Here is a 57,671-nt window from a genome sequence, read left to right as displayed (position 1 = left end):
AGCAGGTCGGCAAGGACGGCCGGGTCGCCGTCACCGTCTTCGTGAACCCGCTCCAGTTCGGCGTCGGCGAGGACCTGGACCGCTACCCGCGCACGCTGGCCGCCGACGTCCGGCTCGCCGAGGAGAACGGCGCGGACGTGGTGTTCGCCCCGCTGCTCGAGGAGGTCTACCCGAACGGGACCCCGCAGGTGCGGATCACCGCGGGACCGATGGGCGAGCGGTTCGAGGGCGCCTCCCGTCCCGGCCACTTCGACGGTGTGCTGACCGTGGTGGCCAAGCTGCTGCACATCACCGACCCGGACTTCGCGTTCTTCGGCGAGAAGGACGCCCAACAGCTCGCGGTGATCCAGCGGATGGTCGCCGACCTGGACTTCGACGTCGAGGTGATCGGCGTCCCGACCATCCGCGAGGCCGACGGCCTGGCGCTCTCCTCCCGCAACCGCTTCCTCTCGGAGACCGAGCGGGAGCAGGCCCTCGCCCTCTCCAGGGCCCTGTTCGCCGGCCGCGACGTGGCCGCCCAGGGCCCGAAGGCCGTCCGTACCGCCGCCTCGGCCTCCCTGGACGGCGCCGAAGGTGTCACCCTTGACTACCTCGCCCTGATCGACCCGGAGGACTTCACCGAAGCCGCCGACGACTTCCAGGGCGAGGCGGTGCTGGCCGTCGCCGCGAAGGTGGGCTCGACCCGCCTGATCGACAACGTCCGCATCCTCGTCCGGTAAGAAGCAGAACAAACTCCAGGCATGCACTCACAGGAGGCGTGACCCAATGCTCCGCACCATGCTCAAGTCCAAGATCCACCGGGCCACCGTGACCCAGGCCGACCTGCACTACGTCGGCTCGGTCACGGTGGACGAGGACCTGCTCGACGCCGCCGACCTGCTGCCCGGCGAGCTGGTCCACATCGTCGACATCAACAACGGCGCCCGGCTGGAGACGTACACGATCGCCGGCCCGCGCGGCTCCGGAGTGATCGGCATCAACGGCGCCGCCGCCCGCCTGGTCCACCCCGGCGACCTGGTCATCCTGATCGCCTACGGGCAGATGGAGACCGCCGAGGCCAAGGGCTACGTGCCCCGGGTGGTCTTCGTGGACGGCGAGAACCGGATCACCGGTTACGGCACCGACGCCGCCGAGGCGCCGGAGGGCAGCGGACTGCTGCGCGGTGACCAGGCGTACGGTGACGGGCACAACGCGGCGCCCTCGGCCGCGCGCTAAGGAGCAACAGGACATGACCGTCTCGCACCGCCTCACCGCCCCGGCCCCCGGCTGGACCAGCACCACGGACGTGGTCGTGGTCGGCTCCGGCGTGGCCGGGCTCACCGTCGCCCTCAACGTCCGCAAGGCCGGCCTGCGGGCCATGGTGGTCACCAAGGCGATGCTCGACGACGGTTCGACCCGCTGGGCCCAGGGCGGCATCGCCGCCGCCCTGGGCGAGGGCGACACCCCTGAACAGCACCTGACCGACACCCTGGTGGCCGGCGCCGGACTCTGCGACGAGCGGGCCGTCCGGGTCCTGGTCACCGAAGGCCCGGACGCCGTACGGCACTTGATCGCCACCGGCGCCGCCTTCGACCTGGACCCCGAGGGCGAGATCCTGCTCACCCGGGAGGGCGGCCACCACCGCCGCCGGATCGCGCACGCCGGCGGCGACGCCACCGGGGCGGAGATATCGCGAGCCCTGGTCTCGGCGGTCCGCAGCGACCCCGGGCTCGAACTCATCGAGCACGCCCTGGTGCTGGACCTGCTCACGGACGCCGACGGCCACGCCGCCGGGCTCACCCTGCACGTGATGGGCGAGGGCCAGCGGGACGGCGTCGGCGCGATCCGGGCCCGCGCCGTGGTGCTGGCCACCGGCGGGATGGGCCAGGTCTTCTCGGCCACCACCAACCCGGCGGTCTCCACCGGCGACGGCGTCGCGCTCGCACTGCGGGCCGGGGCCGAGGTGACCGACCTGGAGTTCGTCCAGTTCCACCCGACCGTGCTCTGGCTCGGCGCCGAGGCCGAGGGCCAGCAGCCGCTGGTCTCCGAGGCCGTCCGCGGCGAGGGCGCCCACCTGGTGGACGCCGACGGGGTGCGTTTCATGGTCGGACAGCACGAGCTGGCCGAGCTGGCCCCCCGCGACATCGTCGCCAAGGCGATCACCCGGCGGATGCAGGAGCAGGGCGCCCAGCACATGTACCTGGACGGGCGGCACTTCGGCGCCGAGATGTGGGCCGAGCGCTTCCCGACCATCCTGGCCTCCTGCCGCTCGCACGGCATCGACCCGGTCACCGAGCTGATCCCGGTCGCCCCCGCCGCGCACTACGCCTCCGGCGGCGTCCGCACCGACCTCTCCGGCCACACCACCGTGCCCGGGCTGTACGCCTGCGGCGAGGTGGCCTGCACCGGCGTGCACGGCGCCAACCGGCTGGCGTCCAACTCCCTGCTGGAGGGTCTGGTCTTCGCCGAGCGGATCGCCGCCGACCTGACCGCCCGGCACGCCGCCGGTGAGCTCCCCGAACGCTCGGTGGACGTGGCCGGCGCCCGGGCCGCCCGGTCCGTACCGCTGCTCGCCCCCGAGGCCCGCGCGGACATCCAGCGCCTGATGTCCACCGGGGCGGGCGTGATCCGCTCGGCCGCCTCGATGGCCGCCACCGCCACCGGCCTGGCCCGGCTCACCGCCGACGAGAAGTCCGCCGACCCGGCCGTCGAGAGCTGGGAGGCCACCAACCTCCACCTGGTCGCCTCCGCCCTGGTGGCCGCCGCCGCCCGACGCGAGGAGACCCGCGGCTGCCACTGGCGCGAGGACTTCCCCGACCGCGACGACATCCACTGGCAGCGCCACATCGTCAGCTCCCGGCAGCCGGGAACGGACGACGGCGGGCCGGGGAACGGCGACCTCCGCCTCGGGAGCGTCCAACCTTCGTAGCCGGCCGGGCGCTCGCGCACCGACCGCACGCCAGACCTCTTCGCAGCGCCCCGAGCCCCCGGGTCCTGCACCCCACTCTCAGCTAGGAGCCACCCGATGTCCCACACCCACGAGGAACTCCCGCTCGCCGACCAGGTCGCCGGCTGCGGCGACGGCTGCGGCTGCGGTGACGGCGAGGCGTACGAGACCGGCCTCGACCCGGTGCTCGCGGAGCTGCTGGAGGCGGCCGGCCTCGACCCGGTCGAGGTCGAGGACATCGCGACCCTCGCGCTGGCGGAGGACCTGGCCGGCGGCGAGGACGTCACCTCGGTCGCCACCGTGCCCGCCGACGCGGTGGCGACGGCGGACTTCACGGCCCGTCAGCCCGGCGTGGTGGCCGGTCTGCGGATCGCCGAGGCCGTGGTCTCGCTGGTGTGCGAGGAGGAGTTCGAGGTCGAGCGGCACGTCGAGGACGGTGATCGGGTGGAGGCCGGCCAGGTGCTGCTCTCGGTCCGCAGCCGGACCCGCGACCTGCTCACCGCCGAGCGCAGCGCGCTGAACCTGCTCTGCCACCTCTCGGGCATCGCCACCGCCACCCGTGCCTGGGCGGACGCCCTGGAGGGCACCAAGGCCGTGGTCCGGGACACCCGCAAGACCACCCCGGGCCTGCGTTCGCTGGAGAAGTTCGCGGTCCGCGCGGGCGGCGGCGCCAACCACCGGATGTCGCTCTCGGACGCCGCGCTGGTGAAGGACAACCACGTGGTCGCGGCGGGCGGCGTCGCCGAGGCGTTCCGGGCTGTCCGGGCCGCGTACCCGGAGCTCCCGGTCGAGATCGAGGTGGACCGGCTCGACCAGATCGCCCCCGTCCTGGAGGCGGGCGCCGACCTGATCCTGCTGGACAACTTCACCGTCGAGGAGCTGAAGCAGGCCGTCGAACTGGTCAACGGCCGGGCCCGGCTGGAAGCTTCGGGCGGTCTGACCCTGGCCACCGCGCACCAGGTCGCCCAGACTGGGGTGGACTACCTGGCCGTCGGCGCCCTGACCCACTCCTCGCCGGTGCTGGACATCGGCCTGGACCTCCGCTCCGCCTGATCTCCTCCTAGCAGAAGGCCCTCCCGTGCTCCTCACCATCGACGTCGGCAACACCCAGACCACGCTCGGCCTGTTCGACGGCGAGGAGATCGTGGAGCACTGGCGGATCTCCACCGACCCGCGCCGCACCGCCGACGAACTGGCGGTGCTGATGCAGGGCCTGATGGGCTCTCACCCGATCGTCTCGGCCGAGGACCGGATCGAGGGCCTGGCCATCTGCTCCTCGGTACCCGCCGTGCTCCACGAGCTCCGCGAGGTGACCCGTCGGTACTACGGCGACGTCCCCGCGGTGATCGTGGAGCCGGGGGTGAAGACCGGGGTGCACGTCCTGATGGACAACCCGAAGGAGGTCGGCGCCGACCGGATCGTCAACGCGCTGGCCGCCAACCACCTCTACGGCGGCCCGTGCATCGTGGTCGACTTCGGCACCGCCACCACCTTCGACGCGATCAACGAGCGCGGCGACTACGTCGGCGGCGCGATCGCCCCCGGCATCGAGATCTCGGTCGACGCGCTCGGCGTCCGGGGCGCCCAGCTCCGCAAGATCGAGCTGGCCAGGCCCAGGAACGTGATCGGCAAGAACACCGTCGAGGGCATGCAGTCCGGCATCCTGTACGGCTTCGCCGGACAGGTGGACGGGCTGGTCGAGCGGATGGCCAAGGAGCTCGCCAAGGACCCGGACGACGTCCAGGTGATCGCTACCGGCGGGCTGGCCCCGCTGGTCCTCGGCGAGGCCGGCACCATCGACGTGCACGAGCCCTGGCTCACCCTGATCGGCCTCCGGCTGGTCTACGAGCGCAACAAGCCGGCCACCGCCTGACCGGCCCGGCCGGTCACTCGTCCGATCAACGGCAGATAGGCCAATCGGGACAGGCGCGCTGATCAATCGTCATAAATCGGACGTACGCCACGTACTGTCGTGTCATGCCGACGCCACACGGATCGCGCGGCGGCATGGCCTTCAGCGCCGACGAAGTCCGCGTGCTGCGCCGTGCCCTCGCCCAAGCGCTGTACCCCGTCCACCTGCCCTACCCGACCCCTTCGGGTCAGCTCTGGGCCGAGGACGTCCAGGAGGCCCTGCGCCTCGCCGAGGCCGTGGACGAGGCCGTGCAGGAGGGCGGGCGGCTGCGCTCGTTCCTGCTCGCCGACCTCTCCCGCTACCGCGCCGCCCTGCCCGGCAGCGTCTCCGGCTACCTGGAACGCCTGGAGGAGGCCATCACCGACGGCTATCTCCCGAACGCCGAGGACCTGACCGCCCTCCGCGCCCTCACCCGGCTGCCCTGCGGCAGCGGTGAACGTTCCCGCCGGTCCCGGCTCGCGGGCCGCTGCCACGCCATCGCCGAGGCCGACGTCCGCGAACGCCTCGCCCTCAGCACCGGCCAACGGCACCTGTCGGCCGTACCAAGCCCCGCCGCACCCCCCAGCGGCGGCCCTCTCGACCCAGCCGGAGGACGGTTCCCGATGACAGACCCCGCCGCAGCCCCGAAGCCCACCACCGCCGCCCGCCCCCAGCCCCGCCGGATGCCCACCCCCGCGGAACTCTTCGGCCGCCGCACCCAGTCGGATTCCCCGACCCCCACCCAGGACGACCTGGAACTCGCCACCGGCTGACCCCAAGCGTCAGGGGCGGCCCACCGGACCTCCCCTGACGCCCGGCCGTCGACTGCCCCTAGAGTGCACCGGACGCTCCGTACGCACCCCTGGGACGGCGATGACCCCGATACGCCTGGCACTCCGGTTCGCGACAGCCGTCGCCGTCACTCTCGGGCTGACCTGCGCGGCCGTTCCCGCAGTGGCCGACGAGCAGGAGCTGGCGTTCGAAGGCTCGCCGAGCGCGTCGGTCCACCCGTGGGACCCGCTGCCGAACGACTACAGCAATCTGGACCTCACCGTCACCGGGCGGTACGACTGGCGGTACGACGTCCAGGTCAGCTTCGACACCCGTGACCTGACCGGCATCGCCGAGCTGACCACGGATTCCAACTGCTCCCACGACAGCACGGTGCACGTCTGCCTCCGGACGACCGGGCTCGAGGGCCAGGGCTGGTGGATCGGGCACCCGATGCTGGCGGTGGCGAGCGGTGCCCGGCCCGGCGACAGCGGTGTCCTGCACGTCACGGCGACCGGCCCGACGGGCCGGCGGATCAGCAAGGACGTCACCGTGTTCATCGGCGGGACGTCGCTGCGGATCAAGCCGATCCCACCGCAGCCGAACGTGCTGCCGAGCGCCGCGACCAACCCACTGATCGAGATCGTCAACGAGGGCACCCTCCCCGCCAACCGGGTGCTGCTCGTGGTGTCCGGCCAGGACGGGCTGGAGTTCCAGGAACACTTCGCCAACTGCCAGTACGGCGACGGGTTCAACCGGACCGCGGCGGTCTGCACCATCGAGAGCCAGATCGCACCGGGCGAGACGGTCACCCTGGACGCCCTCCGACTCGGCTTCACCGGCGACGAGCGTGCGACGGGTGCCAGGTTCCACCTCGCCGCCAACGTGGAGGACAGGACCATCTCGGCCCTGCGGACGGAATTCGAGTTCGAGCCCGGTTCCGGCCCCCGCCTGACCTTCGGCAAGCCCGAGACCCCGGTCACCGCCGTGGGCGGTCCGAACATCACCCGGCTGGCCGCCCCGGACACCGATGCCGGTTTCGCGGTCGGCATCCGCCGGGACATCGAGGCCGTCGGCCGATGGGCACCGGACGACGACGGCCGGACCGGCACCCTGACGGTCGGTGCACAGAACAACGGCCCGGCCAAGCTCATGTCGGGACCAGAGGTCTACCTGCTGCTCCCCGAGGGTGCCACCACCCTCCCACCCGTCGGCTGCCGGCCGAGGGGCGCCGGGCCGGCGGCGGACCGCTCCTTCGTCTGTGACGCCTCCTCCGCACAGCAGGAGGGCAGCGGGAAGACCTTCGACTTCCTCCTCCGGCTGACCACCGCCGCACTCGGCGGCCCGGTGGAGGTGTACGCCCGGCTGCCGGAGCCGGACGCCGACCAGCTCAACGACAGCCTGAATCTGACGCTCGGTGCGCGGACGGCCACAAGCAGTGGGGCCGGTCCTGTGGTCGGTGCCGCCGCCGTTGCGGCCCTGATCGGCGTACTCGCGGTGCTGACGGTCCGTCGCCGCCGGTCCAGAACCCGCCGCTAGTTCGTCACCGGAACCAGGATGCAAGATAAAGACTCCAACGACTCAAGGACGGCAGTGGCACTCCTTCGCCCGGCACACCTACTCGGGGTCGCCGCCACCACCCTCGCCCTGGCCGTCCCGGCGCTTCCCGCAGCGGCCGACGACGGGTTACGCCTCACGCTCGAAGGTCCGTCGGTAACGTCCGTCCCGGCCGACCCCGCAGAACATCGCCTGATGGCGATCAGGCTCGTCACGGCGGGAGAGACCCGCATCAACGACATCGTCATCAGCTACGACACCCGCGACCTGGCCGGCGTCGCCGAGCTGACCACGGACGGGAGCAGTTGGGGAGACAGCTGCACGGTGACGGGCACGGTGCACACCTGCAAGCGGGTCTACATGTACGAAGGACTCGGCAACGCCATCGGGAACCCCGTACTGGGCGCCGCCAAGGACGCCAGACCCGGCGCCAGGGGCATCCTGCACGTCACGGCGACCGGCCCGGACACTGCGGAGACCGCGAAGGACGTCGAGGTCATCGTCGGCGGACCGGACCTGCGCCTGACGCCGGTCCCGCCCCAGCGGGTGGAGCCCGGAGGCACGGCCGAGGTGCGGCTCGAGATCACCAACAGCGGCTCACTGCCCGCCAACCGGGTCATCGTCGCCATGAACGGCCGCGACGGGGTCGAGTTCAAGCAGCGTTTCGCCAACTGCGAGTACAGCTCCGACCCGGCTCTCGGAGGCCGGCCCGCCTCGACGGACGTGATCTGCACCGTCGACAGCACCGTCGCCCCCGGCGAGACCGTCATGCTGGATCCGCTCCAACTCGGCATCACCGCGTCCTCCTCCCAGGGGTACGCGACCTTCCACGTGCTCGCCAATCTGGAGACCGAGTGGGATACGGTCCAGATCCGGCCGAAGTACGACCTCACCCCCGGCTCCGGTCCCCGCCTGACCTTCGGCAGGCCCGAGGCACCGGTCGGCACCGTGGGCGGTCCGAACATCCTCCGTGATCCGCTGGGCGTGGGATATCAAAACCACGCCAGCAGCGCCAACCTCGAGAAGCTGACGGTCGCGGTCGGAGTCAGCACCGACTACGTCGCCGCCGCCGAGTGGGCGCCCGAGGCCGACGGCCGGTCCGGCCGGCTGGGGATCCAGCTGCAGAACAACGGCCCGGGCGAGATCCACCCACCCGACAGCGGCTACGCGCTCAGCATCGACCTGAGCCTCCCGAAGGGCGCCAAGGCCACCGGCGTCCCCGACCACTGCGCCGTCACCGGCGGGAGCGACGACACCCGGGCGTACTACACCTGTTCCCTCGCCGGTCTGCTCCCCGGATACAACGGCGGCACCTTCCCCTTCGCCGTGGAGCTCGCCCCTGAAGCGGCGGGAGCAACCGCCGAGGTCTCACTGCGGAGCCGACCCGCCACGGGCGGGCCCGGACAGCCCGCCGGACTGACGCCCTGGGATCCGGACCCCGGCAACGACAGCGTCACGGTCCGGCTGGGCGAGACGTCGGGCGGCGCCGCGCCAACCACCTCGCCCGGTCCGTCCGGCGACTCGACCGCCACGAGCCGGGCCCCCGGCTCACTGGGCTCGACCGGCGGTGGCGGCGGAGCCGGCCCGCTGATCGGTGCCGGTATAGCCGTGATCCTCCTGGGCTGCGGCGTGATCGTGCTGACCCTGCGCCGCCGCCGGGCCGGCACCCACCCGTAGCAGTACGGGCGGCCCGGGGAGCAGGCACACCGTTCGTTCTCCGGGCCGCTGCCAAATCCAGTGGTAAGTGCTCGATACCCTGGTGGGGTGAGCGATCAGAACAGCATCCCCGCGACCGACGACCTTCCCGAGCAGATGCGCGTCCGGCGCGAGAAGCTGGACCGGCTCCGGGCGGCCGGCGTCGACCCGTACCCGGTCGGCTTCCCGCGCACCACCACCATCGCCGACCTGCGGGCCAAGCACCCCGACCTGGAGCCTGACGTCACGACCGGCGAGCGGGCCGGTGTGACCGGCCGTGTGGTGCTGGCCCGGACGGGCGGCAAGCTCTGCTTCGCCACCCTGCGGGACGGTTCGGGCGACCTCCAGGTGATGTTCTCGCTGGACAAGCTCGGCCCCGAGCGGCTGGCGGCCTGGAAGGCCGACATCGACCTCGGCGACCAGGTGGGCGTCGAGGGCGAGGTGATCACGTCCAAGCGCGGTGAGCTGTCCGTGCTGGTGGACCGCTGGGAGCTGACCGCCAAGTGCCTGCGGCCGCTGCCGGACAAGCACAAGGGCCTGACCGACCCGGAGGCCCGGGTCCGCCAGCGGTACGTGGACCTGATCGTGAACCCGGAGGCGCGGGAGATCCTCTACCTGCGCAGCAAGGTGGTCCGCTCGATCCGCCGCACCTACGAGGAGCGCGGCTACATCGAGGTCGAGACCCCGATGCTGCAACCGGTGCACGGCGGCGCCAACGCCCGCCCGTTCACCACCCACATCAACGCGTACGACATCGACCTCTTCCTGCGGATCGCCCCGGAGCTGTACCTCAAGCGCCTGGTGGTCGGCGGCGCCGAGAAGGTCTTCGAGATCAACCGGAACTTCCGGAACGAGGGCGCGGACTCGACCCACAACCCCGAGTTCACCTCGCTGGAGTCGTACGAGGCGTACGGCGACTACGACACCCAGGCCGAGCTGATCCGGGCCACCATCGTGAACGCGGCCCGGGACGCGCTCGGCACCACCGTGGTGCGCGGCATCGGCCCGGACGGCGCGGAGCACGAGATCGACCTGGCCGAGCCGTGGGCCGAGGTCAGCGTCTACCCCGGCATCTCAGCGCACCTGGGCACCGAGGTCACCCCGGAGACCGGCGTGGCCGAGCTGCGCGAGCTGGCCGACAAGGCCGGCATCCCGTACGAGAAGGAGTGGGGCCACGGCCAGATCGTGCTGGAGATGGTCGAGCGGCTGCTCGAGCACCACGCGATCAAGCCGACCTTCATCAAGGACTACCCGACCGAGGTCTCGCCGCTGACCCGTCAGCACCGCTCGATCCCGGGCGTGGCCGAGAAGTGGGACCTGGTCATCTTCGGCACCGAGATCGGCACCGCGTACTCGGAGCTGGTCGACCCGGTCGAGCAGCGGGCCCGGCTGACCGCCCAGTCGCTGCTGGCGGCCGGCGGCGACGTCGAGGCGATGCAGGTGGACGAGGACTTCCTGCGCGCGCTCGAGTACGCGATGCCGCCGACCGGTGGCCTCGGCCTCGGGGTGGACCGCCTGATCATGCTGCTGACCGGCAAGAACATCCGCGAGACGGTGCTCTTCCCGATCGTGAAGCCGACCGTCAAGGCCGTTCGGGCCGAGGCGGATTCCGACGCTGAAGAGGAGTGACCTGGTGGACTACATCAGTGCGATCGTGCCCCCGCTGGCGATGGCGATCGGCTTCGGGTTCCTGGTCCGGGCGATCATCCGCTCCCAGGGCGGCGCCCAGCGCGCCAAGGAGGACGCCGTAGCCGACGCGCTGGCGGCCCGGAACGCCGAATAACGCACCACGCCTGACGCGCCGTCGCTCCTGAGGGGGTGACGGCGCGCCGGTTTGCGCCGTAACGGCAAATTTTGTCCGGAACACTCCCTATCCTGGCGGGACTATGGTGCGCCAACTCGGAGAACTCGAGAACGACATCATGACCAGGGTCTGGCAGTGGAACCGCCCGGTCACGGTTCGCGAGGTTCTGCAGGATCTGCGGTCGGAACGTGAAATCGCGTACACCACCGTGATGACCGTGCTCGACAAGCTCTTCAGAAAGGGCTGGCTCCGGCGGGAGCAGGTCGGTCGCGCCTATGTATATGAGCCGGTCTCGTCCCGCGAGGCGTACACCGCGGCTCTCATGAACGACGCCTGGGCCACCAGTGACAATCCGGCCGCTGCTCTGGTTCACTTCTTCGGGTTGATGTCACCCGAGCAACGCGAGGCACTCCGGGACGCACTCCGGGTCACCGCACCGGCACCGGCCGATAGCGAAGTGGATACCGGGGAGACCGGAACGGCCTGAGCACGATAGCGTCCCGCCATGGAGGTCACCATCCGCCGGGCGCGGACCAGCGACGTGCGTGCAGTCCGGCGTCTCATCGACGGCTACTCGCGGGACGGCATTCTGCTCGACAAGCCGACCGTGACGCTGTTCGAATCCGTACAGGAGTTCTGGGTCGCCGAGCGCGACGACACCGGTCTGGTGGTCGCCTGCGGCGCACTGCACGTGATGTGGGAGGACCTGGCCGAGGTCCGCACCCTGGCCGTCGACCCGTCCTGCAAGGGCCTGGGCGTCGGCCACCTGCTGCTGGAGAAGCTGGTGCACACCGCCCGCTGGCTGGGTGTCCGTCGGATTTTCTGCTTGACGTTCGAGGTCCCGTTCTTCGCGAAACACGGTTTCGTCGAGATCGGCGAAACCGATGATGATACGTCAGACCCGGCGGCGATCGCTACGGACGTCTATGAGGAGCTTCTACGTTCGTACGACGAAGGAGTCGCGGAGTTCCTCGACCTGGAGCGGGTGAAGCCCAACACGCTGGGCAACTCAAGGATGTTGCTGCGGCTCTGAACACCGGGCAACACCTCGGCCGACACCTTCGGAGCAGCCAGGGGTTTGTGTTTTCACGGAAAAGACGCTTTCCTTTCTCTAGGCAATGGATCGTTTAGCGGAAAGGGAAGCCCGTGGCACAGAGGGTGCAGGTCATTCTTGAAGACGATCTCGACGGCGGCTCGGCGGACGAGACCGTAACGTTCGCCCTGGACGGCGTGGCCTACGAGATCGACCTGAAGAGCGCGAACGCGGACAAGCTGCGCGGGCTGCTGGCCCCGTACGTCGACAAGGGCCGCAAGCAGAGCGGCCGGCTGGCCGGGGCCCGTCGGGGCACCGCCCGCGGCGCGGGCCGCCCGGCGGCGGGTGCTCCGGACACCGCGAAGATCCGCGCGTGGGCCAAGGAGAACGGATACGAGGTCAACGACCGCGGCCGCGTCCCCAGCAACGTGCGCGAGGCGTACGAGGCGGCCAACCCGTCCTGACCTGAGGTCAGCGGGCCGGTGCCAGCCCCATCAGATCGCGGGCACAGGCATCGGCCAGGCAGTCGAGCAGTCGCAGCAGATCGGGCGAGCGCAGATCGAGTCCGGTACCGCGTCCGGCCGGGCGCAGCCAGACCGTCGGCCGGTCTTCGGGGCGTGGAGGAGTGTTCTCCGCGCCCCGCGGCCGTGGCACCCGGGCCGGCTCGGCCGCCCGGGCGGTGAGGCCGAGCGCCAGCTCGGCACCCCAGCCCAGCCAGTGCAGCAGCTCCGGCACCGCCTCCGCGGTGTCCGGCGCCAGCAGGAAGGCGATCCGGTCGCCGCGGGCCACCACCGGGCCCGAAGGCCGCCGCAGGCGGTCCAGCCGGGCGAGCGACGCCAGCCCGACCGGGCGGCGCACCTCGACCCGGTCGGAGTCCAGCAGCGCGGTGAGCGGGACGGGGCAGAACCCGGCCAGGCCCGACAGAACCGTCATGGGTTGTGCAACGCTGGAGGGACGGAGCGGTCACGCGGCCACCACCTGAACGGCCGCGGGCCCGAACTGATCCACCGTCACCCACGGTGGACTTCTCGCCAGGCGAACACCGCCACCGGGGAAACTGCGCGAAACTCGCCGGAATACCGGGTATGAATGCAGGTGGGTGGGGCCGGAGGCCCCGGCCGAGCAGATCGCGAGACCAGCTGTCCGAGCCCTCGGCGGGCGTTGTTCGCCGATGGCGTAGCGGTATCGGGTGCATCAGGCCCTGCTGTGGGAACACCGTCTCCCAGCATCAGGTTGGGAATGGTGTCGGCTGGTCGCGCAGCATGAAAGGCTCCACGTGAGTGGAGTTGATCCGTGGGCCGCGCCGCTGAGCGGGACTAGCATGCGGAAGGACAGGGCGGGGACAGTCCCCGAACTGCCCGACCGCTCTGAGGAGCGATAAACGATGTTCGAGAGGTTCACCGACCGCGCGCGGCGGGTTGTCGTCCTGGCTCAGGAAGAAGCCCGGATGCTCAACCACAACTACATCGGCACCGAGCACATCCTCCTGGGCCTGATCCACGAGGGCGAGGGTGTCGCCGCCAAGGCCCTGGAGAGCCTCGGGATCTCTCTTGAGGCCGTCCGCCAGCAGGTCGAAGAGATCATCGGTCAGGGCCAGCAGGCCCCGTCCGGCCACATCCCCTTCACACCTCGGGCGAAGAAGGTCCTGGAGCTGTCGCTCCGCGAGGCCCTTCAGCTCGGCCACAACTACATCGGCACCGAGCACATCCTGCTCGGCCTCATCCGCGAGGGCGAGGGCGTCGCCGCCCAGGTCCTGGTGAAGCTGGGTGCCGACCTCAACCGGGTGCGCCAGCAGGTCATCCAGCTGCTCTCCGGTTACCAGGGCACCGGCAAGGAGTCGGCCACGGCCGGCGGTCCCACCGAGGGCACCCCCTCCACCTCGCTGGTCCTGGACCAGTTCGGGCGCAACCTCACCCAGGCCGCCCGCGAGGCCAAGCTCGACCCGGTGATCGGGCGCGAGAAGGAGATCGAGCGGGTCATGCAGGTGCTGTCCCGCCGCACCAAGAACAACCCCGTGCTGATCGGTGAGCCCGGCGTCGGCAAGACCGCCGTGGTCGAGGGCCTGGCCCAGGCGATCGTCAAGGGCGAGGTCCCGGAGACGCTGAAGGACAAGCAGCTCTACACCCTCGACCTCGGCGCGCTGGTCGCGGGCTCCCGCTACCGCGGTGACTTCGAGGAGCGCCTGAAGAAGGTGCTCAAGGAGATCCGCACCCGCGGCGACATCATCCTGTTCATCGACGAGCTGCACACCCTGGTCGGCGCGGGCGCCGCCGAGGGTGCGATCGACGCGGCCTCGATCCTCAAGCCGATGCTGGCCCGCGGTGAGCTCCAGACCATCGGTGCCACCACGCTGGACGAGTACCGCAAGCACCTGGAGAAGGACGCCGCGCTCGAGCGCCGCTTCCAGCCGATCCAGGTCGCGGAGCCGTCGCTGCCGCACACCATCGAGATCCTCAAGGGCCTGCGGGACCGCTACGAGGCGCACCACCGGGTGTCCATCACCGATGCAGCGCTGGTGGCCGCCGCGACCCTGGCCGACCGGTACATCTCGGACCGCTTCCTGCCGGACAAGGCGATCGACCTGATCGACGAGGCCGGCTCCCGGATGCGCATCCGCCGGATGACCGCGCCGCCGGACCTGCGCGAGTTCGACGAGAAGATCGCCGACGTGCGCCGGGAGAAGGAGAGCGCGATCGACGCGCAGGACTTCGAGAAGGCCGCCTCGCTGCGCGACGACGAGAAGCAGCTCCTCACCGCGAAGGCGAAGCGGGAAAAGGAGTGGAAGGCCGGCGACATGGACGTCGTCGCCGAGGTGGACGAGGAGCTGATCGCGGAGGTCCTGGCCACCGCGACCGGCATCCCGGTCTTCAAGCTCACCGAGGAGGAGTCCTCCCGCCTGCTGCGTATGGAGGACGAGCTGCACAAGCGCGTCATCGGCCAGACGGACGCCATCAAGGCGCTCTCGAAGGCGATCCGGCGTACGCGTGCGGGCCTCAAGGACCCGAAGCGTCCCGGTGGTTCGTTCATCTTCGCCGGTCCGTCCGGTGTCGGTAAGACCGAGCTCTCCAAGACGCTGGCGCAGTTCCTGTTCGGTGACGAGGACGCGCTGATCTCCCTCGACATGTCGGAGTTCAGCGAGAAGCACACCGTCTCCCGGCTGTTCGGCTCGCCCCCCGGCTACGTCGGGTACGAGGAGGGCGGCCAGCTCACCGAGAAGGTGCGCCGGAAGCCGTTCTCGGTCGTGCTCTTCGACGAGGTCGAGAAGGCCCACCCGGACATTTTCAACTCGCTGCTGCAGATTCTGGAGGACGGTCGCCTGACCGACTCGCAGGGTCGAGTTGTCGACTTCAAGAACACCGTCATCATCATGACGACCAACCTCGGCACCCGGGACATCTCCAAGGGCTTCAACCTCGGCTTCGCGGCCACGGGTGACGCCACCACCGGGTACGAGCGGATGAAGGCGAAGGTCAGCGAGGAGCTCAAGCAGCACTTCCGCCCCGAGTTCCTGAACCGTGTCGACGACATCGTGGTCTTCCACCAGCTGTCCGAGGAAGACATCATCCAGATCGTCGACCTGATGATCGACAAGGTGGACGGCCGGCTCAAGGACCGCGACATGGGCCTGGAGCTCAGCATCGAGGCCAAGAAGCTGCTGGCCAAGCGTGGTTACGACCCGCTGCTGGGTGCGCGTCCGCTGCGCCGCACCATCCAGCGCGAGATCGAGGACCACCTGTCGGAGAAGATCCTCTTCGGCGAGCTGCGGGCCGGCCACATCGTGGTCGTCGGGGTCGAGGGTGAGGGCAAGGAAGCCAAGTTCACCTTCCGCGGCGAGGAGAAGTCGCCGGTGGCGGACTCTCCCGCGGCGGTCGCCTCGGCCGGTCCCGATCTGACCAAGTAACAGCACCGGCTCCGAAAGGGCCCCCGCACCGGCACAGCGCCGGCGCGGGGGCCCTTTCGCTGTGCCCGCCCGTTCACCTCCAGGTCACAATTCCTGTGATAAACCGCACGGGACTCCCCGCCGTTCGACGGATGGTCAGGCTGGTTCGGATGCGATGGACACGCTTACTGCGCGGTTCCACCACGGCATTTGACGGATGATCAGGTGATAGAAGCGGCGGAGCATAGCGCCGTGCCCATGTCATGGTCAAGGTCTTTCTTTTTTGCTCACCCTTGGATCAAATGTCGTCCACCTGTCTTTCATTGGTTCACCGGCGGAGCCATGAGCTCGGCCGGTATGGGGAGGACGTCACCACGTTGAACATATCCAAGAAGGCCGCTGCGGCGACCGCTGCCGTCGCGGTGATCGCCGCGCTCGGGGCGGGTCTGCTGCCGGCTACGGCTACCGCCGCGCCGGTCACGGTCACGAAGGACCCGGCCGACACCGTGCTGAACTCGCACGACGACCACAACCTGCCCGGTCCGCTGACCGGCAAGATGGAGGCCGAGCAGAAGGCCGCCGTCGAGCAGTTGCTGAACGGCACGGCGAAGGTCGAGACCCACGGCGGCAGCACCAGCGTCAAGCTCGGCCGTGACAAGTACGTCGAGCTCGCCCGCGAGCGCACGGACAAGATCTTCACCATCCTGGTCGACTTCAGCGACCAGGTGGACAACACCACCAAGCTGCCCAACGGCAACGTCAAGTACGGTGGTCAGCCCGGCCCGCAGCGCAACCAGATCGCGCAGCCGGACCGCACGAAGGACAACTCCACGGACTGGCTCCCGGACTTCAACCGCGAGCACTACCAGGACATGTACTTCAGCAGCACCAAGGACTCGCTCAAGACGTACTACGAGCGTCAGTCCTCCGGCCGTTACTCGGTCGACGGCCAGGTCACCGACTGGGTCCGGGTGCCGTGGAACGAGGCCCGTTACGGCTCCGACTACTGCGGTCAGCACGTCTGCAACAACGCGCAGGACCTGATCCGCGACGGCATCAACGCCTGGGTCGCCGACCAGAAGGCCAAGGGCCAGACGGACGAGCAGATCAAGGCGCAGATCGCCCAGTACGACCAGTGGGACCGGTACGACTACGACCACGACGGCAACTTCAACGAGCCCGACGGTTACATCGACCACTTCCAGATCGTGCACGCCGGTGAGGACCAGTCCGCCGGTGGCGGCGTCCAGGGCACCGACGCGCTCTGGGCCCACCGCTCCTACGCCTACGGCACCCTGCAGGGCCAGGCCGGCCCGGACTACAACAAGCTGGGTGGCACCCCGGTCGGCAGCACCGGCATCTGGGCCGGTGACTACACCATGCAGGCCGAGAACGGTGGCCTCGGTGTGTTCGCGCACGAGTACGGCCACGACCTCGGTCTGCCGGACCTGTACGACACCTCGGGCAGCGGCATCGACAACTCGGTCGGCTTCTGGTCGCTGATGTCCTCGGGTTCCTGGCTCGGCACCGGCAAGGAGAGCATCGGCAACAAGCCGGCCGACCTCGACGCCTGGAGCAAGCTGCAGCTCGGCTGGCTCAAGTTCGAGACCGGCAAGGCGGGCCAGTACTCCGCGCACCTGCTCGGCCCGGCGGAGTACAACTCCAAGCGGCCGCAGGCGCTCGTCGTCGACCTGCCGAAGAAGACCGTAACCACCGAGATCAACACCCCGTTCGAGGGTGCCGGTGAGTGGTGGAGCGGTACCGCCGACAACCTCAACGTCTCGGTCACCCGTGACGTGGACCTGACCGGCAAGACCTCGGCGAGCCTGGCCGCCAAGGCCTGGTACGACATCGAGCAGGACTACGACTACGGCTACGCCGAGGTCTCCACCGACGGTGGCGCCAACTGGACCGCCCTCGACGGCACGTTCAACGGCACCGCCATCCCGGCGGACCCGGCCGGCCACGCCGGTCTGACCGGTAACTCGGGCGGCAAGTGGGGCGACGTCTCCTACTCGCTGGACGCCTACGCCGGCAAGGCCGTCAAGGTCCGGTTCCACTACACCACCGACGGTGGCGTGCACCTCAAGGGCCTCGCGGTCGACAACATCGTGATCACCGCGAACGGTGCCCCGGTCTTCACCGACACGGTGGAGAACGGCGACAACGGCTGGACCGCAGCCGGCTTCTCGCGGATCAACGGCAAGTTCTCGAAGGACTACGAGCAGAAGTACCTGGTCGAGAACCGTCAGTACGTTTCGTACGACGAGATGCTCAAGACCGGCCCGTACACCTTCGGTTCGACCGTCAAGCCCGACTGGGTGGAGCACTACGCCAACCAGAACGGTCTGCTGATCTGGCTGTGGGACAAGTCCCAGAGCGACAACAACGTCAGCGCCCACCCGGGCCAGGGCCTGATCCTGCCGGTCGACTCGCACCCCGAGACCCTCAAGTGGGCCGACGGCACGGCGATGCGTCCGCGCATGCAGGGCTACGACTCGACCTTCGGGTTCGAGCGCACCGACGGCCTGAAGCTCCACAAGGCCGACGTGCTGACCACCATCCCGTCCTCGCGGGGCGTCAGCTCGTTCAACGACGCGAAGAACAAGTACTGGTCCGAGGAGGACAAGTTCAGCAGCGTCCAGGTGCCCAACACCAACACCGCGATCTCGGTCCTCTACGAGAGCTGGAACAAGCTCGAGACCCTGGTCCTGGTCAGCCCCGGCAAGTGAGCCGTCGACTGACTTGGTGAGTACGTGACTTCGGCCCCGCCGGGAGCGATCCCGGCGGGGCCGAAGTGCGTCCGGGCCCGGTCACCAGGGCCCGGCCGCGTCAGGGCAGCAGCTCCAGGAAGGCCGCCATCGCCTCCCCGATCTCCTCCGGGGTCCACTCCAGGGCGGCGGCCGCGACCGTGACCTCGGTCATCGAGTACCCCGGCACCGGGCCCGGCTCGTCCCACCAGCCGAACAGGCCGACGCCCTGCTCCTCGGCCATCCTGAGGTTGGCCTCCGTCAACTGCTCGGCGCCGTAAGGCAACCAGAGCTGGAACTGGTGGGTGTGCGGCACCTCAGGGTTCACCCGCGCGCCGGGCACCTTGCTCAGTGCGCCGGCCACCACCTTGGCGTGCGCGACGTACGACTCCAGCCTGGGCAGCGTGCGCTCCAGGCCGGCCAGCGCGCTGAGCGCGACGGGCCACTGCTGGTAGAGCGAGCCGCCGTACCGGTGGCGCCAGACCTTGGCCTCCCGGACGAACTCCGTCGAACCGGCCAGGGCGGCGCCGCTGATGCCCTCCAGGGTCTTGTAGAAGGAGACGTAGACCGAGTCGCCCAGGGCGGCGATCTCCGGCAGCGAGTGGCCCAGGTGGTAGACCGACTCCCAGATCCTGGCCCCGTCCAGGTGGACGTGCACGCCCTCCACCGCGCTGACCGCCGCGACCAGCTCGTCCCAGCTGGGCAGCACGAACCCGGCGTCCCGGAGCGGGAGTTCGAGCATCAGGGTGCCGAACTTCTCCTCGCAGTCCCGGAGTTCCTCCGGGGTGGGCACCCGGGGCTGCTCGGTCGGCCAGACCGAGGAGAGCCCGCCGAGGCGCTGGTACGCCCGGCGTTCCCACTGCTCGGGGTGCGACAGCGGGTGCATCGCCACCGTGCGGCTGCCGCTGCGGTCGGCCCAGTGTCTGAGCGCCACCTGCTGGGCCATCGTGCCGGTGGGGAAGAAGGCGGCGTCCGGCTTCCCGAGCAGGTCGGCCACCTGCTCCTCCAACGCCCGGATCACCCCGTCGCCGTAGAGGTCCTGCGGCAGGTCCAGGTCGTACCCGGAGAGGTCCGCGTCGGCGGTCAGGGTGGCCAGCCGGTCGCGGACCGACTGCGGCCGAGTGCCCGAGAGCAGCCGGCCACAGCGGTGGAAGGCGTTGAAGCGTCGCTCGCGTGTGGTGAGCTCAGATTCGGTCATGCGAACGATCCTGCCCCACCGAAGGCGCGCCCTCCAGCCGTTGGGCCCTCCGGCGGGTCCCGCCGGGGCGGGTGGACGGGTCCTACCGGGGCGGGTAGAGGGAGTACGAGGGGAAGTTGCCGTACAGCTTCTCGTCCGTGCCCTCGGCCCCGTACGTGACGGCCTGGACCAGCAGGTCGCCGCCGACGAAGGCGCCCTTCCAGGACGCGCCGAGCCCGCCGAACACCTCGTCCCGGTCGCCCCGGCTGCGCGGCTTGTTGATGCCGACCTTGAAGGCGAGCAGATCGGGGGCGACCCGGTCGGCGAAGGCGGGGTCGTCGGTGGCCAGTGAGGCGACCAGCGAGCCGTTGCCCGCGTTCATCGCGGAGAGCATCTCGGCCTCGGTGTCGACCAGGACGATCGAGTCCAGCGGGCCGAACGGCTCCGAGTGGTGCAGCGCCCAGCTGGCGGGCGGGTCCAGCACGGCCGCCGGGGCGAGGTAGGCGTCCAGCGACTGGCCGGGCAGGAACAGGCCGTCCGCCAGGCTGCCCCGGTGCAGCGGGACCGCCCTGGCCGCCACGGCGGCGTCGAAGTGGCCGCGCAGCTCAGCCGCCTTGGCGGCGTGGATGACCGGGCCGAAGTCGAGATCGGGCAGCGGGTCGGCCGGGTCGGCGACGGCCAGCGGGTGGCCGAACCGCAGCTGGTCCAGCACGCCGAGGTAGGTCTCAAGGAAGGCCGGGAACAGCGCACGCTGCACCACGTAGCGCGGGTAGGCGGTGCAGCGCTGCTTGGCGTACTCGAAACCCTTCTTCAGGTGCGCGCCGAGGGCCGGCCAGTCGCTGTAGTCCCAGACGCCCCAGGTGTTCAGGCCCTCCTGCTCCAGGAAGTGACGGCGGTTCAGATCGGCCAGCGAAGTGGCGGCCTTGCGGCCGTTGGCCCGGCCGCCGACGAAGGCCAGCGCGCCCAGCCCGGGCGAGCGGACCAGCGCGTCGCCGATCTGTCCGCCCGTGCCGGAGAGCAGGGTGACCGGCAGGCCGGCCCGGTGCATCATCGCGTGCGCGAGGGTGAGGCAGTGGAAACCACCCTGCGAGGGGGTCTTGGCCACCACCGCGTTGCCCGCCAGCAGCTGCACCAGTTCGGCGTGCACCTGGACGCTCATCGGGTAGTTCCAGCTGGCGATGTTCGAGACCGGCCCCGGCAGCGGGGTGCGCCCGTCCAGCTGGCGGTCGACCTGCTCCAGGTACCAGCGCACCCCGTCGAGCGCCCGGTCCACGTCCGCGCAGGCCAGCCGCCAGGGCTTGCCGATCTCCCAGACCAGCAACAGTGCGAGCAGGTCGCGCTGCTCGGCCAGGCCCTCGACGGCGGCGGCCACCCTGGCCTTCCGCTCGTCCAGCGGCACCCGGGACCAGGCGGCGTGCTGCTCGATCGCGAACGCGACGGCGGCCCCGGCCTCCTCGATGCCGATCCGGGGCGGGCCGGGGATCGCGGTGCCGTCCAGCGGCGTGGTGTGCTCGCCCGGGGTGCCGACGGCGCGCCACTCACCGCGCACCAGGTTGAGCAGCCGGTCGGGCGTGAAGGCCTCGGGGGCGGCCCGGACGCAGCGGGCGTAGGTCTCGGTCCAGGACGTGCCGGGCTTGAGCTGTGGTGCCGCCATCGGAGTTCCTCCGGTCGGGGGGACGGGTGGCTCGGGGCAGGGCGTACTGCGGACGCTGATCAGCCTGGCACGGCGGCGCGGGAACCGGACAGCGGAACCGCCGGGGACAGGGGTCGCGGTCGGGGTGTGACGGGGGTCACGGTTGCGGCCGATCCGGAGCGGGTAGACCGGGCCCTCCGGTGGGGCTCATCACACGCTCGGCGGCTGGTACGCAGCGCGGTAGTAGGTCGCGAACACGGGAGGCAAATGCCTGTTTCGCCCGATTATCGGCGCCCGGCAGAGGCGATCGGGCCGACGGTCGGCATTCCCTCGCGCCGATCGACTACCCGCCGTCGTACGTCACACCATTTTGGGCCACCCGTGGCGACCGTTTACATCTGACTGGTCCCCCCTGTTCCCGACCGATGAGGTGTCGTCGCCCGATGTCTTCCCTTGACCGTGTCACCGCCTGGGTGCGGGAGCGCCGGACCGTAGTGGCCTGGAGCAGCGCCCTGACGCTGGCGGGCGGCGCCTTGCTGGTCCCCGGTACCGCCGCCGCACAGACCGTGCTGCCGACCACACCGGGCAGCTCGTCCTTCACCTCCGCCGCCTTCGGCGAACCGCGGCAGGCCGCCCTGGTGCAGGTCGCCGAGCCGAGCTCGTACCGGCTGTCCGGCTCCGCCCCGGCGACCGTGACCGTCGCGGCCAACCTGGCGCCCGCCCCGGCGCCGGAACCGGCCGCCGCCCCCGCCCCGGCTCCGACCCCCGAGCCCGCGCCCGCACCGGCGCCCGCACCCGCACCCGCACCCGCACCCGCACCCGCGCCGGCTTGGTCGGCCCCGACTCCCGGCGAGCGGATCAGCAACCCGTACGGCGTGAAGAACGCCGAGTACGCCGCCGGCTATCACACCGGCGTGGACTTCGCGGTGTCCGTCGGCACCCCGCTGCTCGCGGTCGGCACCGGCACCGTGACCTCGGCCGCGTACGACGGCGCGTACGGCAACGAGGTCGTGCTGCGGCTCTCGGACGGCCACTACGCCCAGTACGCGCACCTGTCCTCGCTCTCGGTGCACGCCGGGCAGCAGGTGACGGCCGGTCAGCAGGTCGGCAAGGCGGGCACCACGGGCAACTCCACCGGGCCCCACCTGCACTTCGAGATCCGCAGCGCCAACAAGTACGGCGCCGTGATCGACCCGATCGCGTTCCTGTCGGCGCGGGGCGTCACCGACTTCTGACGCCGCCCCGCAGTGCGCGAGGTGCCACCGAGCTGCCCTTGAGGAGTCAGGACGGCTCGATCAGGGCGGCGATCTCCAGGGCGACCTCCAGGGCCGCCTCGGTCGCCTCCTCGAGGGTGGAGACCGGACCCGGCTCGGCCTCCACGAACGGGGGGGCCGGACCGAGCTCGGCCTGCTGGTCGTGCTTGAGCAGGAACAGTGCGGTGTTGATCGAGAACAGCGCCATCGCGGCGCGCAGCCGGTCCTGGAACCCCGCGCCGGGGCCGTGCACAAGCCGGATCATCGCGTGCATGCGGGCCTTGAACTCCAGCCCGGCCGGCGAGTCCCGCAACGCGGGCTGGTTCTCGTGGAAGAACCGCAGCAGCGGCGCCCGCTCCGCCATCCCGGCGGCGAACCGACGGACCAGCTCGTCCCGCAGCTCCGGCGACCAGGGCCGCCCCTCGCCCCAGGCGATGGCCTCGTCGATCGGGGCGGCCATGCTCTCCACGATGCCGTGGACGATGTCGTCCTTGGTCTTGAAGTGGTAGTACAGCGCCGCCTTGGTGACCCCGAGCCGGTCGGCGATCTCACGCAGCGAGGTTTTCTCGTACCCCTGCTCGGCGAACAGCGCCAGCGCCACGTCGATGATCCGCGCCCTGGTGTCGGTACGGGGGCTCTGCGTGGTGCTCATGGGTTGGCGGCCTGCCTCAGGACTGCGATCGGGGGTGAGACGGCGGTCTTCCGGGTCTCTGGGCTTGCATTCTTCCTAGGGCCGGGCTCGTACGCGAGTAATCGGCTTGACGCCCAGCATACGGACAACTTACCGTGCCTCTGGTCCATTCACTAGCCGGTCGGCAAGTAAGTTAGCCGCCGGGCGCCGCAGCGGGAGACAAGAAGCATGCCGAAACAGCAGGTCGACACCCCGGCGGCGGCCGAGGTGCCGGAGGCCGATCCGACGCCGCGCAGCCCGCGCGAGATCCGGCTGGTGATGATCGGTCTGGTGGTCGCCATGCTCCTGGCGATGCTGGACAACCTGATCGTGGGCACCGCGATGCCCACCATCGTCGGGGATCTCGGCGGCGCCGAGCACCTCTCCTGGGTGGTCACCGCGTACACCCTGGCCACCGCGGCCTCCACCCCGATCTGGGGCAAGCTCGGCGACCTGTACGGCCGCAAGGGCACCTTCCTGATCTCGATCGGGATCTTCCTGCTCGGCTCGGCGCTGTCCGGGCTCTCGCAGACCATGACCCAGCTGATCGCCTTCCGCGCGGTCCAGGGCCTCGGTGCGGGCGGCCTGATGGTCGGCGTGATGTCGATCATGGGCGCGCTGGTGCTCCCCCGGGACCGCGGCAAGTACCAGGGCATGTTCGCCGCGGTGATGGCGCTGGCCACCATCGGCGGCCCGCTGGTCGGCGGCTTCATCACCGACCACCTGAGCTGGCACTGGACCTTCTACATCAACCTGCCGCTCGGCATCGTCGCGCTCGCCTTCATCGTCGTGACGCTCAAGCTGCCCAAGGTCCGCTCCACCGCCAAGATCGACTACCTCGGCGCGGTCCTGCTCACCGTCGGCATCACCTCGCTGGTCCTGATCACCACCTGGGGCGGCCAGGAGTACGCCTGGGGCTCCAAGCAGATCCTCGGCCTGGCCGCTCTCGCCGCCGCCGCGCTGATCGGCTTCTGCTACGTCGAGCAGCGGGCGGAGGAGCCGATGCTGCCGCTCGGCCTGTTCCGCAACCGCAACTTCGCGCTCGTCTCGGTGATCGGCTTCATCGTCGGCTTCGCGATGTTCGGCGCCGTCACCTTCCTGCCGCTCTACCAGCAGACCGTCCAGGGCGCCTCAGCCACCAACTCCGGGCTGCTGCTGATGCCGATGATGTTCGGCATGCTGGTCATCTCGCTGGTGGTGGGCGGAATCGTCACCAAGACCGGCAAGTACCGGATCTTCCCGATCATCGGCACCGCCGTGATGGCGGGCGGCTCGCTGCTGCTCTCCACCCTGGGCACCGACACCAGCAAGTTCACCTCGGCCTGCTACATGGTGGTGCTCGGCGCCGGCATGGGCTTCCTGATGCAGATCACCATGCTGGTCGCGCAGAACAGCGTCGAGCTCAAGGACATGGGCGTCGCCAGCTCCACCGCCACCCTGTTCCGCACCATCGGCGGCTCCTTCGGCGTCGCGCTGTTCGGCGCGCTGTTCAACAACCAGGTCACCTCGACCATGGCCGCCTCGGGTGCGCAGGTCCCCGGCGGCCACGGCCAGCTCGGTCCGGAGGCGCTCCGCGCGCTGCCGGCGAAGTTCCAGGACGCGTACCACCACGCGGTCTCCAACGGCATCCACACCGTCTTCCTCTGGGGCGCGGTGATCAGCCTGGTCGCCGTCGCCGCCGCGCTCTTCATGCGCGAGACCCCGCTGCGCGGGGCGGCCGACGCGGCCGCCGAGAAGTCGCTCGAGGCCACTGCGGTCTGACGCGGCATCGAAGGCCCGGGTCGCTCCTACGGGAGCGGACCGGGCCTTCGTCGTCCGGTCAGGCAGGCCGTCGGGGCGGGAGCGGCCCGCGCTGCCGACGTCAGGTCAGTGCGGGAGCCGGTACACGCCCTGGGCGACCGGCTCGACCAGCCCGTCCGCGACCAGCCCGTCGAGCGCCCTGGCGCGCTGCACCTGGTCCGGCCAGACCGCGTCCAGCCGCGCCTGCGGCACCTCGCCGTGCGCCTCCCGCAGGACGGCGAGCAGCTTGCCCCTGGCCTGACGGTCCGTCCCCTCGTACGTCTGCCCCCGGCGGGGCGGCCCCTGGTAGGGCGGGCAGCCCGCCGCCTGCCAGGCGCAGTGCCGGCGCAGCGGGCAGCTGCCGCAGTCGGGGCTGCGTGCGGTGCAGACCAGTGCGCCGAGCTCCATCACGCCGACCGCCCAGGCGGCTGCGGTCCCGGTGTCGGCGGGCAGCAGGCCGGTCGCGGTCCGGCGTTCGGCGGCCGTGGTGCCCTGGGCCGGGTACTCCACCCCCTCGACCGCGCGGGCGAACACCCGGCGGACGTTGGTGTCGAGCACCACGTGGCGCTGCCGGAAGGCGAACGAGGCCACGGCGGCGGCGGTGTACTCGCCGACACCCGGCAGCGCGAGCAGCGCGGCGTGGTCGTCGGGCACCTGTCCGCCGTGCTCCCGGGTGATCGCGACGGCGGCCGCGTGCAGCCGCAGCGCCCGGCGCGGGTAGCCGAGTCGGCCCCACATCCGGACCGCCTCGCCCGGTGCGTCCGCAGCCAGGTCGGCCGGGGTTGGCCAGCGCTCCAGCCAGGCGGCGTACGCGGGCAGCACCCGCTTCACCGGGGTCTGCTGGAGCATGAACTCACTGACCATCACGGCCCAGGGCGAAGCCTCCGGGGTGCGCCAGGGAAGGTCGCGGGCGTTGGCCTCGTACCAGTCGAGCACGGTCGAGTGCAGCAGCGGGGCGGGGGTCGCGGGAGTGGCAGCCATGGCCCGTCCATCCTGCCATGCGGGCCGTACTGCTCCGCCCCTGGCGGTGGTGCCGGGGCAGGGCTCTGCGGCCTCCGGGGCGGTCCGCGCTCCCGTCCGGCGCGCTCCCCCGTCCGGCGCAAAACACGGATGATGTGAAGGAACCGGCGCAGCAGCGGTGTTGATGCACCATCGGGTACGCCGGGTCTCGTAGAGTTTGCGCGTGCCTTCTCTGCGTCAACCCGTGGGACCGCTGCCGGCCTCGATCTACTGGCGACGGCGCGTCGTCGTGCTCGTGGCCGTGGCAGCCCTCCTCGCGCTGGTCCTCTGGCTGGTCACGGGCCCCGGCGGCGACGGGAAATCCGGGCAGGGCAAGGCAGCCCTGCCCGCCCCGGCCCAGTCGATCACCCCGGGTGCCGACCCCACCGGACCGGCCATCACCACGCGCCCCGGCGGCAGCGGGGGCACCGGATCGTCCGCGACCGGCTCCGGTTCGGGCGGAGTCTCTGGCTCGGGCGGCGGCGACGTCAGCCTGAACACCGGCGGCACCGGCACCGGCGCTTCGGGCACGGCGGGTGGTTCGGGCGCAGCGGCCGGCGGCACCACGGCCGGCGGCACCATCGGTGGGGGCACCAGCTCCGCCCCTCCGGTGAACACCGCCGAGGTGATGGCCCTCCCGGTCTGCACCGCCTCCCAGGTCTCGCTGGAGCTGGCGGGCAGCCAGGACGCCTACAAGGCCAAGGACAAGCCGCGGCTCTCGCTCACCGTGCGGAACACCTCGACCGGCACCTGCCGGGTCAACCTCGGCCGGACGGCGTCCACCGTGGCCGTCACGCTGGCCGAGACCAACGAGCGGATCTGGTCCTCCGGCGACTGCCCGACGGACCGTCAGGACACCTGGGTGCAGCTGGCGGCGGGCGCCGGCCTGACCGAGACCTTCACCTGGGACCGCGGTCGCAGCAAGCCGCAGTGCGCCACCCCGGACCCCACCCCGGCGCCGATTGGCCGCTACCTCGTCCAAGCCACCCTCAACGGCCCGGCGGGCGGCCCGGTCTCGGCCCGCACCTCGGTCCGCCTGGAGGACTGAGACCGCCGCCCGTTCGCCGGGCGGCCGGTGGGCGTCCGCTCCGGCGCTACGGGGTGGTGGCTTCGACTGCGGCTGCGACCTCGGCCTCGGCGGGCCAGAGTGCCTGCCGCAGCGGTCGGCTGAGGGTGGCAGCCACCAGGGCGACGGTGAGCAGGACGGCCATCAGCTGGAGGACGGCCACCGGCCGGAGGTGGTCGAGCAGCAGGCCGCTGGCGAAGCTGCCCAGCGGTACGCCGAGCATGAACAGCGTCATGGTCGCGGCGATCACCCGACCGCGCAGGGCGTCCGGGACCTGCTGGAAGATCAGCAGGTCCACCATCACCCGCAGCGCGGGCACTCCGAGCGACACCACCAGCAGCATCAGGAACAGCGCGACCGGACCGCTCACCAGGACGGGAGCCGACAGCAGCGGGACCACCACCCAGGCGACCACCAGCAGCAGCCGCCCGGGGCGCAAGTACCGGTGCAGCGGACGGACCAGCAGCGCGCCGAGCAGTCCGCCGACCGCCTCACCCGCCAGGACCAGGCCGGTGCCGGTGGTGGAGGTGCCGCCGTCCCGGAGCAGGACCATCAGCGGCAGCAGCGTCGCAGCACCGGTCAGGTTGATCACGCCGACCACGCCGACGACCGCCCGCATCACCGGGTCACTCCAGAGCCGGCGCAGGCCCGCCAGCGCGCCGCCGCTCTCCTGACGGGCGCTCTCTCCCGCGCCGTCCTCCGCACCCGCCGGATGGGCGGCCGGAGCGGGGTGACCGTCAGTCGGCGGGCGGCCGTCGAACCGGACCAGGCAGGCGGTGGCGAGGGAGTAGAGCGAGGCGAGGGCGGTGGCCAGGAAGGGAACGGCCCGGCCCAGGCCGAGCAACAGCCCGGCCAGTGGCGGACCGAGCAGTGCCGCGCCGTTCACCCGCACCTCGTCCTGGGTGAGCGCCTGCCGGAGCTGCGCCGGTGGCACCAGCGAACGGACCGCCAGAGTCCGGACCGGGCCCGCGTAGGCAATGGTGGCACCGATCACTGCGGCGACCAGCAGGGCGTGCGGGACGGTGAAGCGGTCCAGCCAGAGCGCGGCCGGGACGGAGAGGGTGGCCAACACCCGGACGGCGTCGGCGACGATCAGGATCCGGCGGCGGTCGCGGCGGTCAGCGAGGGCGCCGCCGTGCAGGCCGAACAGCAGCGAGGCCGTGAACTGGACCGCGCCGAAGGCTCCGGCCAGCAGCGGGGAACCGGTCATCACCAGCAGGAGGAGCGGGTAGGCGGTGTCGGTGACCATCGTGCCGAGCATCGAGGCGGCGGCGCCGCTCCACATCGCCTGGTAGCGCCAGTTGCGGCGCAGCGGGACCACGGCGGGGCGGTCGGGGGTCTGCGCCCTCGTGCCCGGCGGCTTCGCGGGCCGGCCGGCCTCGGACTCTCCGGTCGCCTGCCCTTTGGCGCCGTCCCGCACCTGATGGGTGGTCATATCCGTCCCCTGTTCACCCGAGCGTGGACGGTCACCCTTCTGCAACCATTCACGATTGCGTGAATGGTTGCAGAAGGGTGATTGTTTGCGCAAGCGTTGACGTTCATGGGTTAATGAACCGGTGGACGAGCAACTGATCGAGCGTGAAGTAGGCGACCTGGCCACGCTGAAGGCTCTGGCCGACCCCATGCGGCTGGCGATCATCGGCATGCTGATGCAGCGGGATCCGGAGCCGCTGACGGTCAAGGAGATCGCCACCGCGCTCGACGAGCCGCCGACCAAGCTCTACCGGCACATCAAGCAGCTGGAGCAGACCGCGTTGATCATGGTGGCCGGCACCCGCGTGGTGTCCGGCATCACCGAGAGCCGCTACCGGCCGGCCCAGAAGTCACTACGCCTCTCCGGCGACGTCTTCGCCGACGGCAGCATCGACCGCCAGGAGGCGATCGGCCCGCTGCTCGCCGCGCTCGACCTGGTCCGCAGCGACTTCCGGAACCAGTACCTGGCGGACCGGCTCGACCTGCCGAGCACCGCGCCCGGCAAGCCCGCCTCGCCCGCGATGTTCAGCCACTTCACCCTGCGCCTGCGCCCCGAGCGGGTGGTCCGGCTGCGCAACCAGCTCGGCGGCATCCTCGACGAGTTGGCAGCCGAGGGTGACAGCACCGACCCGGACGCCGTGGACGTCACGCTGCTGAGCCTGCTCTACGCGGCGCGGCCGACCGACCCCACCGAGGCCTGACCACCTGCGCCGAGGGGCAGCCCACGCCGCACCCAGGTCAGACGTAGCGCTCCAGGATGGACGATTCTGCGAGGCGGGAGAGACCCTCGCGGACCGAGCGGGCCCGGGTCTCGCCGACGCCCTCGACCGTCTGCAGGTCGTCGATGCTGGCGGCCAGCAGCTTCTGCAGACCGCCGAAGTGCTCGACCAGCCGCTCGATGACCGTGTTGGGGAGCCGGGGCACCTTGGCCAGCAGGCGGTAGCCACGTGGCGAGACCGCCGAGTCCAGCGACTCCGGGGTGCCTGGGTAGCCGAAAGCCTTGGCGACCGTCTGCAGGTCGAGCAGTTCGGCGTGGGTGAGCGCCTCCAGGTCGGCGAGCACGTCGGGTACGGTCTTGCCGCGCTTGGCGGCCCGCTCGGGGAAGTAGTCCCGGGCGACCAGTTCGCGTTCGGGCTCGACGCCGGCGATCAGCTCGTCCAGCTGGAGCGAGAGCAGGCGGCCGTCGGTGCCGAGTTCGAGCACGTAGCCGGCGATCTCAGCCGCGATCAGGCGGACCATCTCCAGCCGCTGGGCGACCGCGGTGACGTCCCGGACGGTGACCAGGTCCTCGATCTCCAGTGCGGAGAGGGTGCCGGCCACCTCGTCCAGGCGGAGCTTGTAGCGCTCCAGCGTGGCCAGTGCCTGGTTGGCCCGCGACAGCACGGTGGTGGAGTCCTCCAGCACCCGGCGGGTCCCGTTCACGTACATCGCGATCAGCCGCATCGAGTGCGAGACGGCGACTACCGGGAAGCCGGTCTGCCGGTTGACCCGCTCGGCGGTGCGGTGCCGGGTGCCGGTCTCGTCGGTGGGGATGGTCGAGTCGGGCATCAGGTGCACCCCGGCCCGGAGGATCTTGGTGATGTCCTTGTCCAGGACCACCGCACCGTCCAGCTTGCACAGTTCGCGCAGCCGGGTGGCGGTGAACTCGACGTCCAGCACGAAGCCGCCGGTGGAGATCGAGTCCACCGTCTTGTCGAAGCCGAGCACGATCAGTCCGCCGGTGTTGGCCCGGAGCACCCGCTCCAGACCGTCGCGCAGACCCGTACCCGGCGCGATGGCAGTGAGGGAGGCCCGCAGCAGGGCCTCCTCGCGGGAGGACCTGTCCGCCCGGTCGTTGGCTGCCACGTGACTCCTCCGGTCGACCCGGACCGTGTGGCGTGGTGCCCGACGGTCTGTCTCTCATTACTGCACTTCATGCCGATTAAACAGGGGAAAGTCTAACGGCGTTCGGCAATAAGGAGGTGTGGGTCAGTTGAGTTCGTCCGAGTCGACCGGCTCCCACCCCTCCATGAGCTCCTCCGGGTAGGCCGCGACGGCCGCCACGACCGGTGCGGGACGGGGGGGCGGCGGGGCTGCGGCGGCCTCGCTACGGGGCTTCGCGGCGGCCTTGCGGCGGCCCGGGATGGCCCGCAGCGCCTCGCCGATGTCGGCCACCTCGACCACCTTCATGCCGCGCGGGACCTTGCCCGGATCCGGCGGCACCAGGGCGTGCGTGAAGCCCAGCCGGTGCGCCTCGGCGAGCCTCCGCTGAACACCCGTCACCCGGCGGACCTCGCCCGCCAGGCCGACCTCGCCGATCGCCACCAGGCCGTTCGGCAGCGGGGTGTCGGAGGAGGAGCTGGCCACCGCGAGCGCGATCGCCAGGTCGGCGGACGGCTCGGTGAGCTTCACGCCGCCGACCGTCGCGGTGTAGATGTCCTGCTTGCCGAGCTTCACGCCGCCGTGCCGCTCCACCACCGCCAGGATCATCGCGATCCGCGGCGACTCCAGCCCGGAGGTGGTCCGGCGCGGGGACGGGATCTGCGAGTCCACCATCAGCGCCTGCACCTCGGCCACCAGCGGCCGACGGCCCTCCAGGGTGACCGTCAGACACGTCCCCGGGACCGGCTTGTCACGGCGGGTCAGGAACAGTCCTGACGGGTCGGCCAGACCGACGATGCCCTCGTCGTGCAGCTCGAAGCAGCCGACCTCGTCGGTGGCGCCGTAGCGGTTCTTGATGCCGCGGATGATCCGCAGCCGGGCGTGCCGGTCGCCCTCGAAGCTCAGCACCACGTCGACCAGGTGCTCCAGCAGCCGGGGACCGGCGATCGAACCGTCCTTGGTGACGTGGCCGACCAGCAGCGTCGCCATCCCCCGGTCCTTGGACGCCCGGATCAGCGCACCCGCCACCTCGCGGACCTGGGCCGGACCGCCGGGGGCGCCGTCCAGCTCGGCGGAGGCGATGGTCTGCACCGAGTCCAGGATCAGCAGGCCCGGGTTGACGGCGTCGATGTGGCCGAGCACCGCACCGAGGTCGGACTCCGCGGCCAGGTAGAGGTGGTCGGAGAGGGCGTTGATCCGGTCGGCGCGCAGCCGGACCTGGCTGGCCGACTCCTCGCCGGTCACGTAGAGCGTGCGGTGCTGGTCGCTGGCCGCCTTGGCCGCCACGTCCAGCAGCAGGGTCGACTTGCCGACACCGGGCTCGCCCGCCAGCAGCACCACCGCGCCGGGGACCAGACCGCCGCCGAGCACCCGGTCGAGCTCTGGCACGCCGGTGGTACGGGCGGTGGCGACCTTCCCGTCGATCTGCCCGATCGGCTTCGCGGGGGTGCTCACCGGACCTGCGGCGGTCGTCCGGATCGGGACGGCGCCGTACTCCTCCACCGTGCCCCACGCGTTGCACTCGGGGCAGCGGCCGACCCACTTGGGCAGTTGGTTGCCGCACTCGGTGCAGCGGTACGCCGGACGCGGTTTGGCGGTGGTCTTGGTGCGGGCAGCCATGGGGCACACCGTAGCGGCTGGCACCGACAACGACTTTCCGCCGTTGCTCTGCACGGGCCTCGGGGTACCGCGCCGACCTGAGAGGAAGCGAACCTTCCCCGGGTGATCAGGCAGCCGCGCCAGGTCTCCTCGCGGTCGTCGGCCCGTGGCTGAGCCCCTGCAGAAAAGGTTCTCCATCGCGTGGTGTTGTTACCCGAAAGAAGTACAAGGAGCCCGAATCGGCCCCGGGCCCCCACGGCGTCCCTAGCGTCGGACGGGTGACGACTTCCCCCACGTCCACGGCGGCGGCCTACGACCAGTACGCCGACGGGCTGTTCACGTACTGTCTCTCCGTCCTGTGCGAGCACGACGCCACCGTTGCGGCGGTCCGCGAGGTCCGCGATCTCGCGCTGCGGCACGGCGAACGGCTGGCCGACCCGGCGCTGCGCCGCGCCTGGCTGTACTCGCTGGCGCGGCACTGCTGTCTGCGACGACTCGCCGAGGGCCAGGTGGCCCCTGGCCCGGAGCACCGGCAGGAGCTGGCGTCGCTGGCCTGGCCGGAGGCGGCGGGGACGCCACCGGAGCAGCGGGAGGCGCTGGAGCTGGCGGTGCGCCATCGGCTCGGCCCGGACGAGGTGGCGGCCGTGCTGGGGCTGTCCAGGGCGGCGGGCGACGAGTTGCTGGCCGCCGCCGAGGCGGAGGTGTGGCGGACCAGGGTCGCGCTGCTGGTGCTCGGCGTGGGTAGCTGTCCGGTGCTGGCCGAGCTGGGCGGGGCCGGGGCGGAGAGCTGGCGGGGGTGGGTGCTCGGCCCGGCGCTCCGCCGGGAGCTGGTGCGGCACGTGGTGGACTGTCCGACCTGCCGGGGTACGGCGGAGCGGGTCTCCGGCGAGCTGGGTACGGGCCTGGCGGCGCTGCCGGGGCTGCCGTTACTGCCCGCGCCGGCGGAGCTGCGGGCGCGGATGGTGTCCCGGCGGCCGGCCGGCCCCGAGGAGGGTGCGCTCCGGTTCGATCAGCGGGGCTTCCCCCGGCACCGGGCGCCCAGTCGGCTGGCCGGTCTGGCGGTGCGTCAGCGGATGGTGAGCACCGGTGTGCTGGCGGCGGTGCTGACGGCTCCGGTGGTGGCGCTCTGGGCCGCGCACCAGGGCGGCGAGGGCGCGGCGACGGCGACGGTCTCCTCGGTGCGGGTGGAGACGCCCGTGCGGCCGTCGGCCCCGGAGGTTCCGGGGACGCCGGTGCGGTCGGAGCACGGCCTTGAGCTGGCGGGCTCGGTCACCACAGGCGCAGAAACGTTGCTGCCGTCCGTCCTTGGCCCGGCCGTCCCGGTCCCAGGACACGGTGCCGGTCGACTCGCCAACGCCACTCCCCGACCGGAGAGCCCCGCTGGACCTTCGGGTCAGGCGGCCGGTCCCGGACAGCTGACGGTCGAGGCGCAGGAGTTCGGCGAGCGCACGGTGATCACCCTGGTCAACTCAGGTGGCACCACGATCCACTGGCACGCCGAGCCGGACGTCGACTGGCTCCGGCTGAGCCGCGACTCCGGCACGCTGGCTCCGGCCCAGCGGATCACCGTCACCGTGACGGTTGACCAGTCCCGGGCGCCGGACCACCAGTGGCGGGCCCGGATCGCCCTACCGCCGTCCCAGGCCGTGGTCACCCTGGAGGGCGGTCCGTCCGACCGGGGCATGCCGGCCGATCCCGCACCCTCCTCCCCCGCACCGACCGATCCCGGCACCCCGTCACCGACGCGGACGCCGACCTCACAGCCGACCCCCGGATCCCCGACCCCGAGCTCAGCTTCGAGCACACCCCCGAGCACCAGCCCCACGCCCACACCGGCCGACCCGCCCGCCCACTCCCCGTTTCCGACCCCGAGCGGGCCGAGCACGACGGCGTCCCCGTGACCGGCCCGGCGCAGGTCGACCGCGTCCCCGTGACCGGCCCGGCGCACGTCGACCGCGTCCCCATGGCCGGCCCGTCGCGGACCGCCCGGCCGGTGAGCACCCGATGAGGTACCGCACACCCGGCGTACCGGGCGGACGGCCCGGCGCCCGGCGCCGGGGAGAGCCACGTCGGCCCCCACGCAGGCCGACGGCGGCGGCCCGGCCACCGCAGCACCCCTCCCGGTAGCCACCTGACGGTCAGTCAGCGAACCTGCAGCGCTTCGCCGGACGGGCGGTCAGCTCTCGGCGAACCGGCTTTGCTCAGGGCGAACCGGCCTTCCGGCAGCCGCTGGACGGGCGCAGCCTGAGGGCATGAACCTCCTCGTGATCGGCGGCTCCTCCTTCCTCGGCCGCGCCTACGTGTCCGAAGCCCTCCGGCGTGGCCATCGGGTCACCACCTTCAACCGCGGCCTCTCCGGCCCCGACCAGCCCGGCGTCGAAGCCGTCCGGGGCGACCGCAACTCCCCCGAGGACCTGGTCCGGCTGGTCGAGGGCCGCCGCTGGGACGCCGTGGTGGACAGCGCCGGGCAGCAGCCGTACTCGGTCGCCCTGGCCACCCGGACGCTGCGCGACCACACCGACCACTACACCTTCGTCTCCTCGGTGCACGCCTTCACCGACTGGCCCGCCCTGCCGGTCGACGAGAACTCCGCCACCCAGCCCTGCCCCGCCGACACCCCGGCCGACCAGCCGCCCGGCAACCACCTCAAGGCCGGCTGCGAGCGCGCGGTGCTGGAGGCGTTCGGGCCCGAGCGGTCACTGATCCTCAACTGCGGTCTGCTGATCGGCCCGTACGAGAACGTGGGTCGGCTGCCCTGGTGGCTGGAGCGGATCGCCGAGGGAGGCAGGGTGCTCGCGGGCGGCGACCCGGAGCGCGAGCTCCAGCTGATCGACGCCCGGGACTTCGCCGCCTTCGGGCTCGACCTGCTGGAGCGCGGCGACGCCGGACGGTACGTCACCACCGCGCTGCCCGGGACCAGCACCATGCGCGAGATGCTCGAGGCCTGCGTGGCCGTCACCGGCAGCGGGGCCGAACTGGTCTGGGCACCGGACGAGTTGCTCACCAAGGCAGAGGTTTCGCCGTGGACCGAGCTGCCGCTCTGGAGCACCTCGGTGCCCGAGTGGTCGGGGATCTGGTCCGCCGACTCCGGCAAGGCCGCGGCGGCCGGACTGCGCACCCGTCCGCTGGCCGACACGGTCGCCGACACCTGGGCCTGGATCCAGCAGCGCGGCCCCGCTGCCACTCCGTACCGGCAGGGCACCACCCCGCTCGGTATCGACCGCGCGAAGGAGCAGCGGCTGCTCGCCGAGCTGGGCTGAAACCGAAGGTGGCACCACCGGAGTGGAGTTCCGGTGGTGCCACCAGGCGGGAACGGTGAGAACTCAGTACGCCCGTCGGGTGACCAGCTCCGCCAGCGCCAGCAAGTCGTCGGCCGCCGACGGGTCGGGGACGGCGTCGGCCAGGTGGGCGATCGCGGCCGCCATCCGCTCGCAGGACTCGCTCTGGGCCCAGGCCCGGCCGCCGGCCTGGTCCACCGCTGCGGCCGCCTCGTGCAGTTCGGTGGCGGTCAACGGGTGCTCCAGCGCATAGAGTTCGGCCAGCCGGACGCTACCGGGACGGCCCGAGGTGAGGGCGAAGACCACCGGCAGGGACTTCTTCCTGGCGGCCAGGTCGGCGCCGACCGGCTTCCCGGTGACCGCCGGGTCGCCCCAGATGCCGATCAGGTCGTCGATCAGCTGGAACGCCAGCCCGATCTCCCGGCCGAACGCGTCCAGGGCGGCCGCCGCCTGCTCCCCGGCGCCGCCGTACAGCGCACCGATCGCGCAGGCGCTGCCCAGCAGGGCGCCGGTCTTGGCCTCGGCCATCGCCAGGCACTCGGCGAGCGAGACGTCGTCCCGCTGCTCGAAGGCGCAGTCCGCCTGCTGGCCCTCGCAGAGCTCGACCACGCAGTCGGCCAGCCGCCGGACCGCCTGCGCGGCGGCCGGGTGCTCGTCCTCGGCGAGCACCCGCAGGGCCAGCGAGTGCATCGCGTCACCCGCCAGGATCGCCTCGGTGGCGCCGAACACCCGCCAGGCGGTGGGCCGGTGACGTCGGGTGTCGTCCCGGTCGATCACGTCGTCGTGCAGCAGCGTGAAGTTGTGCACCAGCTCGACGGCGGCCGCGGCCCGGACGGCGGCAGCCGGACCCGCGGGCCCGACCGCCTGCGCGGCGGCCAGCACCAGGGCCGGCCGGATCGCCTTGCCGGACCCGGCGGTCGAGGCCGTGCCGTCCGCCTCCCACCAGCCGAAGTGGTACCCGGCGACCCGCCGCATCGAGGTCGGCAGCGACTCGACGGCCGCCCGCAGCACCGGATCCACCACCGCCCGGGAGCGGGCCAGCACCTCGATGGCCTCGACCCCCTCGCGGCTGTCCCGCTCGATCGCGAAGATCCCCATGTACGTCCTCCCCCAGAAGATGTAGCCGCGCGCGGACCGCCCGCAGCGTCGGTGACCAGCCCTGTTCGGCCGGTCTGGTCGGCCACGCGCCCGACGCCGCGCGCTGATCCGACAGGACCGGCCGGAGAGGACCTAGCCCCGGTGCGCGATGTCGACGTTCTCCAGCACACCGACCGCGTTCGGCACCAGCACCGCGGCGGAGTAGTAGGTGCTCACCAGGTAGGAGATGATCGCCTTCTCGTCGATCCCCATGAACCGCACCGACAGCCCGGGCTCGTACTCGTCCGCCAGGCCGGTCTGCCGCAGGCCGATCACCCCCTGGTTGTCCTCCCCGGTGCGCATCGCGAGGATCGAGGTGGTCTGCCGCTCGCTGATCGGGATCTTGTCGCAGGGCAGGATCGGCACCCCGCGCCAGGCGGTGACCCGCGTGCCGTCCAGCTCGACCGTCTGCGGGTACAGGCCGCGCTTGCTGGCCTCCCGGCCGATGGCCGCGATCGCCCGCGGGTGAGCCAGGTAGAACCGGGTGCTCTTGCGCCGGCTGAGCAGGTCGTCCATGTCGTCCGGGGTCGGCGGCCCGGAGTGGGTGGAGATCCGCTGCTCGTACGCGGCGGTCGCCAGCAGGCCGAACTCCGGGTTGTTGACCAGCTCGTACTCCTGGCGCTCGCGCAGCGCCTCGACGGTCAGCCGGAGCTGGTGCTCGGTCTGGTTCATCGGCTCGTTGTAGAGGTCGGCGACCCGGCTGTGCACCCGCAGCACGGTCTGCGCCAGGCTCAGTTCGTACTCGCGCGGACGGAGTTCGTAGTCCACGAACGTCCCCGGCAGCCCGACCTCACCCCGGTGGCCGGCGGACAGGTCGATCTCCGCCTCGCCGTACTTGTTGACGGCCTGCCGACCGGCCGCCGCGTACCGCTCGATCTGCTCGCGCAGTGCGGGGGACCGCTCGGCCAGCTCCTGGAAGGCCGTCCGGGGCAGCACCAGTACGGTGCCCGGCGTGGCGGCGCGGACCGTGTACGGCCAGAGCGGGTCGGACTGCCGCAGGGCCTCGTCCCCCAGCTGGTCACCGTCGGCCACCACGCCGAGCTCCGTGGTCTCGCCGTACTTGCCGACGCCCAGCCGGTCGAGCCTGCCGTGAGCGATCAGGAAGACCTCGTCCACCGGCTGCCCGGCTTCCGCCAGCAGCTCGCCGGGAGCCACCGTCCGGGCGGTGAACCGGCCCGCCAGCTCGGTCAGCAGGTGGTCGTCGGGGAAGTCCCGGAGCAGCGGGATCTCGCGGAGCGTCGGTGCCACCACGCGGACCTCGGAGCCGGTCTGGTCGAAGGCCACCCGGCCCTGGCCGAGGGCGTGGCTCAGCCGCCGGTTCACCCGGTAGGTGCCGCCGGAGACCTCGACCCAGGGCAGCACCTTGAGCAGCCAGCGGTCGCTGATCTCCTGCATCTGCGGGGCGGACTTGGTGGTGGTCGCCAACTGCCGGGCAGCCTCGGTGCCGAGGCTCTGCCGGGTGGCCGCCGGGTTCCGGTGCACGCCGGCCGCGGCCGGTGGTTCCCCGCCCTGGTGGGGAATACCGACATTGGTTTCGATGGACATCGAGAGCCTCTCCGCGAGCACGATGCGGACACGACGGACTGATCGCGTTGCGTGGCTCATGGTGGCGGCCGGACGGGTTCAGCTGATCGACAAATGCCACTCGGATCACCCGAACCGGTGACTGTTCGGACGTTCTCGCTCCGGAGCGCAACTTCTGTGCATCGCGGGCCGGGGCGCGCGCAGGCGTCGAAGAATTCACATTCCGGAAACCTGTCGACGCGTGCGTCAACTATGAGATTTAGCAAGCTAGTTGGAGCAGCCAGGACGATTCTCCCGACGACCGCTGCGGATCGGCCGCCACCCCCCGTTCATCCCTTCGGCCGGGAGCGCTAAGGTGCCACCACAAGGGCGCAGTCAAGGCCGATCGGCCACCCTCTGCCGGACGCCCTCCCACCCTGCCTGCTGCCCTTTTCCAGGGAGACCTCCTTGATCGCGCCCACCCGCGTCTGGCTGAACCGCACCTACGCCGAGAACGTCTTCTTCATCGACCTGCTGCGGACGGCGCCGGTGGAGGTCTATGCCACCCACGTGGACGCCGACTCCCCCGTACTGGCCGCCGCCGACCACGGCCTGCTGGAGCCGGACGGGCTGTCCGCCGAGGCGTACGTCGAGTTCGCCCTCGACTTCTGCGACCGCCACCGGATCGACGTCTTCCTCCCCCGACTGCACCAGCTCGCAATCGCGCGTCGCCACGCCGAGTTCGACGCCCTGGGCACCGCGCTGATCTGCCCGCCCGCCCAGGCGATCGCCACCTTCGAGAGCAAGGTGGACGGCTACGTCGCGATGGCGGCCGCCGGACTGCCGGTACCGAGCTGGCACCATGTCCGGACCGCCGACGAACTGCAGCGCGCGGTAGAGGAGTTGGAGGACGCGGGCGAGCAGCCCTGCCTCAAGCCGGCCAGCGGCGCCGGCGGCGAGGGCTTCCGTACCATCACCCGGGAGCCGTTCCACCTGGGGCAGTTGGCCGGTTGGCCGAGCGGAAGCGTCCAACTCGGCCAGCTGGCCGAGGCGATCGCCGCCGCCCCCGGGCCGGTCGACCTGCTGGTGATGCCCTACCTCGAGGGCCCCGAGGTCTCGGTGGACTGCCTGGCCGACCCGGACGGCCGCCTCCTGGCCGCCGTCGGCCGCACCAAGCGCAGCCGCCGCCGGAGCTTCACCACCGACCCGGTGTACCTGGAGCCGACCCGACGACTGATCGAGACCTTCGGGATGGCGTACCTCTCCAACGTGCAGTTCCGCCACCACCGCGGTGTGCCGGTGCTGCTGGACATCAACACCCGGCCCTCGGGCGGCCTGCACCAGCTGCGGCTGTGCGGGCTCAACCTGCCGCTGGCCGCCGTGCAGCTGGCGCTCGGCCGACTGCCGGTGCTCCCACGGACAGACGAACTGCGCGGCCAGGACTACGCGTTGGTGGCCGGGGTCCAGCCGATCCTGCCGCCGCTGGCGGCGGCGCTGCACCAGGTTCCGGTTGCGGCAGCACCGGTCCGGATGGCAGCCGTGCACCAGCCGAAGCCGCTGGCCGCACTGGTCTGACGGGGACGGGCCCCGGGTCAGCCGGGGCCGTTCCAGTCCAGCATGGGCGGCAGTACACCCTCCAGGGTGAGCAGCCAGCGCTTGATCTCCAGGCCGCGCGGTCCGCCGAAGCCGCCGAGTCCGTCCGAGGCGACCACCCGGTGGCAGGGCACCAGCAGGCAGAGCGGGTTGGCGCCCATCATCTTCCCCACCGTCCTGGCGGCCGTCCATCCGCCGTCCGTGAAGTCCTCGAACACGCCGCTGCGGGCGCCGAGTTCGCCGTAGGTGAGGGTCTGTCCGTAGCCGGCCTGGGCGGTCAGGGTCTGCAGGACCGTCCGGTGCGGCCCGGTGGTGAACCGCCAGTCGATCGGCAGCTCCAGCTCGGTCCGCCGCCCCTCGAAGTACTCCGCCAACCGGGCCCGCACCAGCCCGGCCCGGGTCTCGTCCTCACACTCCGGCACCCCCACCCGACCGGGCACACCCCCGATCGCGTCCCCGTGGTAGGAGACCGCCGCCACTCCCTGCGCACTGACGGCCAGCCGCAGCGGCCCACTCGGCAACGGCGTCGGCACGGTCACCCAGGAGATCGACATACCCGCACGCTACCCGCGCCCACCCACGCCCGACCGCGGGATCCCCGATTCCCCCATTCCGCCATCCGCCCTACCCCGCCGGAGGTACCCCGCCCCCACTGCCGTCTCGCCGTAAGCGCCCGCGCTCCCCGCCTGCCGGAGGCGCACCCGCGCACCTCCCCATCAACCCCGCCCGCCACCATCCAGCCCCGACCCCGCCGGAGGCGCCAGCACTCCCACCCCATCCACCCCACCTCACCCCCGCCGGAGGCGCCCGCACTCCCACCCCGCCGCCCCGCCCGCCGCTCCCCGACCCCGCCGGAGGCGCCCGCGCGTCGCCCCGGCGTGCCGCTGAAACGTCCGGTATCAAGAAGGGATGAAATCACCACATAAGCCATTAATCCTCCCGCCTCTCCTTACCGTCGACAGCTCCGACCTGGTCGCCGAGATCGAGGCCTACCTGGCCTCCGTCCCCACCCGCCCCGACCTGCCGTACGTCTGTCCGCTCGGCAGCGTCCGCCGACCCTGGTACGCGGAGTCCAGACCACCGACCGCGACCCTGCTGGACCGCCTGCTGCGCAGACCCCCCGCACCGACCCGGATCGGCATCGCCGAGCACCTGACCCTGACCTCCCGGTACCTCGCCGCCGCCGGCTGGGTGCAGGGCACCATGTGGGACGCCGACGGCCGGGTCTGCCTGCTCGGCGCCCAGGCCGCCGTACTCGCCCACGGCTTCGGCTCACCGACGGACGCCCGCCGCGCCCGGGTCCAGGTGATGGAGGTACTGCACGCGAGCGGACACGTCGTCAGCTCCCCCGACGAGTACAACGACGCCCCGGCCACCCGCCAGGCGGACGTCCACCGGCTGCTCGACCGGGCCGCCGCCCGCGCCCGTACACTCGGGATCTGAGTACCCGGCCGTCACCCGAAGGAGCCCGCCGAGATGACCGAGGGCACCGCCGTCCGGGACGAGAAGAGCCGACGCCGCCAGATGCTGGTCCGGGCGTCGATCTACATCGCCGGCACGCATCTGTTCGCCGGATTCGTGATCCTGCTCTTCGCCGTCGGCAACCGCCACTGAGCTCGGGGCTCCACCCGATCGGACAGGCGTGTCCGCTGATTCGGCCACCCGTCCCCGGGCAGACTGCCCAGCGACAGGTGGAACCACGGGAGCGGGGCGGTGGGCGATGTCGGGATCCGATGCGGGCCAGGTACCGACCATCGGGGTCGAGGAGGAGTTCCTGCTCGCCGACCGGCACAGCCGGGCGGCCGTCGGGGCCGCGCCGGCCGTCCTGAAGACCGGCGCCGAGCTGCTCGGCGACCAGGTCGGCTGCGAGCTGTTCCCGACCATGGTGGAGACCCGCACTGTACCGGTGCGGACCCTGGACGAGCTGCACGGCGAACTGCTCCGGCTGCGCGCGGGTGTCGCCGCCGCGGCCGAGCAGGCGGACTGCCGGGCGGTGGCCTCCGGCACCATGGTGATCCCCTCTGCCACCCGGCTCGACGTCAGCGACCAGGAGCGGTACCGCCGGATGGTCACGGAGTACGGGCCGCTGATCCACGGTGACCAGGGCGCGGGCGTGGCCGGGTGCCACATCCACGTCGGCGTGCCGGACCGGGAGAGCGCCGTGCAGCTGGCCAACCACCTCCGGCCGTGGCTGCCGACCCTGCAGGCGATCGCCGCCAACTCGCCCTTCCACGACGGCCGGGACACCGGCTACGCAGGCTGGCGCACCCTGCGCTGGGCGCAGTTCCCGGGCGCCGGGCCGACCCCACTGCTCGCGGACGCCGCCGCGTACGACGCGCTGCTGGACCGGCTGGTCGGCACCGGCCTGCTGCTCGACCGCCGAATGGCCTACTGGCACGCCCGGCCCTCCGAGCGCTTTCCGACCGTGGAGATCCGGGTCTGCGACGTCAACGCCGACCCCGGGGTGGTCGTCCTGCTGGCCGGGCTGGCCCGGGCGCTCGCCGCCGTACTGCTGACCGAGGCCGCCCGGGGCGTCCGGCCTCCGGACACTCCCGACGCGCTGCTCCGCGCCGCGCACTGGCGGGCCGCCCGGGACGGTCTGACCGGCGCCGGCGTCGACCTGAGCACCGGCACCCCGATCCCCGCCGTCGAACTGGTCGAGCGCCTGCTCCGCAAGATCGCCCCCGGCCTGGCCGCCGCCGGGGACGCCGCCACCGTCCACAGGCTGTGGACGGAGCTGTGCAGCCACGGGGGCGGCGGCGCCGAGCGGCAGCGCACCGCCTACCGCCGCCGGTACGACCTGCGGGACGTGGTCGATGCAGTCACCCTGTCGCAGTACTGAGCGACGTGGTCGACGCGGTCACCCTGTCGCAGTACTGAGCCGAGACTACTGATCCGACGTACTTGCGTTGTAGCTGTCGAAATTTTGCACATTTACATGGACTTCATGCACTGTCGCGCCTAGTCTCTCCAACGCTCGGCCGTTCCCGCCCCCGCGACCAGCAAGGAAGTGCATCCCCCATGCAGCCACCCCCGCTCCGCCGCCTGCGCGGCCCGCTCGCCGTGCTCACGGCCGCCGCACTGAGCTCCGCCGCCCTGCTCGGCCTGACCGCCCAGTCCGCGCACGCCGCCGCCGTACCGACCCTGTCACCGCTGGACGTCACCGGCCGGGGAGCCACCGTGCCGTTCAAGGAGCAGGAGGCCGAGTACGCGGCCACCAACGGCATCGTGATCGGCCCCGAGCGGCACTACGGCACCCTGCCCTCGGAGGCGTCCGGCCGACAGGCCGTCACGCTCAACTCCGTCGGCCAGTACGTGGAGTTCACGCTCACCGCATCGGCCAACGCGATGAGCTTCCGGTACAGCCTGCCGGACACCGCCGACGGCCGGGGGCGGACCGCCTCGATCGACCTGCTGGTCAACGGATCGAAGCTCAAGGACCTGCCGGTCACCTCCAAGTACGGTTGGTACTACGGCGGTTATCCGTTCAACAACAACCCGGGCGACACCAATCCGCACCACTTCTACGACGAGACCCGGACCATGTTCGGCTCCACCCTGCCCGCCGGCGCGAAGGTCCGGCTGCAGGTCTCCTCGACCGCGCAGTCCCCCAGCTTCACCGTCGACCTCGCCGACTTCGAGCAGGTCGCCGCGCCGATCGCCAGGCCCACTGGAGCACTTGACGTGGTGGCGGACTTCGGCGCCGACCCGAGCGGGGCCACCGACTCGACCGCGAAGTTCCAGGCGGCCGTCAACGCCGGTCAGGCGCAGGGCAGGACGGTCTTCATCCCGCCGGGCAGCTTCACCCTGTACGACCACGTGGTGGTGGACGGCGTCACGCTGGCCGGGGCCGGCCCCTGGTACAGCGTGCTCGGCGGCCGCGATCCGGCCAACCGGAACCGGGCGGCCGGCATCTACGGCAAGTACGTGTCCGGCGGCGGCTACGGCGGCGCCGTACGCCCGCACGAGGCGGGCGGCCCGAGCCGGGACGTCACGCTCAGGGACTTCGCCGTCATCGGCGACATCCAGGAGCGGGTGGACGACGACCAGGTGAACGCCATCGGCGGTGCGATGAGCAACTCGGTGGTCGACAACCTGTGGATCCAGCACACCAAGGTGGCCGCCTGGATGGACGGCCCGATGGACCGCTTCACCATCCGCAACAGCCGGATCCTGGACCAGACCGCCGACGGCGTGAACCTCCACACCGGCGTCACCAACTCTGCGGTCACCAACACCTTCGTCCGCAACACCGGCGACGACGGCCTGGCCTCCTGGCCGGAGCGGATACCGAACGTGGGCGACAGCTTCACCCACAACACGGTGGTCGTGCCGGTGCTCGCCAACAACATCGTCACGTACGGCGGCAAGGACTTCACCATCTCGGACAACGTGATGGCCGACACCGTCAGCAACGGCGGCGGCCTGCACATCGCCAACCGCTACCCTGGTGTCAGCTCGGGCAACGGCACCGCCGTCGCGGGCACCATCACCGCCGCCCGGAACACCCTGATCCGCACCGGGAACAGCGATTACAACTGGAACTTCGGGGTGGGCGCGGTCTGGTTCAGCGGCCTGAACGAGCCGATCAGCGGCGCGACGGTCAACATCACCGACAGCGACCTTCTGGACAGCTCGTACGAGGCGGTCCAGACCATCGAGGGAGCGGTCTCCGGGATCAACTTCAGCAACGTCACGATCGACGGCGCGGGCACCTACGCGATCCAGGCGCAGGCCAACGCGAGCATGAAGTACACCAACGTGACGGCGAAGAACATCGCGCAAGCCGCGACCCCGACCCACAACTGCGTCGGCACCGGCTTCGTCATCACCGACGGCGGCGGCAACTCCGGCTGGTCGGGCTCGACCTGCACCGGGGTCTGGCCGGAGCCGAGGTTCACCTACGGCGGCCGACCGTCGGGCGGCACCCAGCCCTCGCCGTCGCCGTCCAACTCGCCGTCGCCGTCCCCCTCGACCTCCACCCCGCCGGTCTGCGCGCCGGGTGCGACCGCGAGCAGCAGCAACCAGGGCTACGGCGCGGCCAACGCGGTCGACGGCAACGCCGCCAGCTACTGGGAGAGCGCCAACAACGCCTTCCCGCAGTCGCTGACCGTCGACCGGTGCACGGCTGCGGCTGTGAGCGGGCTCCAGCTCGGGCTGCCGCCGAACTGGGAGGCCCGCACCGAGACGCTCTCGGTGTCCGGCTCCACCGACGGTGCCGCCTTCACCGAGCTGGCCTCCTCCCGAGGGGTCGCCTTCGACCCGGCCTCCGGCAACAGCGCGACCGTCACCTTCCTCGCGGCGAAAGTCCGTTGGCTCCGGGTCACGGTCACCGGCAACACCGGCTGGCCGGCCGCCCAGCTCGCCGAACTGACCGTACTGACCGGCACGGCGCCGCCCACCACTCCGCCCGCCAACCCGAATCTGCTCGCGGGCCGGACTCTCACCGAAACCAGCAACGCGGACGTCTACACCGTCTCCCGTGCCAACGACGGTGACCCGAACAGCTACTGGGAGAGCGCCAACAACGACTTTCCGCAGTCGCTGAGCGCCGATCTCGGCGGTCAGACCACCGTGGGCCGCCTGGTGCTACGGCTGCCGGCCGGCTGGGGCGCGCGGACCGAGACGCTCTCGGTGCTCACCAGTATCGACGGCAGCGCCTGGACCACCGTGAAGGGACCGGCGGGCTACGGCTTCGACCCGGCCACCGGCAACACCGTCACGGTCACCTTCCCGGGCGCCGCCGCCCGCCACCTGCGGGTGACCTTCACCTGCAACACCGGCTGGCCCGCCGCCCAGCTCTCCGACATCCAGGCGTACGCCTCCTGACCCGTCACCCACCGAAGGCCCTGGCCAGGCGTCAGGGCCTTCGTCGTCGTCAGCCCCGGGAGCGCGGCGGTGCGGTCGAGCCGCGTACCACCAGCTCGGGCTCGAAGAGCAGTTCGTCGTGGGTGATCCTGGCGCCGGCGATCTCCCCCGCCAGCAGGTCCACCGCCGCCCGGCCCATCGCCTCGATCGGCTGCCGGACAGTGGTCAACGGCGGGTCGGTGCAGTTCATGAAGGACGAGTCGTCGTAGCCGATCACCGACACGTCGTCCGGCACCGAGAGCCCGGCCCTGCGGACCGCCCGGACCGCGCCGAGCGCCAGCGGGTCGCTCGCGCAGATGATGCCGGTCACCTCCTGCCGGAGGAGCCTGGTGGTGGCCGCCTGGCCGCCCTCCAGGGTGAACAGTGCCCGCTCCACGTGCTGGTCGGGCAGCTCCAGGCCCGCCTTGGTAGCGGTCACCCTGGCCGCCGCCAGCTTGCGCTGGGACGGCACGTGGTCGCTCGGACCGAGCACCAGGCCGATCTTCCGGTGTCCCAACTGCCGTAGGTGGCCGATGGACTGTTCCACCGCCACCGCGTCGTCGCAGGACACCCGGGCGAAGTCGAGACCGTCGATGGCCGCGTTAAGCAGCACGGTCGGCAGGCTGCGCTCGGCCAGCCGCTCGTAGTGCTCGTGGGTCGCGTCCGCCTGGGCGTAGAGGCCGCCGAAGAAGACCACGCCCGACACCTGCTGGGAGAGCAGCAGGTCCACGTAGTCGGCCTCGGAGACGCCACCAGCCGTCTGGGTGCAGAGCACCGGAGTGAAGCCCTGCCCGGCCAGTGCGCCGCCGACCACCTCGGCGAAGGCCGGGAAGATCGGGTTCTGCAGCTCCGGCATCACCATGCCGACCAACCGGGCTCGCTCACCACGGAGTTGCGTCGGCCGCTCGTAGCCGAGCACGTCCAGTGCCGTCAGCACCGCCGCCCTGGTCGCCTCGGAGACGCCGGGCTTCTCGTTCAGCACCCGGCTGACCGTGGCCTCGCTGACGCCGACCTTCTGCGCCACCTGGGCAAGTCGTCGTGTCATGCCGTAAGTCTATGTCTCCCACGCAAGTTCTTTGCGCTTTCTTGCGTTCCAGGCTTGCCGCCCGTGAGCAGCGGGAAGTGCCGCCGGGAGGGCAGGACTCCCGGCGGCACCGTTCTCGGATGGGGTTACGGATTGACGGTCAGGGTGAAGGTGGAGGTGGTGTTCCTGACGTCCTGGAAGTTGCCGCTCAACCGCAGGTTGTTGAAGACCGCGCTGCCGACCGCCGGTCCCTGACCGGCCTCGGCCGACTCGTTCACCCAGATCCCGAAGCCCGACCTGGCGTCGTACGCGTCACCGCTCCGCTGCGCCCCGCTGATCGAGACGTTGGTGAACACCGTGTCCTTCACCGGGAACTGCGGCTGGCCGCCGACGTAGTTCGTCTGGAACATGATGCCGTGGTACGTCGGGTCGACGATGTCCACGTCGCTCACCCTGATGCCCTGGAACACCTTCGAGGCCGAGAAGACCCAGATGCCCGGGAAGGTCTGCGCGCCCCAGAAGTGGCCGCCCGCCCGGACGATGGAGATGTTCTGCAGGTTGGTCGGGTCGGTCCCGAAGCCGTTCATCGGGTACCCGAAGTCCAGCGAGCTGATGGTGATGCCCGAGTAGACCAGGGTGTCGGCGATGTGGATGTTGCGGAAGGTGTTGGCGTACCCGCCGTACACCGCCACACCGGCCGCCCGCCAGGTGAGGATCGAGGTCAGGTTCTCGAAGACGTTGTTCTTCTCGTCCGCCCCGCCCGCGTCGATCGCGGAGAACAGCGCGAAGGAGTCGTCACCGGTGGCCCGGGCCTCGTTGTTGCTGATCAGGTTGTCCGTGCTGCCGTTGGTCATGTTGATGCCGTCGGCGAAGGTGTCCCTGATCCGGGAGTTCTTGATGGTCATCGAGTCGGTGTTGGCGCCCCAGTACAGGCAGACCATGTGCTCGACCCAGATGTTGTCGATCACCGTGCCGGCCACGTTGGAGAAGTCGAAGACCTTCCCGGGCCCGTCGATCCGCGAGGTGTAGTTGCCGAAGTAGGCGAAGCCCGCGAAGGTCGAGCCATTGCTGCTCGCCTCGGCACGGAACCCGATGTCGGTGTTGGACTGGGTGTCCGGGGCGTGGAACCGGGTGAACCAGGGGCCCGCGCCGACCACCTTGACCGGCTTGCCGTAGACCTGGAACTTGCTCGCGGTCTGGTAGTCACCGGTCGGCAGGTAGACGCCGACCAGCGTGCCGGTGCCGTCCATCCGGACCTTGTCCAGGGCGTTCTGCACGTCCTGGTGGGTGAAGCCGGCCGGGACCGTGTAGCGCGCCGGGTCAGGGTTCGCGGCGGCGGTGGCCTGCTCCAGGCTGACGAAGTCGATCGCGTACTGCGAGGTGTTGCCCGCGTCCTTCTGCAGCCTGATCCTGCTGCCTGCCGGGACGGTCGTGCCGAGCAGCACGTTCGCCTCGTCGTAGACGTGCCGGGGCCCGCCCGCACCGGGCGAGTTGCCCGGGCCGGTCTCGCTGCCGTACAGCCAGGCGTACTTGGAGGTCAGGTCGATGGTCTTCAGCAGGCTGCCGTTGACGTACACGTTGAGCGTCGCGTTGATGCCGTCGCCGCCCGCCGCGTCCGGGATGGAGAACCGGGTGACCAGGGTGTTGGTCGGCGCCTTGGTGGTGAACTCGACCGAGGCACCGGTGGAGTTGAGCGTGACCGCCCGGCGGCCGCTGGCCTCGCCGGCCAGGTCACCGACGGTCCGGTTCGGGCCGACCAGCGCGGCACCGCCCGCCAGCACACCGTCCTCGGCCTCGTACGTGTCGTACGGCATGTTGGCGCCGCGTCCGACGAACAGCGACTGGCTGGCAGTGTTGTTGGCCTGCTTGACCGGCAGCTCGTTGGCGTCGTTGGCGATCACCGTCTTCACGGTGTACTTGCCGTTCCCCGCCGTCCAACTGCCCAGGCTCACCGGGGCGGTGGTGGCACCGGCCGCGATCGCGCCGGTGTAGGCGCCGGTCAGCGTCTTCACCACGGCGCCACTCTGGTCGGCCACAGTGAGCGTGATCCCGTGCGCGCCCGCCGCCGAGGCGACCGTGCCCTGGTTCTTCAACGCCACCGAGAAGGCGACGGCGTCCCCGGTGGCCGGGTTGCCCGGCGACCAGCTGACCGGGGCCGCCAGCAGGTCAGAGCTGGCGACCTGGCTGACCACCAGGGCGGCCGGGGCGGTGTAGCCGTTGTTGCTCTCGTCGCGCTCGACCACGGTGTTGGCCGGGTCGACCTTGGCGCTGACCCGGTAGCTACCCGCGTTCTGCGCCCCGGCGTTGACCGAGACGGTGCTCGACGCCCCGGCGGCCAGCGCGCCGACCTGCGCGGTACCGACCTTGGCCGACTCGAGGTAGAGGTCCACCGTGGTGGCGGTCGAGGGCAGCGTGCCGACGTTCTTGACCGTGGTGGCCAGCGTGACGGCGTCGGTCTCCACCGGGTTGGCCGGGGAGGCGGTGGCGCCGGTGACCGTGAGGTCCGGGTTCGCTGCCGGAGTGCCGATCACCTGGAACTCGGCCGCCTGGCCGCCGCCCGCACCGGAGTTGGCGGTGATCCGCAGCTGGACGTCGGCCACCGTGGCCCCGACCGGGATGGTCACCGTGTTGCCGGTGGCCGGGTCGAACGAGTAGCTCCTGGCAGCCACCAGGCTGCTGAGCCCACTCGCGCCCTGGTCCCGGCCGAGCACCTCGATGGTCTGGGTGCGCGCGCCCCAGGCGGCCGCCGGGTTGAGCTTGACCACCACGGAGTCCACCACGGCGTTCGAGCCGAGCGGCACCGTCAGCGTGTCGGGATAGCTGTTGGAGTTCCCCTCCCAGTAGGTGGTGAGGTCGTTGTCGTTGGCGTTGGCCGCGACGAAGGTGAAGATCGAGGACGAGGCGGTGATCGCCTTGCCCGCCGCCAGGTTGGTGCCGCCGGTGCTCCCGCTGCGCAGCACCGTGTTGCTGCTCGCCGACTGGTTGCCCGCCGCATCCTTGGCCTTGACGTAGTACGAGACGGTGGCACTGTCCGGCTGGCTGTCGGTGTATGTCAGCACACCGCCGCCGAGGCCTGCCCGCAGCTCACCGTTGGCGTACACGTCGTAGCCGGTCACGCCCACGTTGTCGGTGGCCGCGTTCCAGGTCAGCCTGATCTGGCCGGGCCCCGGCCGGCTGTACGCCAGGCCGGAGGGCGCCGACGGCGCCTGGGTGTCCCCGGTCGCGCCGGTCCGGGTGACGGTGTTGCTGTTGCCGGACTGGTTACCGGCCGCGTCCTTGGCCCGGACGAAGTACGAGACGGTGGCACTGTCCGGTCGGGTGTCGGTGTAGCTCAGCACACTGCCGCCGACGCTGGTCAGCAGCTCACCGTTGGCGAAGATGTCGTACCCGGTGACACCCACGTTGTCGGTGGCCGCGTTCCAGACCAGCTTGATCTGGCCCGAACTCGGCTGGCTGTACGCCAGGTCGCCGGGCGCCGACGGCGCCTGGGTGTCCCCGGTGGTCGGCCCGTACGCCTCCAGCTCGGCCAGCTGGGCGGCCGGCCAGGCCGTGTTGGCGGTGACGTTCAGCCGGATGTACCGGGTGGTCGCGGTACCGAAGTCGACGGTCACCGCGTTGCCGTTGGCCGGGTCGAAGACGTAGCCGGTGGCGGCGGCCAGGTCGGTGAAGTCGGTGCCGTTGGAGCTGCCCCGGATGCCGATCGTCTGGGTGCGCTTCTCCCATCCGGCCGGAAGCTTGAGCACCAGCTTGTTCACCGCGACGGAGGCGCCCAGATCGAGCTGGATCCACTGCGGCAGCGCGTTGTTGGCGCTCTCCCAGTAGGTCGACGGGGAGCCGTCGTTGGCGTTGTTCGCGGTGTAGGTCTGGCTGTAGCTGCTCGCGGTCAGATTTCGGCCCTGGGCCAGGTTGGCGCTGGTGCCGGTCGCGCCGTGCACCTCCAGCTCGGAGATCTGGGCGGCCGGCCAGCCGGTGTTGGCGCTGATCGCCAGCCGGACGAACCGGGTGGTCGTGGCCGGGAAGCCGATCTTCACGGTGTTCGCGCTGCCCGGGTCGAAGGCGTACCCCGCCGAGTTGGTCAGGGTGGTGAAGCTGGTGCCGTCCGCGCTGCCCTGGACGGCCAGGGTCTCGGTCCTGCTGCCCCAGGCGCCTGGGAGCTTGAGCACCACCTCGTCCACGCCGGTGGCCGAGCCCAGGTCGACCTGGACCCACTGCGGAAGGCTGCCGTTGCTGCTCTCCCAGTAGGTGGACTGGTTGCCGTCGTTGATGTTGCCGACGGCCTGGCCGCCGGTGGAGCTGCTGGCCGCGACGGCCTTGCCGGCCGCCAGGTCGGGGCCACCGGCCGCGGAGGCGGTGGTGGGCAGCATCGGGCCCGCCAGGGCGAGCAGGCTGATGGTGGCCGCGGTGGCCACCAGCCGGGGTATCGGAGCTCGGGTTCTCACGGTTTCCTCTGTCTCGTCGTCCGAACGATGGGTGGGGGTGAGGAGTGGGGAACCTTGCCGGGCGGAGGTGGCGACCGGGCCATCAGCTGTCCCCTCAGCCGACCCGCAGCCAGACGGCGGTGTCGGTGGGGAGCTGCCGGTCCGCGGTGAGCGGTCCACTGGCCAGCAGGACCTCCTGCTCCAGCGGTACGGGCCGGGGCCCGAAGTTGACCACGCAGCGGAAGTCCGCCCCGCGCCGGAACGCGAGCACCTCCGACGCACTGGGCAGCCACCCGAACTCGTCGCCGCGCAGCGCGACTTCGGTCCGGCGCAGGCGGAGCGCGGTGCGGTAGAGGGTGAGCATGGAGTCAGCGCGGGCCGACTGGGCCTCGACCGTGAGGTCGGCCCAGTCGGCCGGCTGCGGGAGCCAGGGCTCGGCCGGAGCCTGGCTGAACCCGTACGGGGGTCGGTCGCCCGACCAGGGGAGCGGCACCCGGCAGCCGTCCCGGCCGGGGTCGGTGCCGCCGGAGCGCAGGTGCATCGGGTCCTGGAGCCGGTCCAGCGGCAGGTCCTCGACCTCGGGGAGGCCCAGTTCCTCGCCCTGGTACAGGTAGACCGCACCGGGCAGGGCCAGCGAGAGCAGGGCGGCGGCCCGGGCCCGGCGGCGGCCGAGTGCCAGGTCGGTGGGGGTGCCGAAGGTCTTGCCGGCGAAGTCGAAGCGGGTGTCCCTGCGGCCGTACCTGGTCACCGTCCGGGTCACGTCGTGGTTGCACAGAACCCAGGTCGTCGGGGCGCCGACCGGGGCGTGCAGGGCGAGGGTTCCGTCGATCGACTCGCGCAGGGCGCGGGCCTCCCAGGGCCGGGCCAGGAAGTCGAAGTTGAACGCGGTGTGCAGCTCGTCCGGCCGGAGGTAGCGGGCGAACCGTTCGGCGTCCGGCAGCCAGACCTCGCCGACCAGGATCCGCTCGCCCGGGTACTCGTCCGCGATCGCCCGCCACGAGCGGTAGATGTCGTGCAGCTCCTCCCGGTCGGTGAACGGGTGCGGGTCACGGCCCCTGACGAAGTCCGGCAGCGCGGGGTCCTTGGCGAGCAGCGCGGCCGAGTCGATCCGCACCCCGGCCGCGCCCCGGTCGAACCAGAACCGGAGGATCTCCTCGTGCTCCGAACGGACCTCCGGGTGTGCCCAGTTGAGGTCGGGCTGTTGGGTGGCGAACAGGTGCAGGTACCACTCGCCGTCCGGCAGCCTGGTCCACGGGCAGCCGCCGAACTCCGAGACCCAGTCGTTCGGCGGCAGCTCACCGCCTTCCCCCCGGCCGGGCCTGAAGTGGAACAGCTCGCGCTCCGGGCTTCCCGGTGATGTCGCCAACGCTGCTCGGAACCAAGGGTGTTGGTCCGACACATGATTAGGGACGATGTCCACCACAGTACGGATGCCGAGCCCGAGCGCCTCCGCGATCAGCTTCTCGGCCTCGTCCAGGGTGCCGAACAGCGGGTCCACGCCCCGGTAGTCGGCCACGTCGTAGCCTCCGTCCGCCATCGGCGAGGGGTACCAGGGGTTGAACCAGACGGCGTCGACGCCGAGTTCGGCCAGATAGGGCAGTCGAGCGCGGACCCCGGCCAGGTCTCCGGTGCCGTCACCGTCGCCGTCCGCGAAGCTGCGCGGGTACACCTGGTAGATCGCCGCGTCGCGCCACCAGTGCGGGTGCTCGGAGGGGAGCCGGGATTGCTGTCCCACGGTGAGGGGTCCTTTCGGGTCGGCGTCCGTGCTGCTCCGGTCGGCCCTGCGGGTCTCAGCCCTTCAGTCCGCCGGAGGTGAGCCCGGACATGATGTTGCGTTGGAAGATCAGGAAGAAGACCACGGTCGGCACCGAGGCGATCGCCAGCGCGGCGGTGATCACGTTCTGCGGTACGCCCATCGAGAGCGACTTGATGCCGATGTTGAGCGTCTGGTTGGCCGGGTCCGGCTGGACCAGCATCGGCCAGAGGAAGTCCTTCCAGACGTTGACCACCGCGAAGATCGACACCACCCCGAGGATCGGCCGCGACATCGGCAGCACGATCGAGCGCAGGGCGCGGAACGGGGTGGCCCCGTCGATCGCCGCCGCCGCCATCAGGTCTTCGGGGACGGAGTCGAAGAACCGCTTGAGCAGGAAGATGTTGAAGGCGTTCGCCACTGTCGGCAGCCAGATCGCCCACGGCGTGTTGACCAGGTTGACGTGCAGCAGTGGCAGGTCGAGCACGGTCAGGTACTGCGGCACGATCAGCACCGCCGCCGGGATCATCAGGGTCGCCAGCATCATGCCGAGGATCAGGTTCCCCAGCACCGGCCTCAGCTTGGACAGCGCGTACGCCGCCGCCACGTCGAACACCAGCTGGAACGCGAGGGCCCCCAGGGCGTAGTACAGCGTGTTGAACAGCAGCCGTCCGAGGCCGAGCTGGCGCCAGGCGGTGACATAGGTGTCGGGGTGCAGCTCGGCCGGAAACAGTGTCGGCGGGTTCTGGATCACCTCGGCGGTGGACTTCAACCCACCGGTCACCAGCCAGTAGAGCGGCCCGAGGAAGACCAGGGTGAAGCCGGCCACGGTCAGCACCAGCACGGTCCGGTACAGCAACCTGCTGAGCGGCCGGTTGAGTTGGGTCTGCGAGATCAGCGTCCGGGTCTGCGGCTCGTCCACCGGGGCTCCCATCTAGTCGGCCTGCCGGGACAGCCGGACGTACAGCGCGGAGAACCCGGCCAGCACCAGCAGCATGATCAGGCCGAGCGCCGAGGCGGCGCCGTAGTTGTTGAAGTTGAAGGCGTACTGGTAGACGAGGTGGACCACCGTGGTGGTGGACCCCTGCGGTCCGTTCCCGCCGGTCAGGAGGAACGGCTCGACGAACACCTGCATGGTGGCGACCACTTGGAGCAGCAGGAGCAGCGAGAGGATCAGCCGGGTCTGCGGAACCGTCACGTGCCAGAGCCGGCGCCACAGACCGGCCCCGTCCAGCTCGGCCGCCTCGTACAACTCTCCGGGGATGCCCTGGAGAGCCGCCAGATAGATCAGCGTGGCGCCGCCCATGTTCATCCAGGTGGAGGCGATCACCACCGACACCATCGCGGTGTCCGGCGAGTTGAGCCAGGCCGAGGTGGGCAGGTGCAGGGCGCGCAGGACGGCGTTGAACAGCCCGAACTCCGGGTCGTAGAAGTACTTGAAGAGCAGCACCGAGGCGACCGGCGGCATCATCACCGGCAGGTACACCAGGATCCGCAGGTACGACCTGGCATGCCGGAGTTCGTTCAGCAGCACCGCGACGAAGAACGGCACCGCGAAGCCGAACACCAGCGCCAGCAGGGTGAACAGCAGCGTGTTGCGCCACGCCTGCCAGAACGCCGGGTCCTGGAGCAGCTGGTCGATGTTGTCCAGCCCCACCCAGGTGGTCCGTCCGCGCCTGGTCCTCTGGAAGCTCATCACCACTTCACGGACCATCGGGTACCAGGTGAAGACCCCGAAGCAGAGCAGGGCGCCGAACAGGAAGCCGTGCGCGGTCAGCTGCTCCCGGACCCGACGGGCGGTCACTGCAGACTCGCCAGCACCTGGTTGACCTGGGCCTCGGCGTCGGCGAGCAGCTTGGCGACGTCGGCACCCTGGTCGGTCAGCACCGCCGAGACGGGGTTGTCCAGCACCTTGTAGAGCTGCTGCGCGTTGGCCGGTTCCGTCCTGCCGGGCACCGCGACGGCCAGGTACGGCGCGTAGTTCCGCACCGGCACGGTGGCGCTTGCCGCCTTCGCCTGGTTGTCCGCCGCCAGCGAGGCACCGGTGAAGAAGAACGGCTGCGGCAGGCCGACCGGCAGCCCGTCGGCCTTGGTCCGCGCGTAGTCGAACTGGCCCTTGCCCGTGGTCAGGTACTTGAAGTTGATCCAGGCGATGCCCGCCTTGATCTGGTCAGGTGTGGACCCCTTCTTGAACATGTAGTCGTTGCCGCCGAGCAGCGCCGCCTTGCCCCCGGGCATCGGCCCCATGCCGTACGCCTCGTAGTCACCCTTGAGCGTCTGCACCATGTACGTGATGTCGTCCGGCGCACCGACGTACATGCCGAGCTTGTCGGCCGCCATCTGGGTCATCAGGTCAGGCCATTTGAGGCTCTGCGCGGCGCCCATGGTGCCGTCCGTCCAGCGCATGTCGTACAGGTTCTGCAGCACCTGCCGGCCCTCGGGCGTGTTGAACGCGGCCCTCTTCCCGTCCTCGCTCACCATCGCGCCGCCCAGGCCGTACAGTTCGGCCGTGTAGTGCCAGCCGCCCTGGTTGGTCGCGCTGTACTCGCCGTAACCGTTCACGCCGTTGCCGAGCGCCGCGATCTTCTTCGCCGCCTCCCGGATCTCGGCCCAGGTGGCCGGCGGCCTCTCCGGGTCGAGCCCCGCCTGCTTGAACAGCTTCCGGTTGTAGAGCAGGCCCATCTTGTAGTTCGAGGTCGGTAGGCCGTAGAGCTTGCCGCCGTCCTTGAGCGTGGCCAGCACCGATGGGTCGATGTCCTTCAACGCCGGGACGGTGGTCTCGTTGACGTACGCGCTGATGTCCTCGGCGCCGTCCGCATCGAGCACCTGGTCGAGGTCGGTGAAGTAGGTGTAGAAGACGTCCGTCTGCGTCTTCCCCTTGAGCTGGGCCGTGAACGGCGCCGGCTCCTCGCAGGGCGAGGCGTCCTTGCTCTTGATCGTCACGTTCGGGTACAGCTTGCCGAAGGCCGCGACGTCCTCGTCCCACTGCTTCCGCTCCGCCGCCTTGGTCACCGGCGGCTGGCAGTCCACACTGATCGTCACCTTCGCCGCCCCGTCCGCCGTGCCTCCTGAACTCCCGCAGGCGGCAGCGGACATGCTCACCCCCGCAGCCACGGCGACGACGACGGATCTGCGGACGAGCCCAGTTCTGCTCATGACGGAGGAACCCTTCTGCGGGCATGGGTGGGGTGGGTGCCGCAGTCCTGAGTGCTCTCCCGGCGGCCTCGCCACTTAACCACTGCTCGACAGATGGCCACAAGATGCCGACAGATTTTCGCAAAAACACGACTTTGCCGGACCCGCCGACGCTGACAACCTTTCGCCGCCCCTCCCGCGTCTGTCCTTCGTGAGTCGAGAAACCGAGGACGCCGCCTACGCGGACTTCGTCGAGGCCGCCTGGCATCGGCACCTGCGCACCGCGACACTGCTGACCGGCGACCGGCACCGCGCCGAAGAGCTGCTCCAGGACTGCCTGGTCAAGCTCTACGTCCGCTGGCGTCGGGCAGCCACGGATGAACCGCACGCCTACCTACGGCGGATGCTGGTCAACAACCACGTCAGCTGGTGGCGCCGACGGCGACGTGAGCTGGTCACGGCCGACGTCCCCGAGAGCGCCGTTCGATCCACGGACCCGCTCGGCAGCCGGTTCGACGAACTGGACGAACTCCACCAGGCACTGCGCGAACTCCCCGAACGCCAGCGTGCCGTGGTCGTCCTGCGCCACGTCGAGGACCTGTCGGAGAAGGACACCGCCGCCGCGCTCGGCTGCTCGGTCGGCACCGTGAAGAGCCAGAACGCCCGGGCGATGGCCCGGCTTCGCACCACCCTGCTAGCGAACCAGGAGGCCACACCGTGACCGAGGAAGACGAGCGGATCGCCCGAGCCCTGCGCCTGTTGATGGACCGTCAGGTCACTCCCGTGCCCGTACCAATGGCCCGGCTGTTGCACCGTGGCCGAAGTGCCCGACGTCTGCGCACCCTCACCGGCATCGCCACCGGCGCGGGCGGCGTCGCCGCGGTCTGCGTGGTGGCGCTGACCCTGGCCCCCGCCGCCACGGTCCAACCCCCCGCACCGCCGGCCGCCCGGAGCACGACCGCGACTCCATCCGTCGTCGCCACCCCGGCGCCGACCGGTGCCGCCGAGCTGCTGGAGCTGCTCCGGTCGAAGGTCCCCACCGGCCTTAAGCTGAGCAATCCCTGGACACTGGACCGCACTTCCGACATCCCGCTCACTCCCGGCGTCTCCGTCAAGCATGCGGCTGCCGCCTACATCGCGTCGGACGGCAGCGGCACGGGCAACATCAGGATCGAAGTCGGCCGCGCGGCCCCGTCGGCGGACGGGACGGTACACCCTCCCGCGTGCAACATCCCGGGCTGCACCGTCACCGCACAGCCCGACGGCGGCTTCCTGACGCTCTCCCTACCCGCCCGGGCCGCGGGTGGCGAACAGGACTGGCGGGCCACCGTGCAACGCCCCGACGGGACCACGGTGACGGCCGGCGCGGGCAACATCCCGGGCCCGGGATCCGATCGGAAGGAGCCCTACCCGAACCCGCCGCTGCTGACAGGGGTGCAGCTGTCCGCCCTCGCCCTCGACCCCGCCTGGCACCAGGCGGCGGCCGCTCTGCCCGCCCCCTGACCGCGCCCGCTTCACAGCTCCGGAGTGAGCCCCCGACGGCCGGGGATCTGCTCGAAGATCAGGTTGGTCCGGGTCTGGGCCACCGCCGGGTGGGTGGTGAGGTGGTCCACCACGAAGTCGCGCAGGGCATCGGGGTGCGCGAGGGCGACGTGCAGCAGGTAGTCGTCGGAGCCGGCCATGTGGAACACCGCCACCACACCCGGCATGTCGGGCGCCGCGTCCCGAAAGCTCTCGTTCTGCTGCCGGGTGTGCGCCCGGAGCCGGACGGAGATCATCGCCTGCAACGGCAGCCCGATCGCCGCGGGCGCGATCTCCGCCTTGAACCCCCGGATCACCCCGCGCTCGCGCAGCGCCCGCACTCGGGCCAGGCAGGTCGACGGGGCTATCCCGACCGCCTCGGCGAGCGCGTTGTTCGGCGTACGGGCGTTGTCCACCAGGATCCGCAGGATGGCCCGGTCCACGTCGTCCAGGGGCGCCCGGTGGGCGTGAGGAAAGTTCGGCACAGCGCACAGGTTCGCCCCTGGTTCCGAAGATGCGCAAGCTTTCGGCGCCTGATTTCGAATCTTCTGCGGACTGCTTCCCTCCTCACCGTCAGAGGTTCCATCCTGAGCAGCCATGAGCCGAACCGACCTCCTCGACGGGCCCGACCTTCTCGACGGACCGA

47 protein-coding genes and 1 pseudogene (2 of these 48 cut by a window edge) are annotated in these 57,671 nt (G+C 71.1%); 30 read left to right on the top strand and 18 right to left on the bottom strand.

Translation table 11 applies throughout. The features are described from left to right. The 13 genes from panC to ACKUU6_RS18460 all read left to right on the top strand — a co-directional run. A protein-coding gene (gene panC, locus ACKUU6_RS18520) for a pantoate--beta-alanine ligase (RefSeq protein WP_407989691.1) crosses the window boundary here: on the top strand, positions 1 to 719 show its 3' portion. 181 nt of this gene lie to the left of the window's left edge; 719 of the gene's 900 nt are visible here — the last part of the coding sequence; the start codon falls outside the window, past its left edge; it ends in the stop codon at positions 717 to 719. A gap of 46 nt (positions 720 to 765) precedes the next feature. Further along, positions 766 to 1,215: an aspartate 1-decarboxylase gene (panD, locus tag ACKUU6_RS18515; protein WP_184918174.1), complete on the top strand. Its 450-nt coding sequence runs from the start codon at positions 766 to 768 to the stop codon at positions 1,213 to 1,215. A 13-nt stretch (positions 1,216 to 1,228) separates the two neighbouring features. After that, a complete protein-coding gene (locus ACKUU6_RS18510; RefSeq protein WP_407989690.1) occupies positions 1,229 to 2,908 on the top strand; it encodes an L-aspartate oxidase in 1,680 nt (559 codons plus the stop codon). 96 nt (positions 2,909 to 3,004) lie between these two features. Continuing rightward, positions 3,005 to 3,979 (top strand): carboxylating nicotinate-nucleotide diphosphorylase, encoded by a 975-nt coding sequence (nadC, locus tag ACKUU6_RS18505; protein ID WP_407989689.1) that lies wholly within the window; start codon positions 3,005 to 3,007, stop codon positions 3,977 to 3,979. A gap of 25 nt (positions 3,980 to 4,004) precedes the next feature. Beyond that, entirely contained in the window at positions 4,005 to 4,799 is a 795-nt protein-coding gene (locus ACKUU6_RS18500; RefSeq protein WP_407989688.1) for a type III pantothenate kinase, read from the top strand. A gap of 104 nt (positions 4,800 to 4,903) precedes the next feature. After that, positions 4,904 to 5,590 (top strand): hypothetical protein, encoded by a 687-nt coding sequence (locus ACKUU6_RS18495; RefSeq protein WP_407989687.1) that lies wholly within the window; start codon positions 4,904 to 4,906, stop codon positions 5,588 to 5,590. A 100-nt stretch (positions 5,591 to 5,690) separates the two neighbouring features. Continuing rightward, positions 5,691 to 7,127: a hypothetical protein gene (locus ACKUU6_RS18490; RefSeq protein ID WP_407989686.1), complete on the top strand. Its 1,437-nt coding sequence runs from the start codon at positions 5,691 to 5,693 to the stop codon at positions 7,125 to 7,127. A gap of 213 nt (positions 7,128 to 7,340) precedes the next feature. Further along, positions 7,341 to 8,822 (top strand): hypothetical protein, encoded by a 1,482-nt coding sequence (locus tag ACKUU6_RS18485; protein ID WP_407989685.1) that lies wholly within the window; start codon positions 7,341 to 7,343, stop codon positions 8,820 to 8,822. Between the two features lie 87 nt (positions 8,823 to 8,909). Further along, positions 8,910 to 10,469 (top strand): bifunctional lysylphosphatidylglycerol synthetase/lysine--tRNA ligase LysX, encoded by a 1,560-nt coding sequence (gene lysX / locus ACKUU6_RS18480; RefSeq protein WP_407989684.1) that lies wholly within the window; start codon positions 8,910 to 8,912, stop codon positions 10,467 to 10,469. Positions 10,470 to 10,473: 4 nt separating this feature from the next. After that, positions 10,474 to 10,623 carry a hypothetical protein gene (locus ACKUU6_RS18475; protein WP_407989683.1) on the top strand — a complete coding sequence of 50 codons (150 nt, stop codon included), beginning with the start codon at positions 10,474 to 10,476 and terminating at the stop codon, positions 10,621 to 10,623. Positions 10,624 to 10,726: 103 nt separating this feature from the next. Then, on the top strand, positions 10,727 to 11,131 hold the full coding sequence (locus ACKUU6_RS18470; RefSeq protein ID WP_407989682.1) for a BlaI/MecI/CopY family transcriptional regulator: 405 nt from the start codon (positions 10,727 to 10,729) through the stop codon (positions 11,129 to 11,131). Between the two features lie 18 nt (positions 11,132 to 11,149). After that, a complete protein-coding gene (locus ACKUU6_RS18465; protein WP_407989681.1) occupies positions 11,150 to 11,677 on the top strand; it encodes an amino-acid N-acetyltransferase in 528 nt (175 codons plus the stop codon). 113 nt (positions 11,678 to 11,790) lie between these two features. After that, positions 11,791 to 12,141 carry a histone-like nucleoid-structuring protein Lsr2 gene (locus tag ACKUU6_RS18460; RefSeq protein ID WP_407989680.1) on the top strand — a complete coding sequence of 117 codons (351 nt, stop codon included), beginning with the start codon at positions 11,791 to 11,793 and terminating at the stop codon, positions 12,139 to 12,141. A gap of 7 nt (positions 12,142 to 12,148) precedes the next feature. On the opposite strand, the gene ACKUU6_RS18455 is transcribed toward ACKUU6_RS18460, so the two are convergent. Then, complete coding sequence (locus ACKUU6_RS18455; protein ID WP_407989679.1) at positions 12,149 to 12,610, bottom strand: hypothetical protein; 462 nt, start codon at positions 12,608 to 12,610, stop codon at positions 12,149 to 12,151. 451 nt (positions 12,611 to 13,061) lie between these two features. On the opposite strand from ACKUU6_RS18455, the gene ACKUU6_RS18450 reads away from it, so the two are divergent. Together ACKUU6_RS18450 and ACKUU6_RS18445 are read left to right on the top strand one after the other, a co-directional pair. Beyond that, positions 13,062 to 15,578 carry an ATP-dependent Clp protease ATP-binding subunit gene (locus ACKUU6_RS18450; RefSeq protein ID WP_407989678.1) on the top strand — a complete coding sequence of 839 codons (2,517 nt, stop codon included), beginning with the start codon at positions 13,062 to 13,064 and terminating at the stop codon, positions 15,576 to 15,578. Positions 15,579 to 15,934: 356 nt separating this feature from the next. Beyond that, positions 15,935 to 18,289 (top strand): immune inhibitor A domain-containing protein, encoded by a 2,355-nt coding sequence (locus ACKUU6_RS18445; protein WP_407989677.1) that lies wholly within the window; start codon positions 15,935 to 15,937, stop codon positions 18,287 to 18,289. Between the two features lie 100 nt (positions 18,290 to 18,389). On the opposite strand, the gene ACKUU6_RS18440 is transcribed toward ACKUU6_RS18445, so the two are convergent. Both ACKUU6_RS18440 and ACKUU6_RS18435 read right to left on the bottom strand, forming a co-directional pair. Then, positions 18,390 to 19,505 carry a threonine aldolase family protein gene (locus ACKUU6_RS18440; RefSeq protein ID WP_407989676.1) on the bottom strand — a complete coding sequence of 372 codons (1,116 nt, stop codon included), beginning with the start codon at positions 19,503 to 19,505 and terminating at the stop codon, positions 18,390 to 18,392. Positions 19,506 to 19,587: 82 nt separating this feature from the next. Next, a complete protein-coding gene (locus ACKUU6_RS18435) occupies positions 19,588 to 21,138 on the bottom strand; it encodes an aldehyde dehydrogenase family protein (RefSeq protein ID WP_407989675.1) in 1,551 nt (516 codons plus the stop codon). A gap of 422 nt (positions 21,139 to 21,560) precedes the next feature. On the opposite strand from ACKUU6_RS18435, the gene ACKUU6_RS18430 reads away from it, so the two are divergent. Then, a complete protein-coding gene (locus ACKUU6_RS18430) occupies positions 21,561 to 22,352 on the top strand; it encodes a M23 family metallopeptidase (protein ID WP_407989674.1) in 792 nt (263 codons plus the stop codon). Positions 22,353 to 22,398: 46 nt separating this feature from the next. Here ACKUU6_RS18430 and ACKUU6_RS18425 read toward each other — a convergent pair whose 3' ends face one another. Beyond that, positions 22,399 to 23,022: a TetR/AcrR family transcriptional regulator gene (locus tag ACKUU6_RS18425; RefSeq protein ID WP_407989673.1), complete on the bottom strand. Its 624-nt coding sequence runs from the start codon at positions 23,020 to 23,022 to the stop codon at positions 22,399 to 22,401. A gap of 207 nt (positions 23,023 to 23,229) precedes the next feature. Between ACKUU6_RS18425 and ACKUU6_RS18420 the strand changes: the two genes are divergently transcribed. Further along, on the top strand, positions 23,230 to 24,801 hold the full coding sequence (locus ACKUU6_RS18420; RefSeq protein ID WP_407989672.1) for an MDR family MFS transporter: 1,572 nt from the start codon (positions 23,230 to 23,232) through the stop codon (positions 24,799 to 24,801). A 105-nt stretch (positions 24,802 to 24,906) separates the two neighbouring features. Here the strand turns inward: ACKUU6_RS18420 and ACKUU6_RS18415 are convergent, their stop codons facing one another. Further along, on the bottom strand, positions 24,907 to 25,800 hold the full coding sequence (locus ACKUU6_RS18415; RefSeq protein ID WP_407989671.1) for an A/G-specific adenine glycosylase: 894 nt from the start codon (positions 25,798 to 25,800) through the stop codon (positions 24,907 to 24,909). Positions 25,801 to 26,002: 202 nt separating this feature from the next. On the opposite strand from ACKUU6_RS18415, the gene ACKUU6_RS18410 reads away from it, so the two are divergent. Then, positions 26,003 to 26,866: a hypothetical protein gene (locus tag ACKUU6_RS18410; protein ID WP_407989670.1), complete on the top strand. Its 864-nt coding sequence runs from the start codon at positions 26,003 to 26,005 to the stop codon at positions 26,864 to 26,866. A gap of 46 nt (positions 26,867 to 26,912) precedes the next feature. On the opposite strand, the gene ACKUU6_RS18405 is transcribed toward ACKUU6_RS18410, so the two are convergent. Continuing rightward, positions 26,913 to 28,319: an MFS transporter gene (locus ACKUU6_RS18405; protein ID WP_407989669.1), complete on the bottom strand. Its 1,407-nt coding sequence runs from the start codon at positions 28,317 to 28,319 to the stop codon at positions 26,913 to 26,915. Between the two features lie 121 nt (positions 28,320 to 28,440). Here ACKUU6_RS18405 and ACKUU6_RS18400 point away from each other — a divergent pair, with 121 nt between their 5' ends. Further along, positions 28,441 to 29,058: a helix-turn-helix domain-containing protein gene (locus ACKUU6_RS18400; RefSeq protein WP_407989668.1), complete on the top strand. Its 618-nt coding sequence runs from the start codon at positions 28,441 to 28,443 to the stop codon at positions 29,056 to 29,058. Positions 29,059 to 29,095: 37 nt separating this feature from the next. Here ACKUU6_RS18400 and disA read toward each other — a convergent pair whose 3' ends face one another. Beyond that, positions 29,096 to 30,154 (bottom strand): DNA integrity scanning diadenylate cyclase DisA, encoded by a 1,059-nt coding sequence (gene disA, locus ACKUU6_RS18395; RefSeq protein ID WP_403041003.1) that lies wholly within the window; start codon positions 30,152 to 30,154, stop codon positions 29,096 to 29,098. Between the two features lie 171 nt (positions 30,155 to 30,325). After that, positions 30,326 to 31,837: a DNA repair protein RadA gene (radA, locus tag ACKUU6_RS18390; RefSeq protein WP_407989667.1), complete on the bottom strand. Its 1,512-nt coding sequence runs from the start codon at positions 31,835 to 31,837 to the stop codon at positions 30,326 to 30,328. Positions 31,838 to 32,094: 257 nt separating this feature from the next. Here radA and ACKUU6_RS18385 point away from each other — a divergent pair, with 257 nt between their 5' ends. Both ACKUU6_RS18385 and ACKUU6_RS18380 read left to right on the top strand, forming a co-directional pair. Beyond that, positions 32,095 to 33,717: a BACON domain-containing protein gene (locus ACKUU6_RS18385; RefSeq protein ID WP_407989666.1), complete on the top strand. Its 1,623-nt coding sequence runs from the start codon at positions 32,095 to 32,097 to the stop codon at positions 33,715 to 33,717. 351 nt (positions 33,718 to 34,068) lie between these two features. Beyond that, positions 34,069 to 35,076, top strand: a complete 1,008-nt coding sequence (locus ACKUU6_RS18380; protein WP_407989665.1) for an NAD-dependent epimerase/dehydratase family protein — start codon at positions 34,069 to 34,071, stop codon at positions 35,074 to 35,076. 63 nt (positions 35,077 to 35,139) lie between these two features. Here ACKUU6_RS18380 and ACKUU6_RS18375 read toward each other — a convergent pair whose 3' ends face one another. After that, positions 35,140 to 36,192, bottom strand: coding sequence for a family 2 encapsulin nanocompartment cargo protein polyprenyl transferase (locus tag ACKUU6_RS18375; protein WP_407989664.1), 1,053 nt, complete (start codon positions 36,190 to 36,192; stop codon positions 35,140 to 35,142). A 132-nt stretch (positions 36,193 to 36,324) separates the two neighbouring features. Beyond that, positions 36,325 to 37,776, bottom strand: a complete 1,452-nt coding sequence (locus tag ACKUU6_RS18370; protein WP_407989663.1) for a family 2B encapsulin nanocompartment shell protein — start codon at positions 37,774 to 37,776, stop codon at positions 36,325 to 36,327. 426 nt (positions 37,777 to 38,202) lie between these two features. Between ACKUU6_RS18370 and ACKUU6_RS18365 the strand changes: the two genes are divergently transcribed. Next, a complete protein-coding gene (locus tag ACKUU6_RS18365; protein WP_407989662.1) occupies positions 38,203 to 39,309 on the top strand; it encodes an ATP-grasp domain-containing protein in 1,107 nt (368 codons plus the stop codon). 17 nt (positions 39,310 to 39,326) lie between these two features. Here ACKUU6_RS18365 and ACKUU6_RS18360 read toward each other — a convergent pair whose 3' ends face one another. Beyond that, the gene (locus ACKUU6_RS18360; RefSeq protein ID WP_407989661.1) at positions 39,327 to 39,881 is read right to left on the bottom strand and encodes a methylated-DNA--[protein]-cysteine S-methyltransferase; all 555 of its coding nucleotides are present in this window, start codon (positions 39,879 to 39,881) and stop codon (positions 39,327 to 39,329) included. A 355-nt stretch (positions 39,882 to 40,236) separates the two neighbouring features. Here ACKUU6_RS18360 and ACKUU6_RS18355 point away from each other — a divergent pair, with 355 nt between their 5' ends. The 5 genes and pseudogenes from ACKUU6_RS18355 (at position 40,237) to ACKUU6_RS18335 (ending at position 45,156) form a co-directional block, all read left to right on the top strand. Further along, positions 40,237 to 40,770: a hypothetical protein gene (locus ACKUU6_RS18355; protein WP_407989660.1), complete on the top strand. Its 534-nt coding sequence runs from the start codon at positions 40,237 to 40,239 to the stop codon at positions 40,768 to 40,770. A gap of 33 nt (positions 40,771 to 40,803) precedes the next feature. Continuing rightward, positions 40,804 to 40,941 (top strand): DUF6126 family protein, encoded by a 138-nt coding sequence (locus ACKUU6_RS18350; RefSeq protein ID WP_407989659.1) that lies wholly within the window; start codon positions 40,804 to 40,806, stop codon positions 40,939 to 40,941. Positions 40,942 to 41,047: 106 nt separating this feature from the next. Further along, complete coding sequence (locus ACKUU6_RS18345) at positions 41,048 to 42,169, top strand: carboxylate-amine ligase (protein ID WP_407989658.1); 1,122 nt, start codon at positions 41,048 to 41,050, stop codon at positions 42,167 to 42,169. A 179-nt stretch (positions 42,170 to 42,348) separates the two neighbouring features. After that, positions 42,349 to 44,712 (top strand): annotated as a pseudogene (locus tag ACKUU6_RS18340) (discoidin domain-containing protein); the annotation flags it as partial. Continuing rightward, entirely contained in the window at positions 44,698 to 45,156 is a 459-nt protein-coding gene (locus tag ACKUU6_RS18335) for a discoidin domain-containing protein (RefSeq protein ID WP_407992160.1), read from the top strand. The pseudogene ACKUU6_RS18340 and the gene ACKUU6_RS18335, both read left to right, overlap by 15 nt. 49 nt (positions 45,157 to 45,205) lie before the next feature. Here the strand turns inward: ACKUU6_RS18335 and ACKUU6_RS18330 are convergent, their stop codons facing one another. From ACKUU6_RS18330 to ACKUU6_RS18305, 6 genes are all read right to left on the bottom strand, one after another. Then, positions 45,206 to 46,219, bottom strand: a complete 1,014-nt coding sequence (locus ACKUU6_RS18330; RefSeq protein WP_407989657.1) for a LacI family DNA-binding transcriptional regulator — start codon at positions 46,217 to 46,219, stop codon at positions 45,206 to 45,208. 125 nt (positions 46,220 to 46,344) lie between these two features. Further along, the gene (locus ACKUU6_RS18325; protein ID WP_407992159.1) at positions 46,345 to 50,562 is read right to left on the bottom strand and encodes a discoidin domain-containing protein; all 4,218 of its coding nucleotides are present in this window, start codon (positions 50,560 to 50,562) and stop codon (positions 46,345 to 46,347) included. 169 nt (positions 50,563 to 50,731) lie between these two features. Continuing rightward, positions 50,732 to 52,351: a glycoside hydrolase family 13 protein gene (locus ACKUU6_RS18320; protein ID WP_407989656.1), complete on the bottom strand. Its 1,620-nt coding sequence runs from the start codon at positions 52,349 to 52,351 to the stop codon at positions 50,732 to 50,734. Positions 52,352 to 52,406: 55 nt separating this feature from the next. Further along, positions 52,407 to 53,291 (bottom strand): carbohydrate ABC transporter permease, encoded by an 885-nt coding sequence (locus ACKUU6_RS18315; RefSeq protein ID WP_407989655.1) that lies wholly within the window; start codon positions 53,289 to 53,291, stop codon positions 52,407 to 52,409. Between the two features lie 12 nt (positions 53,292 to 53,303). Beyond that, entirely contained in the window at positions 53,304 to 54,173 is an 870-nt protein-coding gene (locus tag ACKUU6_RS18310) for a carbohydrate ABC transporter permease (RefSeq protein WP_407989654.1), read from the bottom strand. After that, positions 54,170 to 55,525, bottom strand: coding sequence for an ABC transporter substrate-binding protein (locus ACKUU6_RS18305; RefSeq protein ID WP_407989653.1), 1,356 nt, complete (start codon positions 55,523 to 55,525; stop codon positions 54,170 to 54,172). Before ACKUU6_RS18305 ends, ACKUU6_RS18310 begins: the two co-directional genes overlap by 4 nt. A gap of 190 nt (positions 55,526 to 55,715) precedes the next feature. Between ACKUU6_RS18305 and ACKUU6_RS18300 the strand changes: the two genes are divergently transcribed. After that, positions 55,716 to 56,225, top strand: a complete 510-nt coding sequence (locus ACKUU6_RS18300; protein WP_407989652.1) for a SigE family RNA polymerase sigma factor — start codon at positions 55,716 to 55,718, stop codon at positions 56,223 to 56,225. Next, positions 56,222 to 57,007: a hypothetical protein gene (locus ACKUU6_RS18295; protein ID WP_407989651.1), complete on the top strand. Its 786-nt coding sequence runs from the start codon at positions 56,222 to 56,224 to the stop codon at positions 57,005 to 57,007. Before ACKUU6_RS18300 ends, ACKUU6_RS18295 begins: the two co-directional genes overlap by 4 nt. Before the next feature lie 11 nt (positions 57,008 to 57,018). Here ACKUU6_RS18295 and ACKUU6_RS18290 read toward each other — a convergent pair whose 3' ends face one another. Next, positions 57,019 to 57,510, bottom strand: coding sequence for an Lrp/AsnC family transcriptional regulator (locus tag ACKUU6_RS18290; protein ID WP_407989650.1), 492 nt, complete (start codon positions 57,508 to 57,510; stop codon positions 57,019 to 57,021). A gap of 112 nt (positions 57,511 to 57,622) precedes the next feature. Here ACKUU6_RS18290 and ACKUU6_RS18285 point away from each other — a divergent pair, with 112 nt between their 5' ends. Further along, positions 57,623 to 57,671 carry the 5' end (the start) of a histidine decarboxylase gene (locus ACKUU6_RS18285; protein ID WP_407989649.1) on the top strand. 1,586 nt of this gene lie beyond the right edge of the window, so only the first 49 of its 1,635 coding nucleotides appear in the window; its start codon is at positions 57,623 to 57,625; its stop codon lies beyond the right edge, outside the window.

It is taken from the genome of Kitasatospora sp. CMC57 (genome assembly GCF_045866025.2).
Taxonomy (GTDB): domain Bacteria; phylum Actinomycetota; class Actinomycetes; order Streptomycetales; family Streptomycetaceae; genus Kitasatospora.
This window is presented reverse-complemented; position numbering and strand designations above follow the sequence as displayed.

Excerpts from the sequence above, each read along its gene's own strand:
- panD (WP_184918174.1), top strand. The coding sequence starts at position 766 with ATGCTCCGCACCATGCTCAAGTCCAAGATCCACCGGGCCACCGTGACC.
- ACKUU6_RS18510 (WP_407989690.1), top strand. The coding sequence starts at position 1,229 with ATGACCGTCTCGCACCGCCTCACCGCCCCGGCCCCCGGCTGGACCAGC.
- nadC (WP_407989689.1), top strand. The coding sequence starts at position 3,005 with ATGTCCCACACCCACGAGGAACTCCCGCTCGCCGACCAGGTCGCCGGC.
- ACKUU6_RS18495 (WP_407989687.1), top strand. The coding sequence starts at position 4,904 with ATGCCGACGCCACACGGATCGCGCGGCGGCATGGCCTTCAGCGCCGAC.
- ACKUU6_RS18490 (WP_407989686.1), top strand. The coding sequence starts at position 5,691 with ATGACCCCGATACGCCTGGCACTCCGGTTCGCGACAGCCGTCGCCGTC.
- ACKUU6_RS18485 (WP_407989685.1), top strand. The coding sequence starts at position 7,341 with ATGGCGATCAGGCTCGTCACGGCGGGAGAGACCCGCATCAACGACATC.
- ACKUU6_RS18470 (WP_407989682.1), top strand. The coding sequence starts at position 10,727 with ATGGTGCGCCAACTCGGAGAACTCGAGAACGACATCATGACCAGGGTC.
- ACKUU6_RS18465 (WP_407989681.1), top strand. The coding sequence starts at position 11,150 with ATGGAGGTCACCATCCGCCGGGCGCGGACCAGCGACGTGCGTGCAGTC.
- ACKUU6_RS18455 (WP_407989679.1), bottom strand. The coding sequence starts at position 12,610 with ATGACGGTTCTGTCGGGCCTGGCCGGGTTCTGCCCCGTCCCGCTCACC.
- ACKUU6_RS18450 (WP_407989678.1), top strand. The coding sequence starts at position 13,062 with ATGTTCGAGAGGTTCACCGACCGCGCGCGGCGGGTTGTCGTCCTGGCT.
- ACKUU6_RS18440 (WP_407989676.1), bottom strand. The coding sequence starts at position 19,505 with ATGACCGAATCTGAGCTCACCACACGCGAGCGACGCTTCAACGCCTTC.
- ACKUU6_RS18435 (WP_407989675.1), bottom strand. The coding sequence starts at position 21,138 with ATGGCGGCACCACAGCTCAAGCCCGGCACGTCCTGGACCGAGACCTAC.
- ACKUU6_RS18430 (WP_407989674.1), top strand. The coding sequence starts at position 21,561 with ATGTCTTCCCTTGACCGTGTCACCGCCTGGGTGCGGGAGCGCCGGACC.
- ACKUU6_RS18425 (WP_407989673.1), bottom strand. The coding sequence starts at position 23,022 with ATGAGCACCACGCAGAGCCCCCGTACCGACACCAGGGCGCGGATCATC.
- ACKUU6_RS18420 (WP_407989672.1), top strand. The coding sequence starts at position 23,230 with ATGCCGAAACAGCAGGTCGACACCCCGGCGGCGGCCGAGGTGCCGGAG.
- ACKUU6_RS18415 (WP_407989671.1), bottom strand. The coding sequence starts at position 25,800 with ATGGCTGCCACTCCCGCGACCCCCGCCCCGCTGCTGCACTCGACCGTG.
- ACKUU6_RS18405 (WP_407989669.1), bottom strand. The coding sequence starts at position 28,319 with ATGACCACCCATCAGGTGCGGGACGGCGCCAAAGGGCAGGCGACCGGA.
- radA (WP_407989667.1), bottom strand. The coding sequence starts at position 31,837 with ATGGCTGCCCGCACCAAGACCACCGCCAAACCGCGTCCGGCGTACCGC.
- ACKUU6_RS18380 (WP_407989665.1), top strand. The coding sequence starts at position 34,069 with ATGAACCTCCTCGTGATCGGCGGCTCCTCCTTCCTCGGCCGCGCCTAC.
- ACKUU6_RS18375 (WP_407989664.1), bottom strand. The coding sequence starts at position 36,192 with ATGGGGATCTTCGCGATCGAGCGGGACAGCCGCGAGGGGGTCGAGGCC.
- ACKUU6_RS18370 (WP_407989663.1), bottom strand. The coding sequence starts at position 37,776 with ATGTCCATCGAAACCAATGTCGGTATTCCCCACCAGGGCGGGGAACCA.
- ACKUU6_RS18360 (WP_407989661.1), bottom strand. The coding sequence starts at position 39,881 with ATGTCGATCTCCTGGGTGACCGTGCCGACGCCGTTGCCGAGTGGGCCG.
- ACKUU6_RS18355 (WP_407989660.1), top strand. The coding sequence starts at position 40,237 with ATGAAATCACCACATAAGCCATTAATCCTCCCGCCTCTCCTTACCGTC.
- ACKUU6_RS18350 (WP_407989659.1), top strand. The coding sequence starts at position 40,804 with ATGACCGAGGGCACCGCCGTCCGGGACGAGAAGAGCCGACGCCGCCAG.
- ACKUU6_RS18345 (WP_407989658.1), top strand. The coding sequence starts at position 41,048 with ATGTCGGGATCCGATGCGGGCCAGGTACCGACCATCGGGGTCGAGGAG.
- ACKUU6_RS18330 (WP_407989657.1), bottom strand. The coding sequence starts at position 46,219 with ATGACACGACGACTTGCCCAGGTGGCGCAGAAGGTCGGCGTCAGCGAG.
- ACKUU6_RS18325 (WP_407992159.1), bottom strand. The coding sequence starts at position 50,562 with ATGCTGCCCACCACCGCCTCCGCGGCCGGTGGCCCCGACCTGGCGGCC.
- ACKUU6_RS18305 (WP_407989653.1), bottom strand. The coding sequence starts at position 55,525 with ATGAGCAGAACTGGGCTCGTCCGCAGATCCGTCGTCGTCGCCGTGGCT.